We start from the raw sequence: 42,983 nt of genomic DNA on the forward strand, positions 1-42,983 counted from the left end.
GTCTCGAGCGACGGGCGCATGACGACCGCGCGCAGCTCGGCGATCGCCGCGGCGTCCTCCGCGGTGGCGGGGCGGAGCGACCAGTCGGCGTCGTCGGCCACGGTCAGCGGCCGCGGGGCTTGCGGGTGCGCCGCACCGCCGGCGCGGACGCCTTGGCGCGGGCCGGCTTCTTCTTGCCGCCGCCGGCCCTCTCCGCCTTCTCGCGCGCCTCCCGCGCCTTCGCCTTGGCGGCCTTCGCCCGCGACTCGACCTTCGGCGTCGCGGCGGTTCCGCGCGTGGTGTTCGCGCTGCGGCCGCGGACGACTCCGATGAAGTCCTCGACGTCGTCGCCCTTGTCGTCCGTCACCCAGGCGAGGCGGACGGAGGAGGGAGCGACGCCGGTCACCGGCACTGCGGTCACGTCCTTGCGGCTGTGCACGCGCGCCACCGACTGCGGCACGATCAGAACGCCCACGCCGGCCGCGACCTGCTCGACCGCGTCGTCGAGGCCGGCCATGCGCGGCAGCGGGCGCCGCGAGCCGTCCGCGATCTCCTCGGCGACCGCGGCCCACTCCGGCACGTCCTCCGGGTCCTGGAGGAGGTGCTCGCCGGCCAGCTCCGCGACGTCGAGCTCCTCCGCGGCGGCCAGGACGTGCTCGCGGCCGACGACGGCGACGGGCTGCTCGTCGTAGAGGTGGATGGAGCTGAGGGCGGAGGAGGAGACGTCGCCGCGGACGAACGACAGCTGCGCGCGGCCGTCGAGCAGCGCCTGCTCCTGATCGCGCTCGGCGACGACGGTGATGCGCAGCGGGAGATCGGAGCGGCGCTGGCCCCAGACGCGGGTCCACTTGGTGGGGGTGACGCCGGGCACGAGGGCGACGGCGAGCACGGGGCCGGCGGGGACGGCGTCCTCGGCGTCGGAGTCGGCGTCGTCGGAGTCGGCGTCGTCGACATCGCTGTCCCCGGCGTCGCTGTCCTCGGAGTCGAGGTCGTCGGAGTCGCCGTCCTCGGAGGCGCCGTCCGTGTCGTCCGACTCGGTTCCGGCTCCGGCGCCGACCGCACCCGATCCGGCCGACGCGTCGTCCGCCGTCGCGTCCGCCCCGCCCTCCGGACGCCCCTCCGCCTCGGGAGCGGCCTGCGGGTCGACGGTCTCGGGCTGCTCGCTCATCCCCTCAGGGTAGGTGGTCCGCGCCGCGCCGGTAGGGTTGCCGCATGGCCAAGGCGACACAGACGATGAAGGCTGCGACCGCGGCGAAGAAGCTGCAGGTCTACCTGCCCGCGACCCCGGAGGAGTTCCAGGAGTCGGCGATCACGCGCGAGCAGTACGACGAGCTCGCCGCGAACCCGCCCGCCTGGCTCGTGCAGCTGCGCGAGGAGGGGCCGCACCCCCGCTCCGTCATCGCCTCCCGGCTGAACGTCTCCATCTCGGGGCTCGCCCGCGGCGGCGTCACCGAGGCGCTGACCACTCCCGAGATCCAGGCCCTGCTCGACGAGGTCCCCGAGTGGCTGCGCGTCGAGCAGAACCGCTACGCGGAGGTCCGCCGCGAGCAGGCCCGCATCAAGTCCGAGCGCGCCGCCAAGGCCGCCGACTGATCGCTCTCCCGCCTGCAGGACCCCGATCCGGCGCGGGCGACGTGGCCTGCGGACCGGAGCGGGATCCCGCCAAGGGGAGCCGCGCGGCTACTGGTTCGAGAACGCGGCGTCGAACGACGCGGTCGGGGTCCTCCAGAGCAGCGAGCGGATGAAGCCGACGGCCTCCTTCGCGCCGTGGAGGCGGTCCATCCCGGCGTCCTCCCACTCGATGGAGATCGGGCCGGAGTAGCCGATCGACTCCAGCGCCCGGAACGCGTCCTCCCACGGGACGTCGCCGTGCCCCGTCGAGACGAAGTCCCAGCCGCGGCGCGGGTCGCCCCACGGCAGGTGCGAGCCGAGCACGCCGGCGCGGCCGTTCTTCGGGCGCAGGCGGGTGTCCTTGCAGTCGACGTGGTAGATCCGGTCCTTGAAGTCGACGATGAAGCCGACCGGGTCGATGTCCTGCCACATCATGTGCGACGGATCCCAGTTGAAGCCGAAGGCCGGGCGGTGCCCGATCGCCTCGAGGGTGCGCACGCTCGACCAGTAGTCGTAGGCGATCTCGGACGGGTGCACCTCGTGCGCGTAGACCACGCCGTTCGCGTCGAACTCGTCGAGGATCGGGTTCCAGCGCGTCGCGAAGTCCTCGTACCCCTCGTCGATGACGGAGGCCGGCACCGGCGGGAACTGCGCCACGTAGGGCCAGATCTTCGAGCCGGTGAAGCCGACGACCACGTTCACACCGAGCTTGCGGGCGACCCGCGCCGAGCGCTTCATGTCCTCGGCGGCGCGCTGCCGCACCCCCTCCGCGTCGCCGTCGCCCCAGGTGTAGTCGCGCACGAGTGCCTTGTGGCGGAAGTCGATCGGGTCGTCGCAGACGGCCTGGCCGGTGAGGTGGTTCGAGATGGCGAAGACCTCGAGGCCGTAGCGGTCGAGGATCTCCAGGCGCGAGGCGGCGTAGGCGTCGTCCTCGTCCGCGCGCTTGAGGTCGAGGTGGTCGCCCGAGGCCGCGATCTCGAGTCCGTCGTAGCCCCACTCGGCGGCGAGGCGGGCGACCTCCTCGAAGGGCAGGTCGGCCCACTGCCCGGTGAACAGCGTCACGGGGTGGGTGGCGGGGTAGGTCTTCTGGTCGCTCATGCGGCGATCTCCGTCCGGTCGTCGGCGGCGGGCACGGTCACCCAGGCGCCTGTCTCGGCCGCGTCGAGCACGGCCTCGGTGATGCGCGCCGCGCGGAGGCCGTCGGCGAAGGTCGGCAGACCCTCCACGTCGGTGCCCGCCACGGCGGCGTAGGTGTCGCGGGCGAACGCTGTGAAGGCGTCCTGGTAGCCCATCGGATGACCGCTCGGCACGATCGAGAGCCGGGCCGCATCGGGCGCGAGGATCGAGGCGTCGCGCGGCACCAGGAGGGCGCTGTCGCGCCGGCCGACCCACAGCGTCTCGGGGAGCTCCTGCTCGAAGCGCAGCGACTCCTCCAGCCCGGACACCTCGAGCACCAGCTCGTTGCGGTGGCCCGCGGTGACCTGCGAGACGAGGAGCGTGCCGACGGCGCCGCCCTCGAGCCGGACGATCAGGCCGGCCACGTCCTCGGTGCTCACCGGGCGGCCGCCGCGCTCGGCGTGGACGGTGCTCGTGATCGCGGCGAGCGAGTCGATCCGGTCGCCGGTGACGAACTCCAGCAGGTCGACCAGGTGCGAGCCGATGTCGCCGAAGGCGCGCGAGCGGCCGCCGGCGGCCGGGTCGACGCGCCAGTTGTCGTCGGAGGCGCCCAGCAGCCAGTCCTGGAGGTAGCTCCCGCGGACCGTGACCAGACGGCCGGTCTCGCCGGAGGCGACGCGGGCACGGGCCTCGCGCACCATCGGGTGGAAGCGGTAGGCGAACGGGACGGTCGCCACCACGCCGGCGGAGGACGCAGCCGCAGCGAGCGACTCCGCCTCCCGCAGCGTCGCGGCGAGCGGCTTCTCGCAGACCACGTGCTTGCCCGCTTCGATCGCCGCGAGCGCGAGTGCGGCGTGCGTGGCGTTCGGGGTGCAGACGTGCACGAGGTCGATGCTCTCGTCCTCGATCAGGGCCCGGGCGTCCGGGTAGGCGCGCTCGACGCCGAGCTCGGCCGCCGCCCGCGCGCCCTTCTCCGGGGTGGAGGAGGCGACTCCGGCGAGCACCGCTCCGGCGCTGCGGGCCGCGCGGCTGTGCACGGCCGCCATGAAGCCGCCGCCGAGCACGCCGACGCGCAGGGGCGCGGGCATCAGGAGAGGGTCGCTTCGGTCGGGTCCCAGCTCTCGGGCAGTGCGGGGCAGGGCGTCACGGAGCTCGTGACGAGGACCTTCTCGCCGGTCTCGGCGGCCTCGAGGAGCGAGAGCATCACGTCGGTGACGTGGTACGCGAGGTCTCCGGAGGCGGCCTCGGGGCGGTCGGCCCGGATCGCGCGGGCGAGCTCGAGCACGCCGGTGCCGCGGGAGGCGGTCGAGCCGGTCGCCGCGATGACCTCCGGCTCGGCGGACCCGCGGCGGTGCAGGGTGATCTCTCCGTCGTGCTGGTTCGGGTCGGGGAGGACGAGGGTGCCCTCGGAGCCGTTGATCTCGACGAAGCCGGTGCGCGGCAGGCTCGACTCGAAGCTCCACACCCCCTGGGCCGAGGCCCCGGACTCGAAGCGGAGCAGCCCGCCGATGTGCGTCGGGATGGTCACCGGGAACTCGGTGCCCTCCTTCGGGCCGGAGCCCACCACGCGGGTGGCGCGGGCCTGGGACGAGACGGCGGTGACGCTCTCGACGGGGCCGAGGTTCTGCACGAGCGTGGTGATGTAGTACGGGCCCATGTCCAGCAGCGGTCCGCCGCCCTCGGCGAAGAAGAACTCCGGGTTCGGGTGCCACGACTCGGGGCCGGGGCCCTGAAAGAGGGTGAGGGCGGAGAGCGGCGTGCCGATTGCTCCGCTCTCGATCACGCGCTGCGCCGTCTGGAGGCCCGCGCCCAGGAAGGTGTCGGGAGCGGTCGCGACGCGCAGCCCCTTGTCCTTCGCCAGCGCGAGCAGCTCGATCCCGCTGTCGCGGTCGAGCGAGAAGGGCTTCTCGGTCCACACGTGCTTGCCCGCCTCGACCGCGCGACGCGCGACCTCGACGTGCGCGGCCGGGATCGTGAGGTTCACGACGATCTCGATGCCCTCGTGCGCGAGGAGCTCCTCGACGGTGCCGGAGGCGGGGACGCCGAAGGCCTCGGCCTGGGTCCTCGCTCGCTCGAGGTCGATGTCGGCGACGAAGAGCACCTCGAGGTCGGGGAAGACGGTGAGGTTGGTCAGGTACTGGGTGCTGATGTTGCCGGCGCCGATGACGCCGACGCCCACGCGGCCGGTGCCGCTCATGCGCCGAGCCCCGAGACGTAGCGGTGGGCCGACTCCAGGCCCTCGAAGATGTCGCCGGCGTAGGCGTCGAACTCCAGCACGGGCAGGGCCTGCGGAGCGGCGGCGAGGATCGCCGGGACGTCCATCGCGCCCTCGCCCGCGGGCAGCTGCTCCTGGGTGTCGGCCGAGATCGGGCCGTCCTTCACGTGCAGGAAGCGCACCTGGTCGCCGAGGCGTCCGAGCACCTCGACCGGGTCGTCGCCGCCGACGGCCGCCCAGTAGGTGTCGAGCTCGAGGACCATGCGCGGGTCGAGCAGGCCCGCGAGGTGCTCGAAGGCGCTGCGGCCGTCGACGCGGTTCTCGAACTCGAAGGCGTGGTTGTGGTAGCCGAGCACCAGGCCGCGGGCGGTGGCGGAGTCGACCAGCGCGTTCAGCTCGTCGGCGATGCGGGCGACGTCGTCCGCGGTGGTCCAGCGGGTCGGGTCGACGAAGGGGTCGATCACGGTCTCGACGCCGAGCGAGGCGGCCGTGTCGAGGATCTCGTCGACGGTGGCGTCGCCCTGCGGGCCGAGGAGGCGCGCGTGGGCGCTGGGAGCGCGCAGTCCGCTGGCCGGGAGCGCCGCGCGGTAGGCGTCGGCCAGGTCGACGAACCCGAAGAGCTCGACCGTGGTGAAGCCGATCGCCGCGAGGCGGTCGAGGGTGGCGGGCAGATCGGCCGCGAGCGGCTCGCGCACCGAGTACAGCTGGACAGAGAGGTCTGGGGGTGTGGCCACCGGTGGGGCTCCTGATCGCATCGGAAGGTGTGCCTCGAACCCTACGCGGACTTTTGCTCACGGACAAGCAAAACTAGCCCTGCGCGCCCGCCAAGTCGGGCGCCCGCCGCACAGAAGCACGGGCGCTGTGGTTGACTCTGGCCATGTCCCCGCGCCGCCGCATCACCGTCAGCGCGGTCGGCGAGCTGCTGCTCCTGCTGGCCGACGGGGCGCCCCGGACGCGGGCCGACGTGGTCGCCGAGACGGGCCTGCCGCGCGCGGCCGTCTCCGCCCAGCTCGACGTCCTCACCGCCTCCGGCCTGGTCGCCCGGCAGGACGACGCCCCCTCCTCCGGAGGCCGCCCCGCCGCCCGCGTGGCCTTCGACCCCCGGGCGCGCAGCCTCCTCGCCGTCGACCTGGGCGCCGCGCACGCCGTCGTCGCCCTGACCGACCTCGACGGCACGGTCCTCGCCCGCCGCCGCGAGAGCATCGCCATCGCCGACGGCCCCCTCGCCGTCCTCGGCCACGCCCTCGACGTCGCCGCGGCCCTGCTCGGCCGGACTCCGGCGGCGGGCCCGCTCGCGGGAGTCGGCGTCGGCGTTCCCGGACCCGTCGAGCACGCGACGGGCCGCCCGGTGAAGCCGCCGATCATGCCCGGCTGGGACCGCTTCGACATCCCGGAGTTCGTCGGCCGCCGCCTCCCCGTGCCCGTCCTCGTCGACAACGACGTGAACCTGCTGGCGCTCGGCGAGCACGCCGACCACTACGCCGACGTCGACGACCTCCTCTACGTGAAGGTCTCCACCGGCATCGGAGCCGGGATCGTCAGCGGCGGCGCCCTGCAGCGCGGAGCCCTCGGAGCGGCGGGAGACCTGGGCCACGTGCAGGTCCCCGGCGACCGCGGCGAGGCCGACCTCGAGGCGATCGCGAGCGGCTCGGCGATCGCCCGCCGCCTGACCGAGTCCGGGATCGACGCCGCCAGCACCTCCGACGTCGTCACCCTGCTGACCGGCGGGGACCCCACCACCGTCGAGCTCACGCGCGCCGCGGGCCGCGACATCGGCGAGGTGCTCGCCACCTGCGTGAACCTCCTGAACCCGTCCGTCATCGTCGTCGGCGGCAGCATCGCCCAGGCCAGCCACGAGGTCCTCGCCGGGGTCCGCGAGGTCGTCTACCGCCGCTCCCTCCCCCTGGCGACCCGCGCGCTCGACATCGTGCAGGCCGCGGCCCAGGGCGGAGGCGTCCGCGGTGCCGCCCTGATGGTCCGGCGCCACCTCCTCTCCCCCGCGCACGTCGACGCCTTCCTCGACGCCTGAGCCGCCGGCGCGAGCCGTCGCGCCCCGGTGAGACGCCGCGGGTCGGCGTGCCGATTCGACCGGGCGCCGCAGGGGGCAGAGAATGAATCGGTGCCCGACCTGCAGCTCTCCTTCCCCTGGGAGACGCAGCCCGTCTTCACGGACGCCGAGCCCCCGCACCTCCGGAGGGTCGTCGCCGACTCCTCGGACCGCGTCGCCTGGCTCCGCGCCCGCTCGCGCGGCATCACGGCGACCGACGTCGCCCGCCTCTCCTCCCCCGCCGCGATCGGCAAGGCAGCGCTCGACAAGCTCTACGGCACCGGCTTCGGCGGCAACTCCTTCACCGACCACGGCCGCGCCCGCGAGCCCGAGATCGCCGCCTGGGTGCGGAGCGAGCACGCGATCGAGCCCAGCAGCACCCTCTTCCACGCGAGCCAGGAGCGGCGCCACCTCGCCACGCCCGACGGCATCGGCCTCCGCGAGGACGGCCGGCTCGAGCTCTGCGAGATCAAGACCACGACGAAGCCGTGGCGGAGCATCCCGCGCCACTACCTGCGGCAGGTCTTCTGGCAGCAGTACGTCCTCGGCGCCGAGCGCACGCTCGTCGTCTGGGAGCAGCACCGCGACTTCGTGCCGATCGAGGGCGAGCCGAACTCCCGCTGGGTCGACCGCGACGAGGACGAGATCCACATCCTCGTCCGCCTGGCGGGGATGCTGATGGCCGAGCTGCACGAGCGGACGCGCGCCCGGTGACGGTCCTCCTCCTGCACGGCCTGGGCGGCGACCGCTCCCAGCCGCTGGGGCTGCTGCGCTCCGCCCTCCCCGCCGGCAGCGAGGTCATCGCTCCGGACGTCCGCGCCCACGGCGCCTCCGAGCTGCTCGGCGCGCCCGGCGACTTCGCCCTCGAGGCGCTCGCCGACGAGGTGACGGAGGAGGTCGTGCGCGCCGGAGCCGCGCACAAGCCGCTCACGGTGCTCGGCATCTCGATGGGCGCGGCGATCGCCCTGCGCCTCGCGGTCAGACGCGTGCTGCCGATCGACCGCGCCGTCTTCGTGCGTCCCGCCTTCACCGCCGAGCCGCTGCCCGAGAACCTCACCGTGTTCCCCGTCATCGCGCAGCTGCTGCACGACCACGGCGCGAAGCGCGGCGAGCGGATGTTCCGCGCCTCGGGCCTGTTCGCGCGCGCCGCCGAGGTGTCCCCCGCGTCGGCGGAGGCGCTGACGCTGCAGTTCCGCTCCCCGCGCGCGGCCGAGCGCGCCGTCCGGCTCGCCCAGATCCCGCGGAACGCCGCCTACCGAGACTCCGGAGAGCTGGGCGAGGTCATCGCGCGCACACTGGTGATCGCGGCCGAGCGCGACCCCGTGCACCCGGTCGAGGTCGCGGAGGCGTGGGCTAGGGCTCTTCCGGATGCGGACTGCGAGCGGGTGCCGTCGCGGGACGAGGGCTTCGCCGCTCAGCAGGACCGGATCCGCGGGCACGTCCGCGGCTGGCTCGCTCACCGCTGAGGTCCTCGAGCGCGAGCACCAGGCCGACGAACGCGAGCCAGAGCACTGCGATCGCCGTCGCCACGAACTCGAGCGTGCCGCCGAGCCGCAGCCACACGCGCAGGAGCGACAGGATCCCGCCCGTCCCGGCGACGACCGCCACCGAGATCCCGGCGGCGAGCGAGAGCCGCGCGACCGCAGGGCGCCCCCGCACGGTCGCCAGCTGGAGCATCGCGGCGCAGGCGGCCCCGAAGCCGAGGACGGCGGCCGAGGTGTGGATGAGGTCCTGCCAGCGGAAGGCCGGCCCGACCGGCAGCGGGCAGCCCGCCGTGCAGGTCACCTGCGAGGCGAGCGCGAAGCAGGCGGCCGCCAGGAGGATCGCGCCCGCCGGGCGGAGGGCGGGGAGCAGGCGGGCGCGCACCGGCCAGGCGCCCGCGGCGATCAGCGCGCCGCCGGCCGCCACGAGCAGAAGAGCGGCCTCGAAGGCGCCCGCCGTCGGCAGGTCCGGCGCGCCCATCTCGCTGACGTAGACCCAGCGGCTGGTGCCGATGCTGATCCGGGCGGCCAGGAGGACCACGAGCCCGGCCAGGACAAGGAGGGCACCGCCGACTAGCAGGGTACGTCGGCGTCGCATCCCCTCATCGTGCCAGACCGGGCGCCCGCGGCTCCGCGCGCCAATCTTCTCCCGAGGGTGACACCCCCGTAACAGCGCCGACTCATTGCCTCGATTGACTGGTCGCGGCGTCGGATGCGGGGATCGGGGGCGACGTCCTCGGCACGCTCCACCCGCACGCCTCAGCGACAGGAAAGGCGACGATGCACACCAGCGCGCTCGGGCACGGCCTCGCGATCGGCGAGATCCCGGAGGAGGTCGTCCTCCCCGACACGATGACGGCGGCGGTGATCGACGCGCCGGGCGACGCCTCCGCCCTGCACCTGGCGACCGTGCCGACACCCTCCGCCATCAACGCCGAGTTCACCGTGAAGGTGGTCGCGGCCGGCGTGAACCCGCTCGACGCGAAGACGCGCGCGGGCCAGGGGGTCGCCTCGCAGATCGCCTCCTACCCGGCGGTCCTCGGCCACGACTTCTCGGGCGTCGTCGTCTCGAGCCCCTACCCGGCGCATCCGCTGCGGCCGGGCGACGAGGTCTACGGCTTCGTCATGGTGCCGCGCTACTCGGGCTCCTACGCGGAGTACGTCAGCGTGCCGAGCGTCTCCATCGCGCGGAAGCCGTCGACGCTCTCCCACGTCGAAGCGGCCGGCGTCCCGCTCGCGGCGCTCACCGCCTGGGGCATGGTCGTCGAGCTCGCCAAGGCGCACGAGGGTCAGCGGATCCTCATCCACGCCGGGTCGGGCGGAGTCGGCCACTTCGCGGTGCAGTTCGCCGCCTACTTCGGCGCCTCGGTGATCGCGACCGGCTCGACCCGCAACCTGCAGTGGCTGCACGAGCTCGGCGCCGCGCAGGTGATCGACCACACCGCCGAGCGCTTCGACGAGCTGCTGTCCGGCGTCGACGTGGTCATCGATCTGGTCGGCAACGTCCACGACGACACGGGCTCGCGCTCGCTGAGGGTCCTCCGCCCCGGGGGCCTGATCGTGAACGCGCCCACCGGGAGCTGGCCCGGGTTCTTCGAGGAGGCGGCCGCTGCGGGCGTCCGCGCCTCCACCTACCGCGTCGCTCCCGACGGGGCGACCCTCGGCGTGGTCTCGCGCCTTCTCGAGTCGGGCGACGTCCGCGTCTTCATCGACGGCATCTTCCCCCTCGCCCGCGCCTGCGAGGCGCACGAGCAGCTCGAGACGGGCCACACCCGCGGCAAGATCGTCCTCACCGTCTCCGAGGGCTGACCTCGGCGAGAGGCCACTCGGATACGCCACGCGGAGCGGATCGCGTACTCGGGTGGCGTCTCGCGGGGAGGGTCAGGCGAGAGAGCGCTCGAGGACGAAGTCGTCCTCCCAGCGGTCGCCGACGAGGAAGCGCTTGCGGCCGACGACCGCGAAGCCGTGCTTGGAGTAGAACCGCTGAGCACGCGCGTTCTCCTCGTTGACGCCGAGCCAGACGCCCGCGGCACCGTGATCCAGCGCCTCCTCGAGGGTCGCGGCCATCAGCGCGGCCGCCGCTCCGGAGCCGTGCCGGCCGGGCAGGAGGTAGAACTTGCTGAGCTCGACGGTCGGACGCAGCCGGATCGCCGCGACGACGTCGGCGTCGGCGGGCTCTCCGCGCACGAGCATCGCGTAGCCGGTCAGCGCGCCGGAGTCGTCGTCGACCAGGAGCGAGCGGAGCGGATCGGCGAGGTGGTCGCGGAAGCGCTCGACCGAGAGCACGGTGCGCACGAACTCGGCCTTCGCCTCCGCGGTGGTGTGCGGCGGGCAGGCCAGCGGGAAGGTCGCGGCGGCCAGCTCGGCAAGGGCCTCGGCATCGGCGGCAGACGCGCGGCGGACGGTCACGGGAGGCGCGGCGGAGCGGAGCGGCGGATCACCGGTCCAGTATGCCGGGACGACGAAGGAGGGGGCCCGCCGAAGCGGACCCCCTCCTCACGTCAGTGCGTGCCCGGCTCAGGCCAGGACGTTGACGTCCAGCGGGATGCCGGGGCCGAAGGTCGTCGAGACGGCGGCCTTCTGGATGTAGCGGCCCTTCGAGGAGGACGGCTTGAGGCGGAGGATCTCGTCGAGCGCGGTCTTGAAGTTCTCCTGGAGCTGCTCCTCGGAGAACGCGGCCTTGCCCACGACGAGGTGCACGTTGGCGTGCTTGTCGACGCGGAACTCGATCTTTCCGCCCTTGATCTCGGTCACGGCCTTCGCCACGTCCGGGGTCACGGTGCCGGTCTTCGGGTTGGGCATGAGGCCGCGGGGGCCGAGCACCTTTCCGAGACGGCCGACCTGGCCCATGAGCTCCGGGGTCGAGACGGCGGAGTCGAACGAGGTGTACCCGCCCGCGACCTTCTCGATGAGCTCGGCGCCGCCGACCTCGTCGGCACCGGCGGCCAGCGCGGCCTCGGCGGCCGGACCGGTCGCGAACACGATGACGCGGGCGGTCTTGCCCGTGCCGTGGGGCAGGATGACCGTGCCGCGGACCATCTGGTCGGCCTTGCGCGGGTCGACACCGAGCTTGAGGGCGACCTCGACGGTGCTGTTGAACTTGGCGGAACCGGTCTCGCGGGCGAGCGCGACGGCCTCGTCGGCCGTGTAGAACTTGCCCTCTTCGAGCTTGGCCGCGGCGGCCCGGTAGGCCTTCGACTTCTGTGCCATGTTGTTTCTCCTTGAAACGAGAATGTGGTTCTAGAGCCTGGCGGGCTCTCCCACGGGGGTGATGGAGTTCTAGTGGTGCCGCGATCGCGGCCGTGACTGCTGCTCGCGGGAGGCGGAGAGGTCGTGCGGAGGCGTTTCCGGACCGGGCGTGCGACCCCGCTGAGGGGCCGCCGTCGGGTTCTCGAGGCTTCCGCGGTGGGTCCGCGCCGGTGGGCGCGTCGCTCCCGCCGTCGAGCAGTGCGTCGCGCTACTCGACCGTGATGCCCATCGAGCGGGCGGTGCCGGCGATGATCTTCGCGGCGGCGTCGATGTCGTTGGCGTTCAGGTCGACCTGCTTCGCCTCGGCGATCTCGCGGACCTGCGCCTGGGTGAGCTTCGCGACCTTCACGGTGTGCGGGGTCGAGGAGCCCTTGGCGACGCCGGCGGCCTTCTTGATGAGCTCCGCCGCGGGCGGGGTCTTCAGCACGAAGGTGAACGAGCGGTCCTCGTAGACGGTGATCTCGACGGGGATGACGTTGCCGCGCTGCGACTCGGTCTGCGCGTTGTACGCCTTGCAGAACTCCATGATGTTGACGCCGTGCTGACCGAGCGCCGGACCGATCGGGGGCGCGGGGTTGGCCGCGCCGGCCTTGATCTGGAGCTTGATCAGGCCGGTGACCTTCTTCTTGGGGGCCATTCTGATTCCTTTTCTCAGGGTTCGAGCGGTCGGGGGCTCCCGGCCGCTCTCCCGCGCATCCGACGGTGCCGGATCGCGGTGGAGGAGGGTCGTCCGGCGCGCACAGAGGCGTGCGCCGACACGAAAACCCGTACGAGCTTACACGAGCGGGGCCACCCCCGACAGGGCGGAGGAGGGGCCGACGCCCGGGGGCGCGTGGGGCGGTGCCGGAGGGGGCGCCGCCCGGAACGGCGAACGCCCCCTCCGACGTGCGGAGGGGGCGTTCACGCGGCGCGGAGGCGACGCGTCAGAGCTTGGTGACCTGGTCGAACGACAGCTCGACCGGGGTCTCGCGCTCGAAGAGCGAGACGAGCACGGTGAGCTTGCCGCTCTCGGGCTTGATCTCGCTGATCGAGCCGGGAAGACCCGCGAACGAGCCCTCCTTGATGGTGATGGTCTCGCCGATCTCGAAGTCGACCTCGGCGGGCAGCACGCGCTGGGCCTGCTTCTGGCCCTTCGCGCCGGAGGTCTTCGAGGGGGCGACGTCCTTGATCTCGACGAGGCTCTTCAGCATCGTGAAGGCCTCCTCGAAGCGCAGCGGGGTCGGGTTGTGGGCGTTGCCCACGAAGCCGGTGACGCCCGGCGTGTGGCGGACGACCGACCACGAGTCCTCGTTGAGGTCCATGCGCACCAGCACGTAGCCGGGGATGCGCACGCGGGTGACCATCTTGCGCTGGCCGTTCTTGATCTCGACCACGTCCTCCATCGGGACCTGGACCTCGAAGATGTAGTCCTCGGCCTCGAGCGAGACCTTGCGGTTCTCGATGTTGGACTTCACGCGCTTCTCGAAGCCGGCGTAGGAGTGGATGACGTACCACTTGCCCGGCTTGCCGCGCAGCTCGGTGCGGAAGGCCTCGTACGGGTCGATGTCGGCGAGGTCCTCACCGGCGGCCTCGGCGTCCTCGGCGGCGACCTCGGCCTCGTCCTCGACGGCCTCGAGGGCCGCTTCGGCCTCCTCGACGGTGTCGATGTGCGCGGCCTCGTCGACCGCGGAGTCGGCCTCGGGGTCGTCGACGGAGCCGATGGCGTCCAGCGCTGCCTCGAGGTCGGAGGCGAGGTCGTCCTCGGACTCGTTCTCGTCGATGATGCTCAGCGCACCCTGCTCGGCGGGCTCGACGGCGTCCTCAGCCTGCGACTGGACGTCGCCCTCCTGCTCCTCCTCGACCTCCGACGACTGCTCGGCAGCCGTCGCCCAGTCGACGTCGTCGCGGTTTCTGTCAGACACTCGTCACAACTCTCTCTCGATCGATCGGTCGCGCCCCTCAGGGCGCGTCCCGCTGTCGCCGGCACCCTCCGCTCGCGCGGCCCGGATGCTCTCGGGTCAGGCGGCGGGTGTGCCGAACACGTACGTCACGGCCAGGGCGAACACCCAGTCGAGGAAGGACACCAGCGCCATCATGATGACGACGAAGATCAGCACGACCACGACGTAATTGCCCAGCTCCTTGCGGGTGGGCGTCACGACCTTCTTCAGCTCGGCGATGACCTGCCGGATGAAGAGGGCGATGCGCGCGAACGGGTTGCGCCGCGCGGCTCGCTGCTGATTGGCGATCGCGACGACGTCCTCGCTCGGCTCGTCGACTGCTTTCCCGGCCACCTGCACGCACCTTTCCCGCACCGGAACCTCCGGTGTGGCCGACCGCCCGTCATGGGCGGCCCTGGACCGATGACCGCAGCGTCGCGGGGACCGCGTGCGACGGGCATCGATGTGCAGGGCGGACAGGGCTCGAACCTGCAACCTGCGGTTTTGGAGACCGCTGCTCTACCAATTGAGCCACCGCCCTATGGATGCCGTTGCGAGCATCCGAGGAGGAGACCGACCCGCCGCCCCACCGCCACGACCCTCGCGGGCGCTGTGGATGAGGGCAGAGATCGACTACCTCGGACGAGTGTACGTGGACCCGCAGGGCGTGTCCAGCCGAGCGGCGGGGGGCCTCGGAGCCCCGTGCGCGCGCAGGATACGCTGGCCGTCGTGTCCTCCACCACGCGCATCTCCGCCCGCATCGCCGCCATCGCCGAGTCCGCCACTCTGAAGGTCGACGCCAAGGCGAAGGCCCTCCAGGCCCAGGGCCGCCCGGTCGTGTCCTACGCCGCCGGCGAGCCCGACTTCCTCACTCCCGAGCACATCGTCGAGGCCGCCTCGGCCGCCGTGCTCGACCCGGGGAACTACCGCTACACCCCCGCGGCGGGCCTCCCCGACCTCCGCGCGGCCATCGCGGAGAAGACGGCGCGCGACTCCGGATGGGCCGTCGACCCCTCGCAGGTCGTGGTCACCAACGGCGGCAAGCAGGCCGTCTACCAGGCCTTCCAGACCCTCCTCGACGACGGCGACGAGGTGCTGGTGCCGACCCCGTACTGGACCACCTACCCCGAGGCGATCAAGCTCGCCGGCGGCGTGCAGGTGGACGTGTTCGCGGGCGCCGACCAGGGCTACCTGGTCACGGTCGAGCAGCTGGAGGCCGCGCGCACCGAGCGCACCAAGGTGCTCCTGTTCGTCTCCCCCTCCAACCCCACCGGCGCCGTCTACTCGGCCGAGCAGACCCGCGAGATCGGCGAGTGGGCCGAGGAGCACGGCCTCTGGATCATCGCCGACGAGATCTACCAGAACCTCGTCTACTCCACCGGCGACCAGGACGACGCGAGCCCGCTCGAGCACGCGACCTCGATCGTCGAGGCGGTGCCGGCCCTGCGCGACCGGACGATCCTCGTCAACGGCGTCGCGAAGACCTACGCGATGACCGGCTGGCGCGTCGGATGGATGGTCGGCCCGGCCGACGCGATCAAGGGCGCCTCGAACCTGCAGTCGCACCTCTCGAGCAACGTCTCGAACATCTCGCAGCGCGCCGCGATCGCCGCCCTCACCGGCCCGCAGGAGCCGGCCGAGGAGATGCGCCTGGCCTTCGACCGCCGCCGCCGCACCATCGTCGCCGAGCTGAACGCGATCGACGGGATCGAGTGCCCCACCCCCGGCGGCGCGTTCTACGTCTACCCCGACGTGAACGGGCTCCTGAACCGCGAGTGGAACGGCACCACCCCGACGACCTCCCTCGAGCTCGCCGACCTCATCCTCGAGCAGGCCGAGGTCGCCACCGTCCCCGGCGAGGCCTTCGGACCGAGCGGCTACCTCCGCCTGTCCTACGCCCTCGGCGACGACGCGCTCCTCGAGGGCGTGCGCCGCCTGCAGCGGCTCTTCGGCACCGATTAGCCCTCCTCCTGCGTCGTCGATCGGCCGCGATCGGCTCGACGACGGGGGTGCGTCGCAGAGAGCGGGATGCGCAGCGCGGATGACGATCCGCCGACACGCGGATCGCCGATCGCCGCTCGACCGTGCCGCACGGTGACGGCGGGTACTGCGACGCGCCTGTCCGACAGGTGAGGGGTGCCTGGCATCTCGGGGCGGGGAGGGCAAGAGGGAGGCGGAAATCGGGGATCACTGTCGCCGGAGGGGTGCGACAGGGCACGCTGTGACGATGAGCGAAGACCACGCCGTCCGAGTCCGCGACCTGCGGAAGGACTACGGGGGCGCTCCGGCGGTCGCGGGAGTCTCCTTCGGCATCCACCGGGGCGAGACCTTCGCGCTCCTCGGCCCCAACGGCGCCGGCAAGTCGACGACCATCGAGATCCTCGAGGGCTACCGCGACCGCTCCGGCGGCGAGGTGTCGGTGCTCGGGGTCGACCCGCGCCACGGCGACCTGGCATGGAAGGCGCGTCTGGGGATCGTCCTGCAGTCCAGCGGCGAGTCCGGCAACGCGACGGTCCGCGAGCAGATCGCGCACTTCGCCAGCCTCTATCCGCGACCGCGCGACGTCGACGAGACCATCGAGGCCGTCGGGCTGACGTCCAAGGCCCGCTCGCGCATCGGACGCCTCTCGGGCGGCCAGCGCCGCCGCGTCGACGTCGCCCTCGGCATCATCGGCCGCCCCGAGCTGGTGTTCCTCGACGAGCCCACCACGGGCTTCGACCCCGAGGCCCGCCACTCCTTCTGGGACCTGATCGCCCTGCTCAAGAGCGAGGGCACGACCATCCTGCTCACCACCCACTACCTCGACGAGGCCGCCCGCCTCGGCGACCGCGCCGCCGTGATCTCCGGCGGGCGGCTCCTGGCCATCGGCCCGATGAGCGCGATCGGAGGGGACGAGGCGCGCGTCCCGATCGTGCAGTGGCGCGAGGACGGCGTGCTGCACCGGCTGCGCACCACCGAGCCCGCCCGGACCGTCGCCGAGCTGCACGCCCGGATCGGGGAGCCGACGGCGCTCGAGGTCGTCCGCCCCAGCCTCGAGGACATCTACCTCGACCTCATCCGCGAGGACCGCGACGCGGTCGACCTGATCGGAGAGCCCGCGTGACCGCCGTCGCCACCCGCCCCCGCACCCTCTCCACCGGCCCGGGACGCACCGTCCGCCTCGGACTCGCCCGCGCCCGCTACGAGATCCGCTCGTACTTCCGCGCTCCGGACCAGGTGTTCTTCACCTTCCTCTTCCCGGTGCTGCTCCTGACGATCTTCTCGGTCGCGTTCGGCGACACCGCGGTGATGCAGGCGAACCCGCAGGACCCGGGCATCCCCATGGCCGAGTACTACGTGCCGGGCCTGGCCGCGGCCGGGATCCTGCTCTCGGGCGTCCAGAACCTCGGCGTCGACATCGCGGTCGAGCGCGGCGACGGCACGCTCAAGCGCCTCGCGGGAGCCCCGCTGCCGGTCTTCAGCTACTTCATCGGCAAGTTCGGCCAGGTGCTCGTGACGAGCCTCGCGCAGACGGCCCTGCTGCTCCTGGTCGCGGCGACGGTGTTCTCGGTCGAGCTGCCCACCGACAGCGGGCGCTGGGCGACCTTCGCCTGGGTCTACCTGGCAGGAGTCGCGACGTCGGCCATCCTCGGCATCGCCGTCTCCGCGCTGCCCCGCTCGGGCAAGAGCGCGACCGCCGTGATCGTGCCGCCGCTGCTCGTGCTGCAGTTCATCTCGGGGTCGTACCTGTCGTTCACGACGCTGCCGGACTGGCTGCAGAACACGGCGAGCGTCTTCCCGCTCAAGTGGATCGCGCAGGGCATGCGCGCCGTGTTCCTGCCGAGCGGGTTCGAGGAGGCGGAGGTGAACGGGTCGTGGGACCTCGGCGGCGTCGCGCTGGTGCTCGGGATCTGGCTCGTCGTGGGGCTCGTCGCCTGCCGCTTCGGCTTCCGCTGGATCCGCCGCGACAGCTGAGCCGGAGGAGGCCGCGGCCGGAGGGCGCTCGTCCCCGGGAGCGCGGCGCCTGCGGGCGCAGACCGCGCGGACTCAGACCGCGGTGCCGACCACCACGGGCTCGGGGTGCAGCAGCACGCCGAACTCCGCCAGGACGCGGCCCTGGACGTACCGGGCGAGCTCGGCGACCTGCTCGGCCGTCGCTCCTCCGCGGTTGGTCAGGGCGAGGGTGTGCTTGCTCGACACGGCGGCCCGCGAGCCGGGCAGGGTGAAACCGCGCGAGACGCCGGCGTGCTCGATCAGCCACGCGGCGCTGAGCTTCACCAGGCCGTCGGCGCGGGGAGGCACGGGCAGCCCGACGGGCGCTCCGGCCTCGACCGCGGCGAGCGGAGTGATGACGGGCGCCTCCGCCGTCGGCTCGACCGGCCAGCGCGGCGCCTCGGGCGGCAGGGAGTCGGCGAACGCGCTCGTGACGAGGGGGTTGGTGAAGAAGGAGCCGGCGCTCGCGGTGTCCGGGTCCTCCGGATCGAGGACCATGCCCTTGCCCGCACGCAGCACCAGCACGGTCTCGCGCACCCGCGCGAGCGGCACGCGGTCGCCGAGCGCGACTCCGAGCGCCGACGCCAGCTGACCGTAGGCGACGGGAGTGCCGTCGCCCTCGGCGCCGACCTCCTCGAGCGCGAACTCGACGGCCAGCACCGCGCCCCGGCGGCCCTGCTTGATCACGGAGGTGCGGTAGGCGAACTGCAGCTCCTCCGCCGTCAGCCGGACGGGCTCGCGGGCGCCCTCGTCGAGGAAGTCGACCGCGACCAGCGTGTCCGAGAGCTCCTGGCCGTAGGCGCCGATGTTCTGCACCGGCGACGCACCGACCGTGCCGGGGATGCCGCTGAGGGCCTCGAGGCCCGCCCAGCCGCGCTCCACGGTCGTCGCGACGAGGCCGTCCCACGACTCGCCCGCCTGGACCCGCAGGAGCACGCGCCCCGGCTCGTCGGAGGGGAGCCGCTCGACGCCGGTGGTGCGCACGCGCACGACCGTGCCCTCGACCCCGTCGTCGCCCACGAGGAGGTTGGAGCCGCCGCCGAGCAGCAGCCACGGCTCGTCGTCCGACCACAGGCCGACGAGCGTCTCGACCAGCTCCGCCTCGGTGGCGGGCTCGACGAGGCGCTCGGCGGGTCCGCCGACGCGGAGGGTGGTCAGGGCGGAGAGCAGCGGCGCGGAGGTCACGCGAGTCGGACCCGTGCCTGGGCCTTGCCGAGGACGGACTGGCCCTCGACCGAGACGGCGAGGTCGACGCGGACCCAGCCCTCCTCGGCGTTCACAGCACCGATCCTGGCGACCACGTCGATGGCGGCGCCGTCGCGCGGGTCCACCACGACGGGACGGGTGAAGCGCACCTGGTAGTCGACCACGCGTCCGGGGTCGCCGACCCAGTCGACGACGACCTGCACCGCGGTGCCCATCGTGAGCATGCCGTGCGCGAGCACGCCGGGCAGGCCGACCTCGGCGGCGACGTCGTCACGGTAGTGGATGGGGTTGAAGTCGCCCGAGGCGCCCGCGTAGCGCACCAGGGTGCCGCGGTCGATCGGGAAGCGGCTCTCGGCGACGACCTGGCCGACGCTCAGCTCGGCGAGAGCGGGCAGTGCGGTGCTCATTCGTCTCCCCTGACCACGAGGGTCGAGATCGCGGTGACGACGTGCTCGCCGCTCGCGTCGACCATGCGGGACTCGGTGGTGACCATCGAGTGGGCGCCGAGCTTCTTGATGGCGGCGACCGAGAGGGTCGCGGTCAGCTCGTCGCCGGCGACGACCGGACGGGACAGCACGAAGCGCTGGTCTCCGTGCACGACGCGGCTGAAGTCGATCCCGCCGTCGGGCTCGGCGAGCAGCTGCTGGAGCGTGAACTCCTGCACGACGACGGCGAAGGTGGGCGGAGCGACGAGGTCGGGGTGCCCGGCGGCGCGGGCGGCCTCGACGTCGTGGTGCAGGGGGGAGGTCGCGGAGACGGCGCGGGCGAACTCGCGCACCTTCTCGCGCCCCACCTGATAGGGCTCCGTGGGCGCGAAGACGCGCCCGACGAGTTCGGGGTTCACTGGCACCCGGCCATACTAGGCGCTGCCGTCGCGGGGCCCTCGGGGCTCCGGAGGCGCCGCCGGTGGTCACCCGGGTATGACCACCGGGAATTTCCCATCCGTGTATGGCTGACCCGCGGCCGAACTTCTCCGAAGCTGGCGGGCATGTCGACACCCACTCCCGAGCGCGACTGGGCGACCTACGCCCGCGAGCTCGGCACCAACATGCACCGGGCCCGCATCGCCAAGGGTGCCAGCCAGGAGCGGATCGCCCACGCGGCCGGGCTCGCGGGCTACACCTACCAGAAGTTCGAGAAGGGCGAGTCGAAGCCCGGCTCGCCCGCGAACCCCACGCTGCACACCCTCCTCGCGCTCTGCGAGGCGCTCGAGATCGAGCTGACGGACCTCCTGCCGCCCGACCCGCCGCGCACCTCACGAGGCGCCGAGTAGCCGGAGCACCGCGCCGGCCAGCCGCGACCCCGAGCTGAGATCGAGGTCGACCTCGCCGAGCCCGTCGGCCTCCAGGCGGAGCCTGTCCTCCCCCGACTCCCCCGGGCGGCACAGGGAGACGTGCACCGTCGCGCCCGCGGCCCCGTCTCCACGCGCCCAGAGCACCACCGGGACCGAGCTCGCCGCGGAGCGGTGCAGCCGCTCCGCCGCTGCGACCAGCTCGTCGTGCTCACCCGCGCACCAGCGCGGGCACCCCTCGTCGTTCCTGCCGTCCATCCGCTCCTCCACGTTCCGCACCCCTCGGTCGAGGAGACCAGCCCACCAGGCGGTACCGACACCGAGGGCCCGCCGCGCCCCGATCCCGACCGGGGTGTGGACAGGAGACGGTCGTCCGCCCGTTGTGGAGGAGCGAGGACCAGGGTCCCATACGCAGGTGGTGCCGCCAGGGGTCCGGCACGAAGCACCGGCGCGGTGTCAGCGGTGGACGATCAGCCAGGTCGCGATCGCCGTGGTCGAGCCCGTGTTGACCATGCGGTGCGGCCGCTCGCACGGGAACGTGATGGCGTCGCCCGGCCCGAGGACGACCGACTCGTCCTCGAACTCGACCGTCAGCTCTCCGAGCGTCACCGCCCCCATCTCGAACCCGTCGTGGCGGAGCAGCTGCCGGTGCGCCGTCGAGGTCGAGCCCGGCGGGTAGGTCGACTCGAAGAAGTCGACGGCGTCCAGCGGACGCGGCGCCAGACGGCGGAACAGCACTCCGCCCTCGAGCGCCACGGGCGCCGACTCGCGCGCCCGGACGACCGCGGTCTCGACCGGCGCCGACGCGCCCTGGTCGAACACGGCGGACAGCGGGACCCCCAGCGCGTCCACGAGGGCGATCAGCCGGCCGACCGAGGGCTGCATGGCTCCGCGCTCGATCTGCGAGACGGCGCTCACGGAGATGCCGAGTCGCCCGGCGAGTGCCTTCAGCGACAGGCCCGCCGAGAGCCGCAGCTCCCGCAGCCGGGCGCCGAGTCCGGCCCCGTCCGCGATCGCCCGGGCGGCCGCCTCGTCGGGCGCGGTGTCGTCGGAGAGCATGGCCCGTCCCCTCTCGCGGATCGTCACACAGCCGTAACGGAGCCGAAACGAGCGGCGGCCTCCCGACTCGTAGCGTGGCCCGCGTGAAGTGATCACTTCACTCGGAACGCTCTCCGCTACGCCCCGCCTCCTCGGCCGGACGTCCCGACCACCCTGACACATCCGCTCCGTGCCGCTCTGCGCACGACCGCCCGAGAGGTGGATCCACCCATGTCCGACCGAGTCACCGCACCCCGAGTCACCGCTCCTCCCGTCGATCCGGATCCCGCCGCCGCGGCGAGCGCCGGCTACGACGACCGCCTCTCCAACGAGGACCTCGCCCCGCTCCGGAAGCAGCGCTGGTCGAGCTACAACATCTTCGCGTTCTGGATGTCGGACGTGCACAGCGTCGGCGGGTACGTGACCGCGGGCTCGCTCTTCGCGCTGGGCCTGGCCGGCTGGCAGGTGCTCGTCGCCCTGGTGGTGGGCATCGTGATCGTGCAGGTCTTCTGCAACCTCGTCGCCAAGCCCAGCCAGGTCACCGGCGTGCCCTACCCCGTCATCAACCGGGCGATCTTCGGCATCCGCGGCGCGAACATCCCGGCGATCATCCGCGGACTGATCGCGATCGCCTGGTACGGCGTGCAGACCTACCTGGCGGCGCAGTCGCTGAACATCGTCTTCCTCAAGTTCTTCCCGGGCATGGCCGCCCTGAACACGCCCGAGGCGTCGTTCCTCGGCCTCTCGGCCCTGGGCTACCTCTCCTACGCGATCCTCTGGGTCGCGCAGGCCGCGCTGTTCTGGCGGGGCATGGAGTCGATCCGCCGCTTCATCGACTGGGCGGGACCGGCGGTCTACGTGGTGATGCTCGTGCTGGCCGTCTACCTGGTGTCGCAGGCGGGCTGGGAGAACATCTCGCTCACCCTCGGCTCCGGCGAGCCGCTCGACCTCGCCGCCGCGGTGCCGGTGATGATCTCGGCCGTCGCCCTGGTCGTCTCCTACTTCTCGGGCCCGATGCTCAACTTCGGCGACTTCTCCCGGTACGCCCGCAGCTACGGCGCCGTGAAGCGCGGCAACCTGCTCGGCCTCCCGATCAACTTCCTCTTCTTCTCCCTCCTCACCGTGATCACCGCGTCGGCGACCGTGCCGGTCTTCGGCGAGCTGATCACCGACCCGATCGAGACCGTCGAGCGGATCGACACCTGGTTCGCCGTGCTGCTCGGCGGGCTCACGTTCGTCATCGCGACGATCGGCATCAACATCGTCGCGAACTTCATCTCCCCCGCGTTCGACTTCTCCAACGTCAACCCGAAGAAGATCAGCTGGCGGATGGGCGGCATGATCGCCGCCGTCGGCTCGGTGCTGCTCACCCCGTGGAACTGGTACTCGAACGACACCGCCATCCACTACACGCTCGGCATCCTCGGCGCGCTGATCGGACCGCTGTTCGGCGTCCTCATCGCGGGCTACTACCTGATCAGCCGCCAGCGCGTCTGGGTGGACGACCTCTACACGATGAGCGAGAAGGGCCGCTACTGGTTCTCGCGCGGCTTCAACCCCAACGCCGTCTGGGCGACCGTGATCGGCGGAGTCCCCTCCGTCGCCTCGGTGCTCGTGCCGCGCTGGATCGCGGAGGCGGGAGGCGCGGAGTTCACCTGGCTCGGCGACTACAGCTGGTTCCTCGGCTGCGGGCTCGGATTCGTCGCGATGGCCGTGCTCGAGCGGCGCGCGCCGCGGATCGGGCGCCTCGACGAGGACCTCGAGCACGTCAGCGACGGCTCGACCGTCTGATCCGGCCGGCACGGAGGAGGGATCCGCTCCGGCCGCTCCGCATCCCGCGGGCCGGCGGCCGGGCGGGTCCCTCCCCCTCCCGGCACCCGAACCGAGGAACCACCATGCGCATCACCGTCGTCAACCCGAACACCAGCACTGCGATGACCGCGGCGATCGGCCGGGCCGCCCGCTCCGTCGCCTCGCTCGGCACCGAGATCACGGCCGTCACCCCACCGATGGGTCCGGCGTCGATCGAGAGCCACTACGACGAGGCGCTCGCCGTGCCCGGCGTCCTGCACGAGATCGCCCGGGCGGAGGCGGCCGGCTGCGACGGCGCGGTCATCGCGTGCTTCGGCGACCCGGGCGTCGACGCCGCGCGCGAGATCGCGAGCGGCCCGGTCGTGGGGATCGCCGAGGCCGCCATGCACATGGCCGCGCTCGTCGGCCGGGGCTTCAGCGTGGTCACCACGCTCTCGCGCACGAGCGGCCGCGCCTGGGACATCGCCCGCCGCGCCGGGTTCGGCGACGCCTGCCGTCAGGTGCGCGCCTGCGACATCCCGGTGCTCGAGCTCGACGACCCCCGCTCCGACGCCCGCCGCGCGATCCTGGCGGAGTGCGCCGAAGCGCTGGCCGTCGACGGGTCCGACTCGATCGTGCTGGGCTGCGCCGGGATGGCCGACCTGTGCCGCGACCTCTCGCGGGAGCTGGGCGTGCCCGTGATCGACGGCGTCGCCTCGGCGGTGCGCCTCGTGGAGGGGCTCGTCGCGATGGGCGTCAGCACCTCGCGACGCGACGAGTACGCCGCGCCGCGGACGAAGGCGATGGCGGGGCTGCTCGCTCCGTTCGAGCGGGTCTGAGGCTCCGCGCCCCGTGCAGTCGGGTGTCCTGCCGGACCGCCGGCCAGGCCCCACCTGCGAGGATCGGGGGATGAGCGTCCTCCGCGATCTCGGCCTCGGTGCCCGGCTCTTCCTCCGCGGCTTCCGCACCTGGGTCCGCTCACCGCGGGCGATGCTCCTCGGCGCGATCCCGCCCCTGATCGTCGGCCTGGTCTTCGTCGGCGTACTGGTCCTGGTGCTCACGCGGGTGCAGGACGCGGTGACCGCGCTCACCCCGTTCGCCGGCGGCTGGGACGAGGGCACGGCCGCCACCGTCCGCCTGGTGCTCTCGATCGCGGTGGTCGGCGCCGTGCTCGCCCTCGGCGTGGTCCTCTTCGCCGCGGTGACCCTGCTGGTCGGCGACCCCTTCTACGAGCGGATCTGGCGGCGGGTCGAGGACGACCTCGGCGGCGTGCCCGACGAGCGCGAGACCACCTTCTGGCAGGGGGTCGGCCGCGGCCTCCGCGACTCCGCCGTGCTGGTCGCCACCTCCCTCGGGATCGGCGTGGTCCTGGTGCTGCTGGGCCTGGTGCCGCTGGTCGGCTCGATCGTCGGCCTCGTCGCGGGCGCCCTGGTCGGCGGGAGGGCCCTCGCGCTCGAGCTGACCGGGTTCGCGGGCGACGCCCGGGGGCTCTCCCTCCGCGACCGCCGCCGCCTCCTCGGCGAGCACCGCGCGGTCTCGCTCGGCTTCGGCATCGCCGTCTACCTGGCGTTCCTCGTCCCCGGGGGCGCGGTCGTCGCCACCCCCGCCGCGACGGCCGGCGCGACCCTCCTGCTCCGGACCCTGCGGGGCGAGCCGACCGAGCGGCCGGCCGCCTGACACCGCTTGGCCGCCGCCCGGCTCTCCCCTAGACTCGCCGCGTGCGCACGTCGACCCGAAGCCCCTGGTGGCCCGCCTCCTAGGCGGACCGACGCGCAGACCCCTCGCACGCGACCGCCTCCTCCGGGCGGTCGTTCTGCATGTCAGGGCCCGGGTGGGGCACGACCCGATACAAGGACCACGATGACCTCGCTCCTCTCCCGCATCCTCGCCTCCGACGGGACGCTGCCGTTCGCGGTGGTCCTCCGCCAGGGCCGCGACGCCGTCGACGTGTTCACGGGCGACGTGCTCGACGTCGAGGGCCTGGCCGACATCCCGCTCGACGGCGACGACGTGCTGACCCTCGTGCCCTACCGGCAGGTGCGCGAGCGCGGCTTCGCGGCGAAGGACGACGGAGCCCCTCTGCGCAACCTCGTGGTGCGCGAGCGCGAGAGCATCCCCCTGGCCGAGGTGCTGCGGCTGCTGCCCGAGCGGGAGATCCCGGTCGAGGAGCGCGGCTTCGACGTGCCGGACGACGACTACGCCGACATCGTCCGCCGCGTGATCGAGGACGAGATCGGCCGCGGCGAGGGCGCCAACTTCGTCATCAACCGCGCCTTCGTCGCGCAGACCGACGCGCCGCCCGTCGAGGCGGTCCTGGCCTGGTTCCGCCGCCTGCTCACCGACGAGTCCGGCGCGTACTGGACCTTCGCGATCCACACCCCCGGCGTCGACGGCGCGCAGACGGTCACCGCCGTCGGCGCGACCCCCGAGCGCCACGTCTCGGTGCGCGACGGCGTCGCGATGATGAACCCGATCAGCGGCACCTTCCGCCACCCCGCGGCCGGACCCACCGGGGAGGAGGTGCTCGCGTTCCTCGCCGACGTCAAGGAGAGCGAGGAGCTCTTCATGGTCGTGGACGAGGAGATGAAGATGATGAGCGCGGTCTGCCCGGACGGCGGCCGCATCCTCGGGCCGTTCCTCAAGCAGATGTCGCGGCTCAGCCACACCGAGTACCTGCTCGAGGGCCGCACCGGACTCGACGTGCGCGAGGTCCTGCGGCTGACGATGTTCGCGCCCACGGTCACCGGCTCGCCGATGGAGAACGCGTGCGCCGTGATCGCCGAGTACGAGAAGGAGCCGCGCGGCTACTACTCCGGCGTGCTCGCCCTCTTCGAGCCGGAGGAGCACGGCTACACGGTCGACGCCCCCATCCTCATCCGCACCGCCTACCTCCGCGCGGACGGCCGCCTCACCGTGCCGGCCGGCGCGACGCTCGTGCGCCACTCCACCCCCGAGGGCGAGGTCGCCGAGACGCGGGCGAAGGCGTCGGGCGTCCTCTCCGCCCTCGGCCTGCTGCCGCACCGCGAGGTGCCGCCGGCCCTCGACCTGAACGCGCAGCCGGGCGTGCAGGAGGCGCTCGAGGCGCGCAACGAGCGGCTCGCCTCGTTCTGGCTCCGACCCCAGGCGCCCGAGCACATCGCCGGCCTCGCCGGGCACACCGCGCTGATCGTCGACAACGAGGACCAGTTCACGACGATGCTCGCCCACCAGCTGCGCCACCTCGGGATGGACGCCCGGGTCGAGCGCTGGTCGGAGGTCGCCGACGTGCTGAGCGACGACCTCGTCGTCTTCGGCCCCGGCCCGGGCGACCCCCGCGACGACTCCGACCCGCGGATCGCGCACCTGCGCTCGCTGATGACCACCCGCCTCGAGGCGGAGCGGCCGATGCTCGCCGTCTGCCTCAGCCACCAGATGCTCTCACTGCTGGCGGGCCTCCCGGTCGAGCCGCTGCCCGCGCCCCGCCAGGGCGTGCGCCTGGCGGTGGACGTGTTCGGCGAGGACGCCGCGATCGGCTTCTACAACACCTTCTCCTCCGTCGCCCCCGGCGTCGCGCGCACGCCCCGGCTGGGGCTCGAGGTGTCGGTCGACCCGGAGACGGGAGTGGTCAACGCCCTCCGCGGCGAGCACGTCGCGTCGGTGCAGGGGCACCTGGAGTCGGTGCTCTCCTCCGACGGCCTGCGCACCCTGGAGCGGCTGGTCCGCACCGCGACCGCTCAGCCCGCGCGCGCATGAGCGGCCTGCGGCTGATCGCGTCGCCCGCCTACCCGGCCGAGCTGCAGGAGGCGGTGGCCGCCGCCGTGCGCGCGGCGGCCGAGGCGGCGCGCGGCTGGTACGGGCGCGGCGACAAGATCGCGGCGGACGAGGCGTCGGTCGCGGCGATGCGCGCCGTGCTGGCCGACGCTCCGTTCGACGGCGTCGTCGTGATCGGCGAGGGCGAGAAGGACGAGGCCCCGATGCTCGCGAACGGCGAGCGCCTCGGCCGCGCCTCCGCTCCCTCCTGCGACGTGGCGGTCGATCCGCTCGACGGCACCCGACTCACGGCGGAGGGGCTCCCCGGCTCGGTGAGCGTGATCGCGCTCGCCCCGCGCGGCACGCTGTTCGACCCGCGCGACGTGTTCTACATGGACAAGCTGGTCTGCTCTGCAGCGGGCCGGGGCGCCGTCTCGCTCGACCTCCCTCCCGCCGAGAACGCCGCACGGCTGGCGGCGGCGCTCGGGAAGCCCGTCGCGGAGCTGGTCGTCGTCGTGCTCGACAAGCCGCGTCACTCCGGGCTCATCGCGGCTCTGCGCGCGGCCGGGGTCGCGCTCGAGCTGCGCGGCGAGGGCGACGTGTCGGTCGCGATCGAGGCGGCCGATCCCGCGGGCCGCGTCGACCTCGTCCTCGGCATCGGCGGCACCCCGGAGGGAGTGGTCGCCGCGTGCGCCGTCCGCGCCCTCGGCGGGGTGATGGAGGGGCGCCTCGCCCCCCAGACCGCACCGGAGCGCGCCAACGCCCTGGCCGCCGGCCACGACCTCGACCGCCTGCTGACCCTGGAGGACCTGGTCTCCTCGGACGACGTGCTCTTCGCGGGCTGCGCGGTCTGAGACCTCGCCCGGCAGAGGGCGCGGCCCGCCCCGCTCCGGAGCCGGAGCGGGGGTGACGGATGTCACGGCACCTCGGTGACAGAGGAGCGAGGCACTGCGGCGACCCTCTCGACAGGCTGAGGGCATGACCTCGACCGACCTCGCCGTGCAGGCGACCGCCCTCACCAAGAGCTTCGGCTCCGTCGCCGCCGTCGCCGGAGTGGACCTCACCGTCCGGCCCGGCGAGATCGTCGCCTTCCTCGGTCCCAACGGCGCGGGCAAGACCACGACCCTCGACATGCTCCTGGGTCTCTCGGCCCCTGACACCGGCGAGGTCACGGTGTTCGGACGCTCGCCGCGCACGGCGATCGCGCACGGGCTCGTCTCGGCCGTCCTGCAGACCGGCGGCCTGCTGAAGGACCTCAGCGTCCACGAGACACTGGAGCTGACCGCGAGCCTCTTCGCGGACACCCGGCCGATCGACGAGGTGCTGGAGCGCGCGGGGATCGCCGACCTCGCCTCCCGCCGCGTGGGACTGTGCTCCGGCGGTCAGCAGCAGCGGCTCCGGTTCGCGATGGCGCTGCTGTCGGACCCCGGCCTGCTCCTGCTCGACGAGCCGACCACCGGCATGGACGTCGAGGGGCGCCGCGCGTTCTGGCAGGCCATCCGCACCGACGCGGCGCGCGGGCGCACCGTCCTCTTCGCCACGCACTACCTCGAGGAGGCGGACGAGTACGCCGACCGCATCGTCCTGATGAGCCGAGGCCGGATCGTCGCCGACGGGACCACGAGCAGCATCAAGAACCTCGTCTCCGGCCGGATCGTCCACGCGACCCTGCCCGGCGCCGACCTCGCCGCCCTCGCCGCGCTCCCCCAGGTCTCCAGCGTCGAGGCCCAGGGCGACCGGATCACGGTGCACACCGACGACTCCGACGCCCTCGCCCGCTACCTGCTCACCCGCACCGGTGCCCGCGACGTCGAGATCACCGCCCAGAACCTCGAGAGCGTCTTCCTCGCCCTCACCTCCGAAGGAGCCTCCGTATGACCGCCACGACCCCCGCCGCCGACCGCGTCCGCCTCGACCGCCGCTCGCCGGCGCTCGGCGGCTTCACCACGACCTACCTGCGCATCGAGATCCTGCGGCGGCTGCGGAACCGGCGGACCCTCTTCTTCACCCTCCTCTTCCCGGTCCTGATGTTCTTCATCGTCGGGTACCCGCTCCGCGACGAGCCGCTGACCGCGACTCCGATCGCGGCGGGCGGCGTCTCGATCGCGGCCTTCATCATGGTGTCGATGGCGATGTACGGAGCGATGATGTCGGCCACGCAGACCGGGGCGGCCGTCGCCGTGGAGCGCGCGCAGGGCTGGAGCCGGCAGCTGCGGCTCACCCCGCTGAACCCCGTGGTCAACGTTCTGATCAAGATGATCGCCGGGATGGCGCTGGGCCTGCTCGCCGTCGTCGCCACCTATGCGGTCGGCGCCGCCAGCGGCATCGAGCTCTCGGCGGTGCAGTGGGTCGCGACCGGACTGACGGGCTGGCTGCTCGCGAGCGCCGTCTTCACGACGCTCGGCCTCATGGTGGGCTACATGGTGCCGGGCGAGAACGCGGCACAGATCACGAGCCTGGTCATCGTGGTCCTCGCGTTCCTGGGCGGCCTCTTCTACCCGGTGAGCAGCATGCCCGGATTCCTGCAGAGCATCGCCGCCCTGACGCCGGTCTACGGGATCAGCGAGCTCGCGCGAGCGCCGCTGACCGGCGAGGGGTTCGACCTCGGCGCTCTGGTCGACGCGCTCGTGTGGCTCGGTCTGCTCCTCGGCGGGACGGTGTTCTTCTTCCGCCGCGACACGAAGCGGGTGTGACGGATGCGCCACCGCGGTCGGCTCCGTCCTAGGGTGAGCGCGTGAGCAGCACCACCGCCTCCGGGCACGGCGAGACAGGGTGGCCGATCCGCCCGGCCGCGGCGGGCGCCGACCCGGGAGCGACCCTGCGCACGGCTCTCTGGACCCCGCGTGCGCTGCGCTGGTACGCGGGAGCGGTCTTCTCGCTCTTCTGGGTGTACTCGACCGTGCCGTCGGTCCTCGACGATCCGGAGTGGCCCCGCCGCGTCGTCGGCGTCGCCCTCATCGCCGCTTTCAGCGCCGGATTCCTCGTCGCACCGCCGCTCGCCTGGACCCTCGCGACGCGGGGCCGGCTGCTGATCTGCCTCGGACTGCTCGCCTTCTCCTTCACCCTCCTCCCCTGGCTCGGGCGGGACGTGACGGGGCTCTGGACCTACGTCGGAGTCCTGGTCGGCATGTGCGTGTTCACCTGGCGCCTCACGGCCACCCTGATCGGAGCCCTCGCCTCCGTGACGCTCGCCGTCCGCCTCGAGAGCGACGGCGTCACCGAGACCGCCTTCGTGGTGCCGGTGATCATCCTCTCCATCTCCCTGATGATGGCCACCTTCGCGCGCACGATCGCCACCGTCAACCAGCTCCGCGACACCCGCGCCGAGCTGGAGGTCCTGACGGCCGAGCGCGAGCGGAGCCGGGTCGCCCGCGACATCCACGACATCCTGGGCCATTCGCTGACGGTGATCACCGTGAAGTCGGAGCTGGCCGGGCGCCTCCTCGACGCCGACCCGGAGCGGGCGCGGGCCGAGATCGCGGACGTGGAGTCGCTCGCGCGGGGCGCTCTCGCCGACGTCCGCGCGACCGTGTCCGGCTTCCGGGCCACGACCGCGAGCGGAGCGCTGGCCGCCGCGCGCGGCGCTCTCGCCGCGGCGGGGATCTCCGCCGACCTGCCCTCCTCCACCGACACCGTGCTCCCGCAGCATCGCGAGCTGGTGGGGTGGGTGATCCGCGAGGGAGCGACGAACGTCGTCCGCCATTCGAGCGCCTCGCGCTGCCGGATCCGCCTCACCGCCTGCGAGGTCGAGATCGCGGACGACGGAGTGGGTCCGCAGCCGGGAGCAGCGGGCTCGACCGGACTGGCCGGGCTCCGCGAGCGGGTCGAGGCGGCGGGCGGCCGGCTCTCCGTCGGGACGAGCGAGCTCGGGGGCTTCCGCCTGGCGGCTACCCTCCCCGGAGGCGGACGGTGAGCGCTCTGCGCCTCCTGATCGCCGACGACCAGGCGCTGGTGCGGGGCGCACTCGCCGCCCTGCTCTCGCTGGAGTCCGACATCGACGTGGTGGCGGAGGTCGGCCGCGGGGACGAGGTGGTCGCCGCGGCGCTCGCCTCGACGCCGGACGTCGCGCTGCTGGACATCGAGATGCCGGGGCTGGACGGGATCGCCGCCGCCGCGCTCCTCCGCGAGGCGCTGCCGGCCTGCCGCGTGCTGATCGTGACGACCTTCGGCCGTCCCGGCTACCTCAGCCGCGCGATGCAGGCGGGGGCATCGGGCTTCGTGGTCAAGGACACGCCCTCGGCTCAGCTGGCGGACGCCGTGCGGAGGGTCGGGCAGGGGCTGCGCGTGGTCGATCCCGCGCTCGCTGCGGAGTCGCTGGCGCAGGGAGGCACGCCCCTGACCGAGCGGGAGGCCGACGTGCTCGCCGCCGCGCGCACCGGAGGCTCGATCGCCGATCTCGCCCGGATGCTGCACCTCTCGCCGGGGACCGTGCGGAACCACCTCTCGGCGGTGATCGGCAAGACGGGCGCCCGCAACCGGGCCGACGCCCTCCGGATCGCGGAGCGCAACGGCTGGCTCTGAGAGTCCGGCCCGGCGGCACGATCACGGCGCTCCGCTCCGGAGCCGACCGCAGCGGAGCGCGACAGGAACGCCGAAGGCCCCGGCTCGACGCGCGAACCGGGGCCTTCTCGCTGTAGCGGGAGCGGGACTTGAACCCGCGACACCACGATTATGAGCCGTGTGCTCTAACCACCTGAGCTACCCCGCCGCGCGTTCTTCGCAGGTCTGGCCTGCGGGGAACGGAGCCCCCTGTGGGAATCGGACCCACTACCTCTTCCTTACCAAGGAAGTGCTCTACCAATGAGCTAAGGGGGCGCACCTGCGGGTCTGACAGCCCCTCTCGGGGCGTGCCCGCGATTTGGCACCGTTAGACGATAGCACCTCCGCGGAGCGTCGATGACCGCGGGGGACGCGCCCCCGCGGCCGCCCGTCTGCGGCTACGCCCGGCTCGCCTCGTCGAGCGCGGCGAGCTCCTCGGCGCTCAGCTCGAGGGAGGCCGAGGCGATCAGCGCCGGCAGCTGCTCCATCACGCGGGCGCTGGCGATCGGCGCGACCACTCCGGGCTGCGAGCGGAGCCAGGCGAGCGCCACCGTCGCCACCTCGGCGCCGTGCGCCTCCGCCGCCGCATCGAGCGCCGCCAGCACCCGGCGGCCGCGACCGTCGAGGTAGCGGGAGGCACCGTCGGCGCGCGGGCCCTCGGGCGTCGATCCGTCGCGGTACTTGCCGGTCAGGAAGCCCGACGCCAGGGCGGAGTAGGGGACGACGGCCAGCCCCGCCTCGCGGGCGAGGGGCAGCAGGTCGGCCTCGATCCCGCGCTCCACGAGGTTGTAGTGCGGCTGCAGCGCGACGGGCGCGTGCAGGCCCTCCTCGCCCGCGATGCGCAGCCACTCCGCGACGCGCTCGGCGCTGAAGTTCGACACTCCGATCGCGCGGACCAGGCCCTGGTCCACGAGCTCCGAGAACACGGCGGCGATGTCGGCCATCGGCACGGCCTCGTCGTCGAAGTGGGCGTAGTAGAGGTCGATCCGGTCGGTCGCGAGGCGCTCGAGGGAGGCGCGGGCGGCCGCGCGCACGATGTCGGGCGCGAGGCCGGTGAACTGCGGGTGGCGGCCCGCCTTCGTCGCGATCACCACGTCGTCCCGGTCCCCCGAGCGCTGCGCGAGCCACTCGCCGATGATCGTCTCGGACTCGCCGCCCGTGTTGCCCGGGACCCAGGCGGAGTAGGCGTCGGCGGTGTCGATGAAGTCGCCGCCCGCAGCCGTGTAGCCGTCGAGGACGTCGAAGGAGGTCTGCCGCCCCGCGGTCCAGCCGAAGACGTTGCCGCCGAGCGAGAGCGGGAAGACGTCGATGCCGGAGTCGCCGAGCGGCGAGCGGGTGACGGAGGAGGATGCTGCGCTGTCGATGCTCATCCCCCGATTCAAGACCCGCTCCCCGCCGTGATCGATCCCCCTCCCGCGCATGCGCGGCAAGGACTCAGGCTCTCAGCGCCGCGGGTAGTCGGCGTAGGCGAAGCGCGTCGAGTCCGGCGCCCAGCCGGAGACGTTGATCGTCCCCTGCCCGCCGTGGAGGCGCTCCAGCACGCGGCCGGGCTCGAGCGTCGCGCGCCCGGGGAGGTCGAGCAGCCGCAGCTCGACGTCGACGTTCTCGGGGTGCCCGGCCGTCCCCTCCGGATAGGCGAGGTAGAGCAGGTGAGCGCCGTCGGGCGACTCGTGCGGGAACCAGTCGACCGTGTCCGACTCGACCAGGCGGGAGAGCGCGGAGCCGTCGAGGCCGATCCGGAACAGCTGCGCACCTCCTCCGGCCCGCTCGGAGTTGAAGACGAGGGTGCGGCCGTCGGCCGAGACGTCGACGCCGTCGTCCGCCGGCTCGTCGTCGGTCAGGGCGGTGAGCGCGCCTCCTCCGGCCGGCATCGTGTACACGTCGGTCCGCCACCGCCCGGAGGCGTCGCCGCCGCCGATCAGCGCGAGGGTCGCGCCGTCGGGCGAGACGCCGTGCAGGTAGTGCTTGAAGCGCGCGCCCTCGCGCTCGGCGGTCAGGCGGCGGGCGGGGGCGGAGCCGTCGAGCTCGACCGCGTAGAGGTGCCCGTCGCGCGCCGAGACGTAGGCGAGCCCGCCGGACGGGGCGAGCACGTGGTCGTTGTTGAGCTCGGCCGGCACCCCGTCGAGCGGGATCGGCTCGAGCACGGGCGTCCCCTCGAGCGGCAGTCGGAAGAGGCCGCCGTCGCCGTTCACGATCAGGGCGGAGCCGTCCGGAGTCCAGTTCGGCGCCTCCACGAGGACGGAGTCGGACTCGAAGACGGTCGTCGACTCCCCCGTCGCGAGGTCGTGGACGCGGAGTCGGCAGAGCTGGTCGGGGAGGAGCGAGCGGGCCATGCTCCCCACGGTAGGGCCCTGGCGGATCACGACGGGGCCGTCAAGCCTCCGCGCACTCAGGTTCCGCGGGAGGGCGCTCCGATATTCTTGACCGACTTATGCGCTGGGTACACCTTGGGAGGAACATGTGATGCTCCTCATCCTCGTGATCTCGTTCGCGATCGCCGTGGTGACCCCCTGGCTGGTGGACCGGTTCGGGCCGAAGACGTTCTACGCGCTGGCGCTGATCCCGGCCGCGAGCTTCGTCGCCACCGCGACCGCCCTGCCGACGATCCTCGACGGCGGCGAGATCCGCGAGTCCGTGCCGTGGATCCCCGCGCTCGACATCGCCCTCTCCTTCCGCCTGGACGCGCTCTCGATCGTCCTCGCCCTCGTGGTCAGCGGAGTCGGCGCCCTGGTCCTCGCCTACTGCGCGACGTACTTCAGCCGCGACGAGCCCTCGCTGGGCCGGTTCGCAGCGCTCCTGTCCGCGTTCGCCGGAGTGATGTACGGGCTGGTCACGGCCGACGACGTGATCATCCTCTTCGTCTTCTGGGAGGCGACGAGCGTCCTCTCCTACCTCCTCATCGGCCACTACAGCGGGCGCAAGGAGAGCCGGGGTGCCGGGCTCCAGGCGCTCCTGGTCACGACTCTCGGCGGGCTGGCGATGCTGGTCGGGATCATCGTCCTGATCGTGCAGGCCGGTACCACCAGCCTCTCCGGGATCGTCGCCGCCGCCCCCTCCGGCCCGATCGTGTCGACGGCCCTGGTGCTCGTGCTGCTCGGCGCGTTCTCGAAGTCGGCCCTGGTGCCGTTCCACTTCTGGCTGCCGGCCGCGATGGCCGCTCCCACGCCGGTCAGCGCCTACCTGCACGCCGCCGCGATGGTGAAGGCCGGCATCTACCTCGTCGCGCGCCTCGCGCCGGGCTTCGCCGACGACTCCGTCTGGCTGCCCGTGGTGGTGAGCGTCGGAGTCTGGACCATGCTCGTCGGCGGCTGGCGCTCGCTCCGGCAGTACGACCTCAAGCTCGTGCTGGCCTACGGCACCGTCAGCCAGCTCGGCTTCCTGACCGTCGCCGTCGGCTTCGGCTCGCGCGACGCCGCGCTGGCCGGACTGACCCTGCTCGTCGCCCACGCCCTCTTCAAGGCGCTGCTCTTCCTCACCGTCGGCATCGTCGACCACCGCGCCGGCACGCGCGACCTCCGCAAGCTCAGCGGCCTGGGACGGCAGGCGCCGGTGCTCGCGGGCGCCGCCCTCGTCGGCGTGCTGTCGATGGCGGGCATCCCGCCGCTGCTGGGCTTCGTCGCCAAGGAGGCCGTGTTCACGAGCCTGATCTCGGCGATCGAGCAGGGCTCGTTCTGGGCCTGGGTCGCGCTGGTCGGCCTCGTCCTCGGCTCGATCCTCACCGTGGCCTACTCCGCGCGCTTCTTCTGGGGCGCCTTCGCCCGGAAGAAGGGGCTCGAGGACACGCACCTGCACGCCGAGCCGTGGACCTTCACCGCCGCCCCGGTGCTGCTGGCCGCCGCCAGCGTGATCGGCGGGATCGCCGCCTCCGTGCTCGACCCGCTCGTCGCCGTCTACGCGGACACCCTCCCCTACGCCGCCCCGGACGCCGACCCGGAGCTCGCCGCCGCCGCGGAGGCCTCCGACCACGGCGGCTACCACCTCGCGCTCTGGCACGGCTTCGAGCCCGCGCTGGCACTCAGCGCCCTCGTGATCGCCGTAGGACTCCTGCTCTTCGCCAAGCGCGTCGCCGTCGCGCGCGCCCAGTCGATGCTGCCCAACCGGATCGACTCCGCCGAGGGCTACTGGGCAACCGTCCGCTGGCTCGACCGTGTCGCCAGCACGGTCACCGAGTCCGTCCAGCGCGGCTCGCTCCCCCGCTACCTGACGGTGATCTTCGCGGTCTTCGTCCTCGGCGTCGGCGGTGCGGCCGCCCTCAACCGCACCTGGCCGGGCGATCTCGTCTTCTGGGACAGCCCGGGCCAGCTCGCGGTCGCGGCCGTGATGATCCTCGCGGCGGTGCTGTGCGCGATCGCCCGCAACCGCGTCGCCGCCGTGCTGCTGGCCGGCGCCACCGGCTACGGGATGGTGGCCCTCTTCGCCCTGCAGGGTGCACCAGACCTCGCCCTCACCCAGGCGCTCATCGAGACGGTGACCCTCGTGGTCTTCGTCCTGGTGCTGCGCCGCCTCCCGACCCGCATCGCCGCGAAGCACCAGCCGATGCGCAAGCGCCTGCGCGCCGTCATCGGCATCGCGGTCGGAGCGGTCATGGCCCTCGCCGCCACCATCGCCCTCGGCGCCCGGACCGCGACGCCGATCTCGGCCGAGCTGCCCCGCCTCGCCTACGAGGAGGGCAAGGGCCGCAACATCGTCAACGTCCTGCTCGTCGACATCCGCGCCTGGGACACGATGGGCGAGATCTCGGTCCTCGTCGTGGTCGCCACCGGCGTCGCGAGCCTGATCTTCCTCTCCAGCCGGGCCGGAGGCGCTCCCCGCCTCGAGTCGCAGAGCGCCGACGACCGCCGCGAGCGCGCGATGGACCTGACCACCTCCTCCGCCGACGCCGAGCGCGACGGCGACCGCGGCTCCTGGCTCGTCGCCGGGCGCACGCTCCGGCCGGAGAACCGCTCGATCGTGCTCGAGGTGCTGGTGCGCCTGCTCTTCCACCCCGCGATGATCGTGTCGGTCTACCTGCTCTTCACCGGACACAACACCCCGGGCGGAGGCTTCGCGGGCGGCCTGCTCGCCGGTCTCGCCCTCGTCGCGCGCTACCTCGCCGGCGGCCGCTTCGAGCTCGGCGAGGCCGCGCCGATCGACGCGGGCAAGGTCCTCGGACTCGGCCTCTTCTTCGCCGTCGGCACCGCCGTCTCCTCCCTCGCCTTCGGCCTCGAGGTCCTCGAATCGAGCTGGCTCGACCTCGAGGTGCCGGTGCTGGGCGAGCTCCACCTGGGCACGTCCACCCTCTTCGACATCGGGGTGTACCTGATCGTGATCGGCCTCGCCCTCGACATCCTCCGCAGCCTCGGCGGCGAGGTCGACCGCCACGGCGAGGAGGCCGAGCAGGGCTCCCCCTCGGGCGACGGCGTCACGCACTCGACGGACAGCACCCCCGGCCCCGGCCAGGGCACGGTCGACGGGCTCGAGACCTCGCTCCCCACCGGCTCCACGGTCGTCGGCGGACCGGGCAGGGGGGACGGCGCATGAGCATCACCCTCGTCCTCGTCGTCGTCATGGCGGTGATGTACGCGGCGGGCGTCTACCAGATGCTCGAGCGCAGCCTCACCCGCATCCTGATCGGGTTCCTGCTCGTCGGGAACGCGACCAACATCCTCATCCTGCTGATGGCCGGCCGCTCGGGGATCGCGCCGTTCGTCACCGACGACGGGCGCTCCTACGAGCAGATCGCCGCCGAGATGGCCGACCCGCTGCCGCAGGCGCTGATCCTCACCGCGATCGTGATCACCTTCGGGGTGTCCGCCTTCCTCCTCGCGATGATCTACCGCCGCTGGCGCCTCGCCAACGCCGACCAGGTGGAGGACGACGAGACCGACGCCTCCGTCCGCGAGGACGCGGCGGGCATCTCGGCCCAGACCACCGCCGACGACCGGGCGCTCGACGTCCTGCTCGAGTCCAGCGACGAGGGCACCGCCGCCAAGCACGGGGAGAGCGCCATGACCGACGACAGGAAGGAGGACCGATGAACGCCCTGATCCCGCTCGTCGTCACCCTCCCCCTCCTGGGAGCGGCCGTCGCGCTGATCCTCGGACGCCACCGGCGCGCGCAGATCACCGTGAACATCGTGACGCTCTCGAGCGTTCTGGTGATCTCCTCGGTGATGCTCGTGCTGGTCCTCACCGGCGACGGAGGCGGCAGCGCCGTCTACGTGGGCGGCTGGGAGCCGCCGTGGGGCATCGTGCTGGTCGTCGATCCGCTCGCCGCGCTGATGCTCGTGATCACCTCGATCACCCTGCTGGGCGTCCTGCTGTTCTCGGTCGGCCAGGGCCTCGTCGACGGCAACCGCGAGACGCCGGTCACGATCTTCCACCCGACCTACCTGATCCTCTCGGCGGGCATCCTCAACGCCTTCGTCGCGGGCGACCTGTTCAACCTCTACGTCGGCTTCGAGATCCTGCTGGCCGCGAGCTACGTGCTGATCACCCTGGGCGGCACCGCACCGCGGATCCGCGCCGGCACGACCTACGTGGTCGTCAGCCTGGTCTCGAGCGTGTTCTTCCTCTCGGCCATCGGCCTGCTCTACGGCGCCACCGGCACGGTCAACATGGCGCAGCTCTCGATCCGCATCGCCGAGCTCCCCGCCGACGTGCAGCTGGTGCTCCACGTGGTGCTGCTGCTCGGCTTCGGGATCAAGGCGGCCGTGTTCCCCCTGTCGTTCTGGCTCCCGGACTCCTACCCCACGGCTCCGGCGCCGGTGACCGCCGTCTTCGCCGGACTCCTCACCAAGGTCGGCGTGTACGCACTGATCCGCACCGAGACCCTGCTCTTCCCCGGCGGGAGGCTGAGCGAGGTGCTGCTGGTGGTGGCGCTGCTGACGCTGATCGTCGGCATCCTCGGCGCCGTCGCGCAGGCCGACATCAAGCGGATGCTGTCCTTCACGCTGGTCTCGCACATCGGCTACATGGTCTTCGGGATCGCCGTGGGCACCCCGGCAGGCTACGCGGCGACGATCTTCTACGTCATCCACCACATCACGGTGCAGACGACGCTCTTCCTCGCGACCGGCCTGATCGAGCGCGTCGGCGGCACCACCTCGATCCTGCGCCTCGGCGGGCTGCTCAAGGCCTCGCCGCTGCTGGCGCTGCTCTACTTCATCCCCGCGATGAACCTCGGCGGGATCCCGCCGTTCACCGGCTTCCTCGGCAAGGTGGGGCTCTTCGTCGCCGGCACGGAGTCGGCCGTCGACCAGCCCTCGTGGCTGATCTGGGCCGTCATCGCCGCCGGGGCCGTGACCTCGCTCCTGACCCTCTACGCCGTCGCGCGCGTCTGGAACATGGTCTTCTGGCGCCGCCAGGAGGAGGTGCCCGGCTACGAGTCGCCCCTGATCGACCAGCTGCAGGAGGACCCCCACGACACGGGCAGCATCCGCACCCGCCACTCGCCGCCCATGATGGTGCTCGCCACCGCGGGGATGGTCGTCGTCGGCGTCGTGCTGACCGTCGGCGCCGGTCCCCTCTACGACGCGAGCGAGCGAGCGGCGAGCGCGGTCGCCGACCCCGCGACCTACATCGCGACCGTCTTCCGCGACTCGTCCTTCGGAGAGGAGGGGCCGCGATGAGCCCCCGCCGCCGCGTCGACATCTGGAACCGCGTCGCGATGTTCGTGACCCTCGTCGGGATCTGGGTGCTGCTCTGGGACGACGTCTCGGTGCTGTCGATCGTCACCGGCTTCCTGGTCGCCCTGCTGATCACCCGGGTGTTCTACCTGCCGCCGGTCGAGTTCTCGAACCGCATCAACCCGTGGTTCGTGCTCCTCTTCCTCCTGCGCCTGCTGGCCGACATCGCGGTGGCCTCGGTGCGGGTGTCCTGGCAGATCCTGACCCTGCCCGTCCCGGTCCACAACGCCATCGTCGCCGTGCACCTGCGCAGCCGCTCCGAGGGGATGCTCGTCTGGACGACGGAGGCCGTCTCGCTCGTCCCCGGCTCCCTGGTGATCGACGTGGACCCGCAGCTGAACGTCCTCTACCTGCACGTGCTCGGCGTGACCCACGACGAGGGCGAGCGGATCGACGAGGTGCGCCGGACGGTCCTCCGGACGGAAGCGCGCATCGTCCGGGCCATCGGCTCCCGCGAGGACGTGCAGCGCGTGAATCGGCCGATCGAGGCCGGATCGGGGGTGGTCCGGTGATCGACTGGCTGATCTGGATCCTGGTGCCGGTCTTCGGCGCCGCCTGCCTGCTCGCGCTCGTGCGGATCCTCCGCGGTCCGTCCGTGCTCGACCGGGTCGTCGCGGCCGACGTGCTCGTCGCGACGATCATCTGCGGGATCGGCGCCGAGATGGCGGTCGACCACCACGCGCGGACCCTGCCCGTCGCGCTCGGGCTCGCGCTGTTCGCCGTCTTCGGATCGATCAGCGTCGCCAAGTTCATGGCCAACCGCGAGGAGGACTGACATGGACCTGTTCTTCGACGTGCTCACCGCTGTGCTGCTGCTGGTCGGCGCCCTGCTCTCGCTGCTGGCCGCGATCGGCTTGATGCGGTTCGACGACCTGCTCTCCCGGATGCACGCGGGCACGAAGCCGCAGGTGCTCGGACTGATCTGCGTGATGCTCGCGGTCGCCATCCGGAACCCCGGCTTCGCCGCCGCGGGGACCATCGTGCTGGTGATCGGCTTCCAGCTGCTGACCGTGCCCGTCTCGGCGCACATGGTCGGCCGGGCGGCCTACCGGGCCGAGGCCGTCTCTCCCGGGTACCTCGTCGCCGACGAGCTCGCGGAGGCGGTCACACGCGCCGACGAGCAGGCCCGCGCGACCGGGCCCGAGACCGCGCACGCGTCCGAGGAGCGGGCGCGCACCTCCTCCGCGCCCCCGCCCGAGGACGAGGACGGCCCGGCCGCGACCGCCTAGGCGACGAGGACGAGCTGCACGGCGGAGGCGCCGGTCATGCTGCGCAGCGCGAATCCGCCGATCGCGAGGGTGACGGCGACCAGGCCGCCGACCAGCAGCACCAGCAGCGGCACCACCCACAGCAGCGCCCGTCGGCGTCGGGCTCGGGCCTCGTCCGGCGTCTCATCGATCACCCGTCGACTGTACGGGACGGCGGAGGGCGTGCCCCCGGCGCCCCTGAGCCGCCCGATAAACTCGACCCCATGACCCTGGACTCCGCTCTCTCCGGCGCGCCCGAGAACTCCCCCGGCCCCGACTCCGAGGCCGAGCACCGCCGGGCAGCCGAGTGGTGGCGCACCGCCGTCATCTACCAGATCTACCCGCGCTCCTTCGCGGACGCGGACGGCGACGGCATCGGCGACCTGCCCGGCATCGCCTCGCGCCTCGAGAGCCTCGCCGAGCTCGGCGTCGACGCGATCTGGCTCTCGCCCTTCATGACCTCGCCGCAGAAGGACGCGGGCTACGACGTCGCCGACTACTGCGACGTCGATCCGCTCTTCGGCACCCTCGCCGACTTCGACGCGATGCTCGCCCGCGCTCACACCCTGGGCATCCGGATCATCGTCGACCTCGTCCCCAACCACTCCTCCAGCGCCCACCGCTGGTTCCAGGAGGCGCTCGCCGCTCCCGCGGGCAGCGCCGAGCGGGTGCGCTACCTGTTCCGTGACGGCCGGGGCGAGTCGGGCGAGCTGCCCCCGAACAACTGGGAGTCGGTCTTCGGCGGCCCCGCGTGGACCCGCGTCATGGAGCCCGACGGCTCGGCCGGCCAGTGGTACCTGCACCTCTTCGACACCTCGCAGCCCGACTTCGACTGGACGAACGAGTGGGTGCGCGAGCGCTTCCGGGAGGTCCTCCGCTTCTGGCTCGACCGCGGCGTCGACGGCTTCCGCGTCGACGTGGCGCACGGGATGATCAAGGCCGAGGGGCTGCCCGACTACACGCCGCCCGCCGACAGCGGGTCGATGGGCGGAGTCGCTCCCGCCGACGGCGAGGAGCCCGCCACCGCCCCCTACTGGGCGCAGGACGGCGTCCACGAGATCTACCGCGACTGGCACTCCCTGCTCGCCGAGTACCCGGACGACCGCGTGCTCTGCGCCGAGGCGTGGGTGCAGCCGCTCTCCAAGCTCGCCCGCTGGGTCCGCCCCGACGAGATGCACCAGGCCTTCAACTTCGCCTACCTCGAGACCCCGTGGAGCGCACCCGCCCTCCGCGACATCATCGACTCCTCCGTCGAGGCCTTCGCCGCCGTCGGCGCCCCGTCGACCTGGGTGCTGTCGAACCACGACGTCGTGCGCCACGCGAGCCGCCTGGCACTGACGTCCGACAACCCGCAGGGCTACGGCATCGGCCCGCGCACGCCGGGACTCCCCGACCCCGTCCTGGGGCTGCGCCGCGCTCGTGCCGCGACCGCCCTCATGCTCGCGCTCCCCGGCTCCGCCTACGTCTACCAGGGCGAGGAGCTCGGGCTCCCCGAGGCGATCGACCTGCCGGACTCGGCGCGTCAGGACCCGACCTGGTTCCGCACGGGCGGCGAGCGCTACGGCCGTGACGGCTGCCGGGTGCCGATCCCGTGGGAGGCGGACGCACCCGCGTACGGCTTCAGCGGCACCGGCGACTCCTGGGTGCCGCAGCCCGGCGACTGGGCGCCGCTCGCCCGCGACCGCCAGCGCGGTGTCGAGGGCTCGACGCTCGAGCTGTACCGATCCCTGCTCGCGGTGCGCCGCGCCGAGGATCTGGGCTCCGGCGCCGTCGAGTGGCTCGAGGGGTACCCGGAGGACGTCGTGGCGTTCCGCAACGGAACAGTCACGGTGATCGCGAACCTCGGCGAGGCTCCGGTCGAGCTGCCCGTCGGCTCCGTGGTGCTGTCGTCGGAGGAGCTGCACGAGCCGGCGCTGCCGGCCGACGCCACGGTCTGGCTGCGCGCGGAGTAGCGGGCCGCGGGGTCCGCCCGGCGACTCCCGCGTCCCGCCGCCGGGTCAGCGCCCGGCGTTTGCCTTGAGCCAGAGGTAGGAGTCGACCTTCGTCACGCCGTCGAGGCGGATCTCGAAGTGCAGGTGCGGGCCGGTCGACATGCCGGTCGTGCCCACCAGGCCGAGCAGCTGGCCGACCTTCACCGGGTCGCCCTCGTTCACGGCCGCCGAGCCGTGCTGCATGTGCGCGTACACGCTCGAGACGAGCTGCCCGTCGATCTCGTGGTCGACGATCACGTGCACGCCGAGCGAGCCCTCGCCGTCGATGACCGTGCGCACGACGCCGTCGGCGATCGCCTGGATGGGCGAGCCGTCGCCCGGGTTGAAGTCGGTGCCGCCGTGGTTCACCGAGCAGCCCGCGCAGTTGCGGTAGCCGAAGCGGTCGCCCACCGGCACGCCGACGGCGAAGGGCCACTGGATCGACGCGTTCGGGTCGTTCGTGAAGCCTGTGTCGGAGGTGCGGACGATGTCGGCGACGTTGGTCTGCGTCTTGCGCTCCTGCACGCCGAAGCCGTCGCGGGCGACCGTCTCGGCGCTGACCTCGCCGGCGACGAACGACTGCGCGCCGCGGCGGGCGTCGGCGCCGAAGGGGGTCGAGAGGCTCTGCGCCTGCACGTCCTCCGCGGTCAGGAGCGACGTGGCCGGCAGGGAGGTCGCCGCCACGATGGCCGCGACGAAGGAGAGGGCGACGAGTCCGCCGACCCGGGCCCGGCGCACGGGCCGGAGCGGCGTCGCGCGCGGTGCGGGGACGGGGGCAGGGGCGCTGCGGACCGAGGCGACGCGGCGCTCCGCCTCGCGCAGCTGCTCCGACGACAGCACCACGGAGCCGACGGGCAGCTCGACCGGAGCCTCGCCGAGGTTCGCGATCACCGTGACTGTTCCGTTGCGGAACGCCA

45 protein-coding genes and 3 tRNA genes are annotated in these 42,983 nt (G+C 72.9%); 25 read left to right on the forward strand and 23 right to left on the reverse strand.

The genetic code is table 11. The annotated features are described in order from the left end of the window. Positions 1-103: 103 nt before the first annotated feature. Positions 104-1,147, reverse strand: coding sequence for a LysR substrate-binding domain-containing protein (locus C5D04_RS10555; protein WP_104292419.1), 1,044 nt, complete (start codon positions 1,145-1,147; stop codon positions 104-106). Between the two features lie 44 nt (positions 1,148-1,191). Here C5D04_RS10555 and C5D04_RS10560 point away from each other — a divergent pair, with 44 nt between their 5' ends. Then, positions 1,192-1,572: a DUF5997 family protein gene (locus C5D04_RS10560; RefSeq protein ID WP_104223641.1), complete on the forward strand. Its 381-nt coding sequence runs from the start codon at positions 1,192-1,194 to the stop codon at positions 1,570-1,572. 87 nt (positions 1,573-1,659) lie between these two features. Here C5D04_RS10560 and C5D04_RS10565 read toward each other — a convergent pair whose 3' ends face one another. Genes C5D04_RS10565 through C5D04_RS10580 form a run of 4 tightly spaced genes read right to left on the reverse strand, consistent with a single transcriptional unit; the run spans position 1,660 to position 5,655 of the window. Beyond that, positions 1,660-2,688, reverse strand: coding sequence for a sugar phosphate isomerase/epimerase (locus tag C5D04_RS10565; protein WP_181137696.1), 1,029 nt, complete (start codon positions 2,686-2,688; stop codon positions 1,660-1,662). Beyond that, positions 2,685-3,794 carry a Gfo/Idh/MocA family protein gene (locus tag C5D04_RS10570; protein ID WP_104347666.1) on the reverse strand — a complete coding sequence of 370 codons (1,110 nt, stop codon included), beginning with the start codon at positions 3,792-3,794 and terminating at the stop codon, positions 2,685-2,687. Before C5D04_RS10570 ends, C5D04_RS10565 begins: the two co-directional genes overlap by 4 nt. Then, a complete protein-coding gene (locus C5D04_RS10575) occupies positions 3,794-4,903 on the reverse strand; it encodes a Gfo/Idh/MocA family protein (protein WP_104347667.1) in 1,110 nt (369 codons plus the stop codon). The genes C5D04_RS10570 and C5D04_RS10575 overlap by 1 nt, the downstream gene beginning before the upstream one ends. Then, the gene (locus tag C5D04_RS10580) at positions 4,900-5,655 is read right to left on the reverse strand and encodes a sugar phosphate isomerase/epimerase (RefSeq protein WP_258068889.1); all 756 of its coding nucleotides are present in this window, start codon (positions 5,653-5,655) and stop codon (positions 4,900-4,902) included. The genes C5D04_RS10575 and C5D04_RS10580 overlap by 4 nt, the downstream gene beginning before the upstream one ends. Positions 5,656-5,798: 143 nt before the next feature. On the opposite strand from C5D04_RS10580, the gene C5D04_RS10585 reads away from it, so the two are divergent. The 3 genes from C5D04_RS10585 to C5D04_RS10590 all read left to right on the forward strand — a co-directional run bounded on the left by C5D04_RS10585 (position 5,799) and on the right by C5D04_RS10590 (position 8,434). Beyond that, positions 5,799-6,950 carry an ROK family transcriptional regulator gene (locus C5D04_RS10585; protein ID WP_104223637.1) on the forward strand — a complete coding sequence of 384 codons (1,152 nt, stop codon included), beginning with the start codon at positions 5,799-5,801 and terminating at the stop codon, positions 6,948-6,950. Between the two features lie 99 nt (positions 6,951-7,049). Beyond that, the gene (locus C5D04_RS17965; protein ID WP_146087860.1) at positions 7,050-7,682 is read left to right on the forward strand and encodes a YqaJ viral recombinase family protein; all 633 of its coding nucleotides are present in this window, start codon (positions 7,050-7,052) and stop codon (positions 7,680-7,682) included. Continuing rightward, complete coding sequence (locus C5D04_RS10590) at positions 7,679-8,434, forward strand: alpha/beta fold hydrolase (RefSeq protein ID WP_181067859.1); 756 nt, start codon at positions 7,679-7,681, stop codon at positions 8,432-8,434. Before C5D04_RS17965 ends, C5D04_RS10590 begins: the two co-directional genes overlap by 4 nt. Here the strand turns inward: C5D04_RS10590 and C5D04_RS10595 are convergent. Next, positions 8,322-9,047 carry a DUF998 domain-containing protein gene (locus tag C5D04_RS10595; RefSeq protein ID WP_104234233.1) on the reverse strand — a complete coding sequence of 242 codons (726 nt, stop codon included), beginning with the start codon at positions 9,045-9,047 and terminating at the stop codon, positions 8,322-8,324. The two genes, C5D04_RS10590 and C5D04_RS10595, sit on opposite strands and share 113 nt — an antisense overlap. Before the next feature lie 182 nt (positions 9,048-9,229). Between C5D04_RS10595 and C5D04_RS10600 the strand changes: the two genes are divergently transcribed. Continuing rightward, the gene (locus C5D04_RS10600) at positions 9,230-10,258 is read left to right on the forward strand and encodes an NADP-dependent oxidoreductase (RefSeq protein ID WP_374952914.1); all 1,029 of its coding nucleotides are present in this window, start codon (positions 9,230-9,232) and stop codon (positions 10,256-10,258) included. A 72-nt stretch (positions 10,259-10,330) separates the two neighbouring features. Here the strand turns inward: C5D04_RS10600 and C5D04_RS10605 are convergent, their stop codons facing one another. The 6 genes from C5D04_RS10605 to C5D04_RS10630 form a co-directional block, all read right to left on the reverse strand. Then, positions 10,331-10,858, reverse strand: coding sequence for a GNAT family N-acetyltransferase (locus tag C5D04_RS10605; RefSeq protein WP_104249802.1), 528 nt, complete (start codon positions 10,856-10,858; stop codon positions 10,331-10,333). A gap of 108 nt (positions 10,859-10,966) precedes the next feature. Continuing rightward, on the reverse strand, positions 10,967-11,659 hold the full coding sequence (rplA, locus tag C5D04_RS10610) for a 50S ribosomal protein L1 (RefSeq protein ID WP_104257179.1): 693 nt from the start codon (positions 11,657-11,659) through the stop codon (positions 10,967-10,969). 247 nt (positions 11,660-11,906) lie between these two features. Then, positions 11,907-12,335 (reverse strand): 50S ribosomal protein L11, encoded by a 429-nt coding sequence (rplK, locus tag C5D04_RS10615; protein WP_104223632.1) that lies wholly within the window; start codon positions 12,333-12,335, stop codon positions 11,907-11,909. Positions 12,336-12,621: 286 nt separating this feature from the next. Then, a complete protein-coding gene (gene nusG / locus C5D04_RS10620) occupies positions 12,622-13,599 on the reverse strand; it encodes a transcription termination/antitermination protein NusG (RefSeq protein ID WP_104234235.1) in 978 nt (325 codons plus the stop codon). Between the two features lie 96 nt (positions 13,600-13,695). Beyond that, positions 13,696-13,971, reverse strand: a complete 276-nt coding sequence (secE, locus tag C5D04_RS10625) for a preprotein translocase subunit SecE (protein ID WP_068208793.1) — start codon at positions 13,969-13,971, stop codon at positions 13,696-13,698. A 114-nt stretch (positions 13,972-14,085) separates the two neighbouring features. Beyond that, a tRNA-Trp gene (locus C5D04_RS10630) sits at positions 14,086-14,158 on the reverse strand. A gap of 179 nt (positions 14,159-14,337) precedes the next feature. Between C5D04_RS10630 and C5D04_RS10635 the strand changes: the two genes are divergently transcribed. The 3 genes from C5D04_RS10635 to C5D04_RS18680 all read left to right on the forward strand — a co-directional run bounded on the left by C5D04_RS10635 (position 14,338) and on the right by C5D04_RS18680 (position 17,571). After that, on the forward strand, positions 14,338-15,579 hold the full coding sequence (locus C5D04_RS10635) for a pyridoxal phosphate-dependent aminotransferase (RefSeq protein ID WP_374953143.1): 1,242 nt from the start codon (positions 14,338-14,340) through the stop codon (positions 15,577-15,579). A 265-nt stretch (positions 15,580-15,844) separates the two neighbouring features. Then, positions 15,845-16,720 carry an ABC transporter ATP-binding protein gene (locus C5D04_RS18675; RefSeq protein ID WP_104347678.1) on the forward strand — a complete coding sequence of 292 codons (876 nt, stop codon included), beginning with the start codon at positions 15,845-15,847 and terminating at the stop codon, positions 16,718-16,720. After that, complete coding sequence (locus C5D04_RS18680) at positions 16,717-17,571, forward strand: ABC transporter permease (protein WP_104223629.1); 855 nt, start codon at positions 16,717-16,719, stop codon at positions 17,569-17,571. The genes C5D04_RS18675 and C5D04_RS18680 overlap by 4 nt, the downstream gene beginning before the upstream one ends. 72 nt (positions 17,572-17,643) lie before the next feature. Here the strand turns inward: C5D04_RS18680 and C5D04_RS10650 are convergent, their stop codons facing one another. Genes C5D04_RS10650 through C5D04_RS10660 form a run of 3 tightly spaced genes read right to left on the reverse strand, consistent with a single transcriptional unit; the run spans position 17,644 to position 19,645 of the window. Beyond that, positions 17,644-18,774 (reverse strand): UDP-N-acetylmuramate dehydrogenase, encoded by a 1,131-nt coding sequence (locus C5D04_RS10650; protein WP_104347670.1) that lies wholly within the window; start codon positions 18,772-18,774, stop codon positions 17,644-17,646. After that, the gene (locus C5D04_RS10655) at positions 18,771-19,202 is read right to left on the reverse strand and encodes a MaoC/PaaZ C-terminal domain-containing protein (RefSeq protein WP_104238284.1); all 432 of its coding nucleotides are present in this window, start codon (positions 19,200-19,202) and stop codon (positions 18,771-18,773) included. Before C5D04_RS10655 ends, C5D04_RS10650 begins: the two co-directional genes overlap by 4 nt. Then, positions 19,199-19,645 carry a MaoC family dehydratase N-terminal domain-containing protein gene (locus C5D04_RS10660; RefSeq protein WP_104227045.1) on the reverse strand — a complete coding sequence of 149 codons (447 nt, stop codon included), beginning with the start codon at positions 19,643-19,645 and terminating at the stop codon, positions 19,199-19,201. Before C5D04_RS10660 ends, C5D04_RS10655 begins: the two co-directional genes overlap by 4 nt. A gap of 138 nt (positions 19,646-19,783) precedes the next feature. Between C5D04_RS10660 and C5D04_RS10665 the strand changes: the two genes are divergently transcribed. Next, positions 19,784-20,068 carry a helix-turn-helix domain-containing protein gene (locus tag C5D04_RS10665; RefSeq protein ID WP_104223625.1) on the forward strand — a complete coding sequence of 95 codons (285 nt, stop codon included), beginning with the start codon at positions 19,784-19,786 and terminating at the stop codon, positions 20,066-20,068. Here the strand turns inward: C5D04_RS10665 and C5D04_RS10670 are convergent. Next, positions 20,051-20,344 carry a DUF6907 domain-containing protein gene (locus C5D04_RS10670; protein ID WP_104295588.1) on the reverse strand — a complete coding sequence of 98 codons (294 nt, stop codon included), beginning with the start codon at positions 20,342-20,344 and terminating at the stop codon, positions 20,051-20,053. The two genes, C5D04_RS10665 and C5D04_RS10670, sit on opposite strands and share 18 nt — an antisense overlap. A 198-nt stretch (positions 20,345-20,542) precedes the next feature. Further along, positions 20,543-21,145, reverse strand: coding sequence for a helix-turn-helix domain-containing protein (locus C5D04_RS10675; protein ID WP_104347671.1), 603 nt, complete (start codon positions 21,143-21,145; stop codon positions 20,543-20,545). A gap of 210 nt (positions 21,146-21,355) precedes the next feature. Between C5D04_RS10675 and C5D04_RS10680 the strand changes: the two genes are divergently transcribed. The 9 genes from C5D04_RS10680 (at position 21,356) to C5D04_RS10720 (ending at position 31,165) form a co-directional block, all read left to right on the forward strand. Beyond that, complete coding sequence (locus tag C5D04_RS10680) at positions 21,356-22,915, forward strand: NCS1 family nucleobase:cation symporter-1 (RefSeq protein ID WP_104227042.1); 1,560 nt, start codon at positions 21,356-21,358, stop codon at positions 22,913-22,915. Positions 22,916-23,019: 104 nt separating this feature from the next. Continuing rightward, positions 23,020-23,754, forward strand: coding sequence for an aspartate/glutamate racemase family protein (locus C5D04_RS10685; protein ID WP_104234239.1), 735 nt, complete (start codon positions 23,020-23,022; stop codon positions 23,752-23,754). A gap of 70 nt (positions 23,755-23,824) precedes the next feature. Beyond that, positions 23,825-24,592: an EI24 domain-containing protein gene (locus C5D04_RS10690; RefSeq protein ID WP_104326167.1), complete on the forward strand. Its 768-nt coding sequence runs from the start codon at positions 23,825-23,827 to the stop codon at positions 24,590-24,592. A gap of 183 nt (positions 24,593-24,775) precedes the next feature. After that, positions 24,776-26,647, forward strand: coding sequence for an anthranilate synthase family protein (locus C5D04_RS10695; RefSeq protein WP_104347672.1), 1,872 nt, complete (start codon positions 24,776-24,778; stop codon positions 26,645-26,647). Further along, a complete protein-coding gene (locus C5D04_RS10700; protein WP_104223618.1) occupies positions 26,644-27,498 on the forward strand; it encodes a fructose-bisphosphatase class II family protein in 855 nt (284 codons plus the stop codon). The genes C5D04_RS10695 and C5D04_RS10700 overlap by 4 nt, the downstream gene beginning before the upstream one ends. A gap of 124 nt (positions 27,499-27,622) precedes the next feature. Then, entirely contained in the window at positions 27,623-28,522 is a 900-nt protein-coding gene (locus tag C5D04_RS10705; RefSeq protein ID WP_104347673.1) for an ABC transporter ATP-binding protein, read from the forward strand. Next, the gene (locus C5D04_RS10710) at positions 28,519-29,337 is read left to right on the forward strand and encodes an ABC transporter permease (protein ID WP_104238293.1); all 819 of its coding nucleotides are present in this window, start codon (positions 28,519-28,521) and stop codon (positions 29,335-29,337) included. Before C5D04_RS10705 ends, C5D04_RS10710 begins: the two co-directional genes overlap by 4 nt. Before the next feature lie 41 nt (positions 29,338-29,378). Further along, on the forward strand, positions 29,379-30,557 hold the full coding sequence (locus C5D04_RS10715) for a sensor histidine kinase (protein WP_258059741.1): 1,179 nt from the start codon (positions 29,379-29,381) through the stop codon (positions 30,555-30,557). Next, complete coding sequence (locus tag C5D04_RS10720; RefSeq protein WP_181074522.1) at positions 30,554-31,165, forward strand: response regulator; 612 nt, start codon at positions 30,554-30,556, stop codon at positions 31,163-31,165. The genes C5D04_RS10715 and C5D04_RS10720 overlap by 4 nt, the downstream gene beginning before the upstream one ends. Before the next feature lie 113 nt (positions 31,166-31,278). On the opposite strand, the gene C5D04_RS10725 is transcribed toward C5D04_RS10720, so the two are convergent. The 4 genes from C5D04_RS10725 to C5D04_RS10740 all read right to left on the reverse strand — a co-directional run bounded on the left by C5D04_RS10725 (position 31,279) and on the right by C5D04_RS10740 (position 33,516). Beyond that, positions 31,279-31,352: transfer RNA gene (locus C5D04_RS10725), tRNA-Met, on the reverse strand. Between the two features lie 35 nt (positions 31,353-31,387). Continuing rightward, positions 31,388-31,459 (reverse strand) — tRNA-Thr (locus C5D04_RS10730). A 122-nt stretch (positions 31,460-31,581) separates the two neighbouring features. After that, positions 31,582-32,553 (reverse strand): aldo/keto reductase, encoded by a 972-nt coding sequence (locus tag C5D04_RS10735; protein WP_104257172.1) that lies wholly within the window; start codon positions 32,551-32,553, stop codon positions 31,582-31,584. A 72-nt stretch (positions 32,554-32,625) separates the two neighbouring features. Further along, a complete protein-coding gene (locus tag C5D04_RS10740; RefSeq protein ID WP_104326173.1) occupies positions 32,626-33,516 on the reverse strand; it encodes a PD40 domain-containing protein in 891 nt (296 codons plus the stop codon). 130 nt (positions 33,517-33,646) lie between these two features. Between C5D04_RS10740 and C5D04_RS10745 the strand changes: the two genes are divergently transcribed. The 6 genes from C5D04_RS10745 to mnhG are packed head-to-tail and all read left to right on the forward strand — an operon-like array spanning position 33,647 to position 40,078. Then, positions 33,647-36,703 (forward strand): Na+/H+ antiporter subunit A, encoded by a 3,057-nt coding sequence (locus C5D04_RS10745; protein ID WP_104257170.1) that lies wholly within the window; start codon positions 33,647-33,649, stop codon positions 36,701-36,703. After that, positions 36,700-37,200, forward strand: coding sequence for a Na(+)/H(+) antiporter subunit C (locus C5D04_RS10750; RefSeq protein ID WP_104223614.1), 501 nt, complete (start codon positions 36,700-36,702; stop codon positions 37,198-37,200). The genes C5D04_RS10745 and C5D04_RS10750 overlap by 4 nt, the downstream gene beginning before the upstream one ends. Beyond that, positions 37,197-38,792, forward strand: a complete 1,596-nt coding sequence (locus C5D04_RS10755; RefSeq protein WP_104347674.1) for a Na+/H+ antiporter subunit D — start codon at positions 37,197-37,199, stop codon at positions 38,790-38,792. Before C5D04_RS10750 ends, C5D04_RS10755 begins: the two co-directional genes overlap by 4 nt. After that, positions 38,789-39,361 carry a Na+/H+ antiporter subunit E gene (locus C5D04_RS10760; RefSeq protein WP_104234245.1) on the forward strand — a complete coding sequence of 191 codons (573 nt, stop codon included), beginning with the start codon at positions 38,789-38,791 and terminating at the stop codon, positions 39,359-39,361. Before C5D04_RS10755 ends, C5D04_RS10760 begins: the two co-directional genes overlap by 4 nt. Beyond that, a complete protein-coding gene (locus tag C5D04_RS10765) occupies positions 39,358-39,624 on the forward strand; it encodes a monovalent cation/H+ antiporter complex subunit F (protein ID WP_308471052.1) in 267 nt (88 codons plus the stop codon). Before C5D04_RS10760 ends, C5D04_RS10765 begins: the two co-directional genes overlap by 4 nt. 1 nt (position 39,625) lies before the next feature. Next, positions 39,626-40,078 (forward strand): monovalent cation/H(+) antiporter subunit G, encoded by a 453-nt coding sequence (gene mnhG / locus C5D04_RS10770; protein WP_244229587.1) that lies wholly within the window; start codon positions 39,626-39,628, stop codon positions 40,076-40,078. On the opposite strand, the gene C5D04_RS18230 is transcribed toward mnhG, so the two are convergent. Further along, on the reverse strand, positions 40,075-40,251 hold the full coding sequence (locus C5D04_RS18230) for a hypothetical protein (protein WP_159939698.1): 177 nt from the start codon (positions 40,249-40,251) through the stop codon (positions 40,075-40,077). The genes mnhG and C5D04_RS18230 overlap by 4 nt on opposite strands. A gap of 69 nt (positions 40,252-40,320) precedes the next feature. On the opposite strand from C5D04_RS18230, the gene C5D04_RS10775 reads away from it, so the two are divergent. Beyond that, entirely contained in the window at positions 40,321-42,048 is a 1,728-nt protein-coding gene (locus C5D04_RS10775; RefSeq protein WP_104347675.1) for a glycoside hydrolase family 13 protein, read from the forward strand. A 45-nt stretch (positions 42,049-42,093) separates the two neighbouring features. Here the strand turns inward: C5D04_RS10775 and C5D04_RS18820 are convergent. Beyond that, on the reverse strand, positions 42,094-42,983 hold an 890-nt coding region (locus C5D04_RS18820), incomplete at its 5' end, for a M23 family metallopeptidase (RefSeq protein ID WP_219815022.1).

The organism is Rathayibacter sp. AY1D2 (genome assembly GCF_002932695.1).
In the GTDB taxonomy this organism is placed as follows: domain Bacteria; phylum Actinomycetota; class Actinomycetes; order Actinomycetales; family Microbacteriaceae; genus Rathayibacter.

Bases quoted from the DNA above. Each gene is read 5' to 3' on its own strand.
- C5D04_RS10600 (WP_374952914.1), top strand. From the start codon at position 9,230: ATGCACACCAGCGCGCTCGGGCACGGCCTCGCGATCGGCGAGATCCCG.
- C5D04_RS10745 (WP_104257170.1), top strand. From the start codon at position 33,647: ATGCTCCTCATCCTCGTGATCTCGTTCGCGATCGCCGTGGTGACCCCC.
- C5D04_RS10690 (WP_104326167.1), top strand. From the start codon at position 23,825: ATGAGCGTCCTCCGCGATCTCGGCCTCGGTGCCCGGCTCTTCCTCCGC.
- C5D04_RS10735 (WP_104257172.1), bottom strand. From the start codon at position 32,553: ATGAGCATCGACAGCGCAGCATCCTCCTCCGTCACCCGCTCGCCGCTC.
- C5D04_RS10740 (WP_104326173.1), bottom strand. From the start codon at position 33,516: ATGGCCCGCTCGCTCCTCCCCGACCAGCTCTGCCGACTCCGCGTCCAC.
- C5D04_RS10680 (WP_104227042.1), top strand. From the start codon at position 21,356: ATGTCCGACCGAGTCACCGCACCCCGAGTCACCGCTCCTCCCGTCGAT.
- C5D04_RS10570 (WP_104347666.1), bottom strand. From the start codon at position 3,794: ATGCCCGCGCCCCTGCGCGTCGGCGTGCTCGGCGGCGGCTTCATGGCG.
- C5D04_RS10575 (WP_104347667.1), bottom strand. From the start codon at position 4,903: ATGAGCGGCACCGGCCGCGTGGGCGTCGGCGTCATCGGCGCCGGCAAC.
- rplK (WP_104223632.1), bottom strand. From the start codon at position 12,335: ATGGCCCCCAAGAAGAAGGTCACCGGCCTGATCAAGCTCCAGATCAAG.
- C5D04_RS10685 (WP_104234239.1), top strand. From the start codon at position 23,020: ATGCGCATCACCGTCGTCAACCCGAACACCAGCACTGCGATGACCGCG.
- C5D04_RS10705 (WP_104347673.1), top strand. From the start codon at position 27,623: ATGACCTCGACCGACCTCGCCGTGCAGGCGACCGCCCTCACCAAGAGC.
- C5D04_RS10775 (WP_104347675.1), top strand. From the start codon at position 40,321: ATGACCCTGGACTCCGCTCTCTCCGGCGCGCCCGAGAACTCCCCCGGC.
- C5D04_RS10700 (WP_104223618.1), top strand. From the start codon at position 26,644: ATGAGCGGCCTGCGGCTGATCGCGTCGCCCGCCTACCCGGCCGAGCTG.
- C5D04_RS10595 (WP_104234233.1), bottom strand. From the start codon at position 9,047: ATGCGACGCCGACGTACCCTGCTAGTCGGCGGTGCCCTCCTTGTCCTG.
- C5D04_RS10555 (WP_104292419.1), bottom strand. From the start codon at position 1,147: ATGAGCGAGCAGCCCGAGACCGTCGACCCGCAGGCCGCTCCCGAGGCG.
- C5D04_RS10695 (WP_104347672.1), top strand. From the start codon at position 24,776: ATGACCTCGCTCCTCTCCCGCATCCTCGCCTCCGACGGGACGCTGCCG.
- C5D04_RS10585 (WP_104223637.1), top strand. From the start codon at position 5,799: ATGTCCCCGCGCCGCCGCATCACCGTCAGCGCGGTCGGCGAGCTGCTG.
- C5D04_RS10710 (WP_104238293.1), top strand. From the start codon at position 28,519: ATGACCGCCACGACCCCCGCCGCCGACCGCGTCCGCCTCGACCGCCGC.
- C5D04_RS10755 (WP_104347674.1), top strand. From the start codon at position 37,197: ATGAACGCCCTGATCCCGCTCGTCGTCACCCTCCCCCTCCTGGGAGCG.
- C5D04_RS18675 (WP_104347678.1), top strand. From the start codon at position 15,845: ATGAGCGAAGACCACGCCGTCCGAGTCCGCGACCTGCGGAAGGACTAC.
- C5D04_RS10760 (WP_104234245.1), top strand. From the start codon at position 38,789: ATGAGCCCCCGCCGCCGCGTCGACATCTGGAACCGCGTCGCGATGTTC.
- C5D04_RS10750 (WP_104223614.1), top strand. From the start codon at position 36,700: ATGAGCATCACCCTCGTCCTCGTCGTCGTCATGGCGGTGATGTACGCG.
- C5D04_RS10665 (WP_104223625.1), top strand. From the start codon at position 19,784: ATGTCGACACCCACTCCCGAGCGCGACTGGGCGACCTACGCCCGCGAG.
- C5D04_RS10565 (WP_181137696.1), bottom strand. From the start codon at position 2,688: ATGAGCGACCAGAAGACCTACCCCGCCACCCACCCCGTGACGCTGTTC.
- C5D04_RS10655 (WP_104238284.1), bottom strand. From the start codon at position 19,202: ATGAGCACCGCACTGCCCGCTCTCGCCGAGCTGAGCGTCGGCCAGGTC.
- C5D04_RS10675 (WP_104347671.1), bottom strand. From the start codon at position 21,145: ATGCTCTCCGACGACACCGCGCCCGACGAGGCGGCCGCCCGGGCGATC.
- rplA (WP_104257179.1), bottom strand. From the start codon at position 11,659: ATGGCACAGAAGTCGAAGGCCTACCGGGCCGCCGCGGCCAAGCTCGAA.
- C5D04_RS10670 (WP_104295588.1), bottom strand. From the start codon at position 20,344: ATGGACGGCAGGAACGACGAGGGGTGCCCGCGCTGGTGCGCGGGTGAG.
- C5D04_RS10560 (WP_104223641.1), top strand. From the start codon at position 1,192: ATGGCCAAGGCGACACAGACGATGAAGGCTGCGACCGCGGCGAAGAAG.
- mnhG (WP_244229587.1), top strand. From the start codon at position 39,626: ATGGACCTGTTCTTCGACGTGCTCACCGCTGTGCTGCTGCTGGTCGGC.